The organism is Variovorax sp. 01T432, assembly GCF_056398605.1.
In genome coordinates this window covers 169,268-224,088 of the sequence record NZ_JBFTPS010000001.1, presented here as the reverse complement: position 1 = coordinate 224,088, position 54,821 = coordinate 169,268, and the positions used below count along the sequence as shown (strand labels likewise).

Sequence of the window (54,821 nt, the reverse complement as noted above, 5' to 3'; positions counted from 1 at the left end):
GCGCGTCACCACCGACATCGCGACCAAGGGCGGCCAGTTCGACGTGATGACCATCGGCCTGTACGAAGCGCCGATCTGGTCGAAGAAAGGCTGGCTACAGCCCATCGCCACGGACGCCGCCTACGACGCCGACGACCTGCTGCCCGCCATCCGCGACGGCCTTTCCTACGAAGGCAAGCTCTACGCCGCGCCCTTCTACGGCGAGAGCTCGATGCTCATGTACCGCAAGGACCTGGCCGACAAGGTCGGCTTCAAGATGCCCGAGCAGCCGACGTGGACACAGATCAAGGAGCTCGCCGGCAAGATCCACGACCCGAAGGCGGGTGTCTACGGCATGTGCCTGCGCGGCAAGCCCGGCTGGGGCGACAACATGGCCTTTCTCACCACCCTGGTCAACACCTACGGCGGCCAGTGGTTCGACATGAGCTGGAAGCCGCAGATCGACACCAAGCCCTGGAAAGACGCGATCACCTTCTACGTCGACCTCATGAAGGCCTACGGCCCACCCGGCGCCTCGGCCAACAGCTTCAACGAGAACCTGGCGCTCTTCAACGAAGGCAAGTGCGGCATGTGGGTCGACGCGACGATCGCGGCCTCCTTCATCAGCGACCCGAAGCAGTCGAAGGTGGCCGACAAGGTGGCCTTCGCCCCGGCGCCGGTCGCCGTCACGCCCAAGGGCGCCAACTGGCTGTGGTCGTGGAACCTGGCCATCCCTTCGAGTTCGACCAAGTCAGAGGCCGCTCAGACCTTCGTGAAGTGGGCGACCTCCAAGGACTACATCAATCTGGTGGCCAAGGAGCAAGGCTGGGCCTCCGTGCCCACGGGAACGCGCAAGTCGACCTATGCGAACCCGGAATTCCAGAAGGTGGCGAAGTTCGCCGCCGCCGAGAAGAAGGCGATCGACTCAGCCAACCTCACCGACAGCACGCTGCCGAAGTCGCCGTATGTGGGCGTGCAATACGCGGCGATTCCTGAATTCCAGGCGATCGGCGTCGCCGTGGGCCAGCAGATGAGCGCGGCGCTGGCCGGCAAGGTCACGGTCGACGAGGCGCTGAAGACTTCGCAGACGGCGGCGGAGCGTGAAATGAAGAAGGGCGGGTACTACAAGTAGCCCCCACGCTGCACGCGCTTCGTGCAGCTTCGCACTCCCCCCGGGGAGGGCACTGCCAGCGGACCGGCCGACCCGGGTCCGCGGCAGCTCAGAACAACGCCATGGGGATCTGTCTATGAACCGCTTGTTGCCTCGGGCGCTGATGGCGCCGGCCGTGCTCACGCTCGTCCTCTGGATGATCGTTCCGTTGGTGATGACGATCTACTTCTCGTTCGTCAACTACAACCTGATGCAGCCCGGCGAACACACCTTCTCGGGCCTGGAGAACTTCCGCTACTTCATCACCGATCCGGACTTCTGGCCCGCGGTGTGGAACACCCTCCTCCTGATCGGCAGCGTGATCGTCATCACGGTGGTGTTCGGCGTCCTGCTCGCGCTGCTGGTCAACGAGCCCTTCCCCGGGCGCGGCATCGTGCGCGTGCTGCTGATCTCGCCTTTCTTCGTCATGCCCACTGTGAACGCGCTGCTGTGGAAGCACATGATGATGAACCCCATCTACGGCGTGCTCGCGGACCTGTGGCGCTTCTTCGGCGCGGAGCCGATCGACTGGCTGACCGACGTGCCGCTGCTGTCGGTGATCATCATGGTGGCCTGGCAATGGCTGCCCTTCGCCTGCCTGATCTTCATCACCTCGCTGCAGTCGCTCGACCGCGAGCAGATGGAAGCCGCCCGCATGGACGGCGCGAGCGCCTTGCAGCGCTTCATCTACCTCACCCTGCCCCACCTGGGCCGGCCGATGGCGGTGGTGATCATGATCGAGATGATCTTTCTGCTCTCCGTGTTCGCCGAGATCGCCGTCACGACCAATGGCGGGCCGGGCAACGCGAGCACCAACCTCACCTACATGATCTTCAAGCAGTCGCTGATGAACTTCGACGTCGGCGTGGCCTGCGCGGGCGCGCTCTTCGCGGTGGTGCTGGCCAACATCGTGGCCGCATTCCTGATCCGCATCATCGGCAAGAACCTGGACTGAGGGCTCGGCATGCAATCCAACTTCCTCTTCACGGCGCTGCGCACCGTCTGTGCCTGGGCCGCCACGCTGCTGATCTTCTTTCCGCTGGGCTGGCTGGTGCTGACCTCGTTCAAGACGGAGCTGCAGGCGATCCATGTGCCGCCGCTCTTCATCTTCGAGCCCACGCTGGACAACTTCACGGAGGTCCAGCGGCGCAGCGACTACCTGCTCTATGCGAAGAACTCCCTCATCACGAGCGTGGGCTCGACCATCATCGGGCTGCTCATCGCCGCGCCGGCCGCATATTCGATGGCCTTCTTCCGCACCAGGCGCACGCGCGACATCCTGATGTGGATGCTCTCGACCAAGATGATGCCGGCCGTCGGCGCGCTGGTGCCGATCTACGTGCTCGCGCAGACCGCGGGCCTGCTCGACACGCGCACGGCGCTCACCGTGGTCTTCACGCTGTCCAACCTGCCGATCATGGTGTGGATGCTCTACAGCAGCTACAAGGACATACCGAACGAGATCCTCGAAGCCGCGCGCATGGATGGCGCGAACCTGTGGACCGAGTTCCGCCACGTGGTGCTGCCGCTGTCCGTCGGCGGGCTCGCATCCACCGGCCTGCTGTGCCTGGTGCTGAGCTGGAACGAGGCCTTCTGGGCGCTCAACCTGAGTTCCGCCAAGGCCGGCACGCTGGCCACGCTGATGGCCTCCTATTCGAGTCCCGAAGGCCTCTTCTGGGCCAAGCTCTCCGCCGCCTCGCTGATGGCCATCGCGCCCATCGTGGTGTTCGGCTGGTTCAGCCAGAAGCAGCTCGTGCAGGGCCTCACCTTCGGCGCGGTGAAATGAAGACCACCCCCGTTGCTTGCTCGCTTCGTGTAGCCGCCTCCCCCCTCCAGGGGGCAACGCCGGCGGACCGGCGAAGCCGGATCCGCGGCGTTTCAGGAAGGGGCTTCGCTTCGCTTGCCCGCTCATATCAAGGAGTTTTCTGATGGCTTATCTTCAACTCGACAACATCAAGAAGACCTTCGGCGACGTCCAGGTCATCAAGGGCGTGAACCTGGAGATCGACAAGGGCGAGTTCATCGTCTTCGTCGGGCCCTCCGGCTGCGGCAAGTCGACGCTGCTGCGCCTGATCGCCGGGCTCGAGCCCATCACCAGCGGAAAGCTGACGCTCGACGGCAAGGACATCACGAACACGCCCTCGGGCAAGCGGGACTTGGCGATGGTGTTCCAGAGCTATGCGCTCTATCCGCACATGAGCGTGTACGACAACATGTCCTTCGCGCTCAAGCTGGCGAAAGTGTCGAAGGACGTGATCAAGTCCAAGGTCGAATACGCAGCCAAGACGCTCAACCTGACGCAGTACCTGGAGCGCACGCCCAAGGAGCTGTCGGGCGGCCAGCGGCAGCGCGTGGCCATCGGCCGCGCGATCGTGCGGGCGCCCAAGGTGTTCCTCTTCGACGAGCCGCTCTCCAATCTCGACGCGGCCCTGCGCGGCAACACGCGCGTGGAGATCCACAAGCTGCACCGCGCGCTGGGCGCGACGAGCATCTATGTGACGCACGACCAGGTCGAAGCCATGACGCTCGCGGACCGCGTGGTGGTGCTGCGCGATGGGCTGATCGAGCAGGTCGGCACGCCGATGGACCTGTACGACCACCCGGCCAACCAGTTCGTCGCGCAGTTCATCGGCATGCCCTCGATGAACATGGTGAATGCGCGCGCGATACCGAGCTTCTCGGAGCAGACCGGCGGCCGGCTGCCCGCTGACGGCTTCCTCGGCGTGCGGCCCGAAGCGCTGCGCGTGCATCCCCGGCAAGGTGCCGGCGCGCCGGCGCGCGTGGAGCTGATCGAGGCGCTGGGCTCCGACACCCTGATCCACATCGACGTCGGCGGCGTGCCGCTGGTCGCGCGCCAGAACGATCGCACGACGCTGCAGGCCGGCGACGACGTGAGCGTCGAACTCGACCCGTCCGTTCTTCATTTCTTCAACCGGGAAGGCCGCGCGCTCGCCGCCTGAGCCTTGTCTTGCCATGGCCTCATCCAATCCCTCCGAATCTGTCGTGCTGCATCTTGGGCTCGGATCCTTCCACCGCGCCCACCAGGCGGTGTACCTGCAGGCGCTGATCGACGCCGGCGACACGCGCTGGTCGCTGACCGGCGCCAACCTGCGGCCCGACATGGCCGAGGTCGAAGCCGCGCTGCGCGCCCAGGGCGGCCGCTACACGCTGGAGACCGTTTCGCCCGCCGGCGCCTACCGCTATCAGCGCATCGACGCGATCCGCGAGGTCCTTGCCTACGACGCGACGCTCGCCGCCGTGATCGCGCACGGGGCCGATCCGCGCACGCGGGTGATCTCCTTTACCGTGACCGAGGCCGGCTATTACCTCGACCCGAAGGACCGGCTGGACACCACCGCCCCCGACATCGCCGCGGACCTTGCGCGCGCGCGCAAGGGCGAGGCGGGCACGACGATCTACGGCGCCCTCTGCGCGATCCTGCGCGCACGCCGCGCGGCCGATGGCGGTGACGTGACGCTGCTGAACTGCGACAACCTGCGCCACAACGGGGAACGCTTCCGCAAGGGGCTGCTGGAGTTCATCGGACTGGCCGGCGAGCCCGATCTTCTCGAGTGGGTGCGCACCCACACGACCAGCCCGAACGCGATGGTCGACCGCATCACGCCGCGGCCGCCGCCCGAGCTGCGCGCGCGCGTGCTGGCGGCGACCGGCTGGGACGACGCGGCGCCGATCACGGGCGAGAGCTTCATCCAGTGGGTGATCGAGGACGACTTCATCAACGGGCGGCCCGACTGGGGGCGCGTCGGCGTGCAGCTGGTCGATTCGGTGCAGCCCTATGAAGAGGCCAAGATCCGCATCCTCAACGCCAGCCACAGCTGCATCGCCTGGGCCGGCACCCTGATCGGGCTGAACTACATCCACGAAGGCACGCAGGACCCGCTGATCCGGCGGATGGCCTACGACTACGTGACCGACGACGTCATCCCCTGCCTGGACCTGCCCGGGCGGCCGAGCCCGGTGGACCTGCCGGCCTACCGGGACGTCGTGCTGGAACGCTTCGGCAACCCCGCCATCCGCGATACCAACCAGCGCGTGGCGATGGACGGGTTCTCTAAGATTCCGGGCTTCATCGCGCCGACGGTGCGCGAGCGCCTGTCGCGCGGCGAGAGCATCGACAGCGTGGCCATGCTGCCGGCCCTGTTCCTGGCCTTCCTCCAGCGCTGGCACCACGGGGCCCTGCCCTATGCCTACCAGGACCAGGGCATGGACGAGGCCGTGGCGCACGCCATCTGCGACGCGGCGGATCCGGTCGCGGCGCTCTGTTCGGACAGGACGCTGTGGGGCGACGCGGCCGGCGACGCGCGCCTGGTCGACGCGGTGCGCGCCGCCGGCGCGCGGGTCAGGAAATTCGTGGAAGGAACCGGGATATGACAGATCGTCTTGCACAACGCCACGTGCTGGTGACCGGCGCGGGCGGCGGCATCGGACTGGCCATCGCCAAGGCCTGCCTGACCGAGGGCGCGCGCTGCACGCTGGTCGACATCGCGCGCACGCCCTCCGACGGCGTCGTCCAGCTCCAGCGGGAGCATCCGTCGCGCGTGGTCTATCTGCCCGCGGACATCGCCGACACAGCCTCGATCGCGCGCCTGGTCGAGGCCGCGCGGGCCGCGAACGGCCCGATCCATACGCTGGTCAACAACGCCGCGCTGTTCGACATGGCGCCGCTGCTGGAGAGCGACGAGGGCTCCTTCGACCGTCTGTTCGCGGTCAACGTCAAGGGCATGTTCTTCGTCATGCAGAGCGTGCTGCGGCACATGATCGACGCCGGCGTCCAGGGCGGCTCGGTCATCAACATGGCCTCGCAGGCCGGCCGGCGCGGCGAGGCGCTGGTGTCGCACTACTGCGCCACCAAGGCGGCCGTCATCAGCTACACGCAGAGCGCGGCGCTCGCGATGGCGCCGCACGGCATCCGCGTCAACGGCATCGCGCCCGGGGTGGTCGATACGCCGATGTGGGGCCATGTCGACTCGCTGTTCGCGAAGTACGAGGGGCTCCAGCCCGGCGAGAAGAAGCGCCAGGTCGGCGCGGCCGTCCCGCTCGGCCGCATGGGAACGCCGGCCGACATCGCCGACGCGGCCGTGTTCCTCGCCAGTGACGAAGCGCGCTACATCACGGCGCAGACGCTCAATGTCGACGGTGGTAACGTCATGAGCTGAAGCCCCGTGACCAGGATCCCCGCATGACATCGGTGCGCCAACGCCACCTCCCGCGCCACCGCGAACCCGAGCTGGAGCGCGATATCACGCGCTCGCCCTCGCTCGGCTACGAGCCCCCCGAGGAAACGGGGCTCGTGCGCTGCCTGGCGCACGGTTTTCCGAGCCCCCTGGTGCGCTGGCATTTCCACGAGGAATACGAGCTGCACCTCATCACGGAGACGTCCGGCAAGGCCTTTGTCGGCGACTGGATCGGCCCGTTCCAGCCCGGCCATCTCGTGCTGTGCGGACCGCGCCTGCCGCACAACTGGATCTCGCTCGACGTACCCGAGGGCGGCTCGGCCGGCCGCGACCGCGTGATCCAGTTCCGGCACGAGCCGATCGAACGCGCGGCTTGCGACATCCCCGAGCTGCGCGATGCCTTGCAGCTGCTCGAACGGGCGAAGCACGGGGTCGAGTTCTTCGGCCTCGCCGATCGCGCCATGGCGCACTGGGATGCCGTCAAGGCAGCGCATGGGCTGCGCCGCCTCGCGCTGTTCCTGGACTACTTGGCCGACCTGGCGCAATGCACCGACTACCGGCTGCTGTCGAATGTCCAGATGCAGGGCATGGAAGGCGATGCCGAGGTCGACCAGATCAACGTCATCGTCAACCGCATCGCCGCCAACCTGGCCGACCCCATCGTCATGGCCGATATCGCCGCCGAACTGGGCATGAGTGAAAGCCGCTTCAGCCGCTTCTTCAAGCGCTCCACCGGCAACAGCTTCACCGATTTCGTGAATCGCGTGCGCATCAACAGTGCCTGCCACCTGCTGATGCAGACCGACCACTACGTGACCGACATCTGCTATCAGGTCGGCTTCAACAACGTGGCCAATTTCAACCGCCGCTTCCTGGAAATCAAGGGCATGACGCCGACCGAATTCCGGCGCCAGAGCGACAGCCGCTTCGGCGCCGGTGTCGCCGACCAAAGGCGCTGACATGTACCTGGGACTCGACCTCGGCACCTCCGAGCTGAAGGCCCTGCTGCTGGGCGACGACCACCGCATCGTCGACATCGCCCGGGCGCCGCTCACCGTCAGCCGGCCCGCGCCGCTGTGGTCCGAGCAGGCGCCGTCGCAGTGGTGGGACGCCGTCGATGCCGTGATGGCGGCACTGCGGCAGGGCCATCGCGCCGCGCTGTCCGCCGTCCGCGCCATCGGCCTGTCGGGCCAGATGCACGGCGCGGTCGCGCTCGATGCGGCGGGCGAGGTGCTTCGCCCCGCCATCCTCTGGAACGACGGCCGCAGCGCCGCCCAGTGCAACGAGCTGACGGCGCGCGTCCCGCGCCTGGCCGCCATCGCCGGCAACCTCGCCATGCCGGGCTTCACCGCGCCCAAGCTGCTCTGGATGCGCGAACACGAACCCGCGCTCTTCGCCCGCACGGCGCAGGTCCTGCTGCCCAAGGACTGGCTGCGCTTCATGCTGAGCGGCGAGCTGGCGAGCGACATGTCGGATGCGTCGGGCACGCTGTGGCTGGACGTGGGTGCGCGGGACTGGTCGGACGAACTGCTCGCGGCCTGCGGACTCGCGCGCTCGCACATGCCGCGCCTGGTCGAAGGCAGCGCCGTCGCGGGCCGCCTCAAGCCCGAGCTGGCGCGGCGCTGGGGTCTGCGCCCGGACGTGCCCATCGCCGGCGGCGGCGGCGACAACGCCTCCAGCGCCGTCGGCATGGGACTCGTGGACGCGGGCCAGGGCTTCGTGTCGCTGGGCACATCCGGCGTCATCTTCGTGTGCGGCGAGCACTTCGAGCCGAACCCGGAACGCGCGGTGCACGCCTTCTGCCATGCCCTGCCCGGCCGCTGGCACCAGATGTCGGTGATGCTCTCGGCCTCCAGCGCCATCAGCTGGGCCGCGCGCGCCTTCGGCCTGGGCGACGAGGCCGCCCTGCTCGCCGCGGCGGCCGGGCTGAGCGCCGACGGGCGCCGTCACGCGCCGCTGTTCCTGCCCTATCTTTCCGGCGAGCGCTCGCCGCACAACGATGCCCGGGCGCAGGGCGTGCTCTTCGGCTTGACGCACGCGCACGGTCCGGCCGACATGGCCTACGCGGTGGTGGAAGGGGTGAGTTTCGGGCTGCGCGACGGGCTGGACACCCTCGCGGCGCCAGCCGGTGACCTGATGCTGGTGGGCGGCGGCGCGCGCAGCGCCTGGTGGGCACAGTTGCTGGCCGACATCCTCGAAGTGCCGCTCGCGGCCAGCGAAGGCGCGGAGGCCGGCGGCGCGCTGGGCGCGGCCCGGTTGGCCTGGCTGGCGGATGGCGGGTCGGAAGCGGAGGTCTGCCGGCCACCGCGAGTGCGGCAGCGATTCGAGCCGGCGCCGACGCACCGGGATGACCACAGCGCCCGCCATGGGCGATTCCAGGCGCTCTACGCGAGCCTGCGCTCGAGCTTCGCCCTCATGCGCGTCGCGCCTTAGTGCTTGCCCATGTGCCCGAAGGACGTGCGCAAACCGGCGTAGTCGGTGGGGCCGCTGCTCTCGGGCGGATTGCCGGTGGCGGACAGCCAGGCGGCGATGCTCGGCAGGCGCCGATCGAAATAGAGCTGGAGCTGCATCCAGTTGCCGGTGGCGGTGTGCCCTTCGGTCAACTCCAGCGCCTCGACGGCGATGGTGCGCAGGCTGCTCACCATCGCGAGCGAGCGGCCGCCCAGCAGTTGGAGCGTCACTTCACGGCCCTGCGCCAGGATTTCGCCCAGGATGCGCCGATGCACGATGTAGTCGGGCCAGCTTCGCTTGACGCAAGCATCATCGAGCTCCCGGAAGACCCAGTGCATGTTGCCGGCGAAGATCGCCGCGACCTGCCGGCCCTGGCGCTGGCTCTGCTTGGCGGCCACCTTCTGCAGCCGCACCGCATAGACAACGGCCACCAGCACGCCCACGGTCTGGACCCATGCCGCCCAGTCGCCGGAAGTGGTGGGGCGGTAGAACCAGAAGATCACCCCCAGGACCACAGTGATTGCGGCGACAGCCGCTACAAGTTTCCGCATTTCTTTCTTTTTCCAGAATCGATGGCGCACGCTTCAGGTGCGCGGTCCATCTTTGCCAAACATCTTTCGGATCGCCGCCACGCCCGCGACCAAGGCATTGGCGTAAGTGGCATACGGATCGGCAGAGGCCTCCAGAGGCAGATAGGGAAGGGCCTCCTCCATCGCGTAATCGGTGGCTTCCAGCAATACCCAATAGAACTCGCCCTCTTCGAGTTCGTGAACAGTCAGCGCGATATTTCGCAGTTGCGACATGGGGTTAGCCAGGAGTCATCGAGTGCATGAAATCGATCGTATGCAACCCTAAGTATTACGCCTAGTCACAATTTCACGATTCAACCCGGATGTAACTTGCCCAGATGGAATTCGGGGTCGGGAACGCGCCCAATAGAGGAAAAGTGCTCATTTCGCACAATCCATGCTTTTCCTACAGCCGGGCGGAACGGGTCGGCCTAAGCTGAATGCACTCTCAATCCCGCACCACAAGGAGGAGCCATGAAGCATTTCACGCTCGATGGACATATGTGTGCCCTGATCGGCGGCGTGTTCTATCCGACCGGGCATTCGGTGGTGATGTTTCCCAGCGCGGAGGATGCCAGCCGCGTGGGGCACCATCTGATCGAGACCTGCGGCTTCACAGGTGACGAGATCTACCTCATTCCTCCCGACACCATGTTGTCGGAAATCGCGCCCACGGTGCGAGAGGCGGACCTTCCGATGCCTTCGGCCGGGACCGAAGGCGCCACCGTGCGCGCCTATATCAAGCTCGCGCGCGACGGCCACACCGCCCTGCTCGTGAAGACCCGTAACGAGGAAGCGGCCGAACGCCTGATGCGCGAGGTGCGCAAGGTGGACTACTCGATCGCGCAGCGCTACCGGACGCTGGTGATCGAAGACCTCTGAGGTCCGCGGGCCCGCCCCTTCTCAGGCAGCCGCGGTGTGCTTGAGGACGGCACGCGACATGGCTTGCGCGAGTTCATGCTCGCCGAGACACACGGTGACCGAGCCTTCCTGAGCCAGCAGCTGGGCCTCGTCCTCGTTGTGGCTGCGAAGCACCGTATCGATGCCCGGGTTCAGCGTCCGCGCCGTCTGGATCATCTGCCGCACGTTGATCGCGTCGGCCGTGGCGACCACCAGCACGCGCGCCCGCGCGATGTGCGCCTGGACCAGCACGGCCGCCTCGGCGGCATCACCCCAGACGGCGGCCACGCCTTCGGCGCGGAGCTTCTCCACCAGTTCGCGGTTCTGCTCCGCCACCACGAAAGGAATGTCGCGGGCCGTCAGTTCCGCCGCGATGCGCCGGCCCACCCGCCCGTAGCCCACCAGCACCACCTGGCGTGAAAGATAGCGCGCCGCCGTGTCCATCGGCAGCTCCGCCAGAGGGTCTTCGCGCGCTTCGAGCCCGCGCGCGAAGGAGGAATGCGCATGCAGCCACTTCTGCAGCGGCGCGATCAGGCTGAACCACAGCGGATTGGTGGCGATGGAAATCAGGGCGCCGGCCAGCAACAGGCTCTGGCCCTCCGGAGGCAGCAGTCCCAGCGATGCGCCCAGGGCGGCCAGGATGAAGGAGAACTCGCCGATCTGCGCCAGGCTCGCGCAGACCGTGAGGGCCGTGCCCAGCGGGTAGCGAAACAGCAGCACCAGGACGCAGGCCGCGAGCGACTTGCCGACCACGATCACCAGCACCACACCCAGCACCTGCAAGGGTCGCTCGACCAGCACGGCCGGATCGAACAGCATGCCGACCGAGACGAAAAAAAGGACCGCGAAGGCATCCCGCAGCGGCAGCGACTCCTGCGCCGCGCGGTGGCTGAACTCGGACTCGCGCATCACCATGCCGGCGAAGAAGGCGCCCAGCGCGAAGGACACGCCGAACAGCGCCGCGGAAGCGAATGCGATGCTCACCGCCGCGGCGACGACGCAGAGCGTGAACAGCTCGCGCGAGCCGGTTCGCGTGACCTGCCACAGGATCCAGGGGAAGAGGCGGCGCCCCACCACCAGCATCAAGGCAACGAAGCCACCCACCTGGAGCAGCGTGAGGCCCAGCGTCTGCCAGACCGGCGGCGCATCGGCCGATGCCGCCGTGCCGCCGATCACACCCGCCAGCGGCGGCAGCAGCACCAGGACCAGCACCATCGCCAGGTCCTCCACCACCAGCCAGCCGATCGCGATACGGCCGGTGAACGAATCGAGGATGCCCAGGCTCTCCAGCGCGCGCAGCAAGACCACCGTGCTCGCCACCGACAGCGCCAGCCCGAACACCAGCGCCTGGCCGGGATTCCAGCCCCACCCCGTGGCGAGCGCGCCGCCGAGCACCGTGGCGACCACGATCTGCACGATCGCGCCAGGCAGCGCGATCTTTCGCACCGCCAGCAGATCGTCGAGTGAAAAATGCAGCCCGACGCCGAACATCAGCAGCATCACGCCGATCTCGGCGAGCTGGGCCGCGATGCCGGCATCGGCCACGAAGCCTGGCGTGAAGGGCCCGATGATCACCCCGGCCAGCAGGTAGCCCACCAGCGCCGGCAGGCGCAGCCGCGCCGCGAGGAAGCCGAGCACCAGCGCAAGGCCGAGACCGGCCGCGATGGTGTTGATGAGTGAAACGCCGTGGGGCATCGTCCTGCATTCTGCAAGACCAAGCCCGCGGCCCCTCGGGACGAGGGGGTATCGGCGGCTACCCGGCTATCTTCTCCGTGCGGGCGTTGATCAGCTCCTCGGGAGCCTCCGCCTCGACCCAGCTCTCGTTGTTCAGCCCGGCCTGCAGCCGGACTGCATCCAGTTCGTTGGTCCACTTGGCGACCACGATGGTGGCGACGCCGTTGCCGATCAGGTTGGTCAGCGCCCGCGCTTCGGACATGAAGCGGTCGATGCCGAGGATCAGCGCCAGGCCCGCGACCGGCACATGTCCCACCGCCGACAGCGTGGCCGCCAGCACGATGAAGCCGCTGCCCGTCACGCCCGCGGCGCCCTTCGAGGTCAGCAGCAGCACCGCCAGCAGCGTGAGCTCCTGCGTGAGAGACATCGGCGTGTTCGTGGCCTGCGCGATGAAGACGGCCGCCATCGTCAGGTAGATGGAGGTGCCGTCGAGGTTGAAGGAATAGCCGGTCGGAATCACGAGCCCGACGGTGGTCTTATTGGCGCCGAGGTTCTCCATCTTTTCCATCATGCGCGGCAGCACGGATTCGGAGGACGAGGTGCCAAGGACGATCAGGAGCTCTTCCTTGATGTACTTGATGAACTTCCAGATGCTGAAGCCGTGAAAGCGCGCGATCAGCCCCAGGACCACGAAGATGAAGATCAGGCAGGTCAGATAGAACACGCCCATCAGCTTGCCCAGGGAGAAGAGCGAGGCGATGCCGTACTTGCCGATGGTGAAGGCCATGGCGCCGAAGGCGCCGATGGGCGCCAGCTTCATGATGTAGCCGACGATGGTGAAGAGCACGTGGGAGCCCTTCTCGATCACGTCGAACACCAGGGTGCCGCGGCCACCGAAGCGATGCAGCGCGAAGCCGAACAGGATCGCGATCAGCAGCACCTGCAGGATCTCGCCCTTGGCGAAGGCGTCGACGATCGTGTTGGGAATGATATTGATGAGGAAATCGACCGTGCCCTGCATCTTGCCCGGGCCGGTGTAGGCCGTGAGCGCCTTGGTGTCGAGCGTCGCAGGGTCGATGTTCATGCCGGCGCCGGGCTTGAACAGGTTGACCAGCACCAGCCCGACCACCAGCGCGATCGAACTCACCACTTCGAAGTACAGCAGCGCCAGGCCGCCGGTCTTGCCGACCTTCTTCATGTCTTCCATGCCGGCGATGCCAACCACCACCGTGCAGAAGATGATGGGCGCGATCATCATCTTGATCAGCTTGATGAAGGCGTCGCCCAGGGGCTTCATCGTTTCGCCGACGGAAGGATAGAAATGCCCCAGCAGCACGCCGATGATCACGGCCGTGATCACCTGCACATAGAGGGACTTGTAGATGGGGGGTTTGCCGACTGGCGAAACAGACGCAATGGACGCGGTAGTACTCATGAAGTCTCCTGAACGGCGCCCGGTATGAATTGGAGGAAAAGGGGCGCCCGGGCGCCACTGTATCTCCGTATGGGCCGCTCAGCTCGAATTCAGACCCAGCACCTTGTCGAGCGTGATCGGCAGGCTGCGCACGCGGCGGCCCGTGGCGTGGAAGACCGCGTTGCCGACCGCGGCGGCGACGCCGACCAGGCCGATCTCCCCCACGCCCTTGACGCCGAGCGGATTGACGACCGCGTCGTGCTCGTCGACGAAGATCACCTCGATCTCCCCGATGTCCGCGTTGGCGGGCAGGTGATACTCGGCAAGGCTGTGGTTCATCAGGCGTCCCAGTCGATGGTCGAAGAGGCCCTCCTCGTGCAGCGCCATGCCGATGCCCCACACCACGCCGCCCTGGATCTGGCTGGCGGCGGTCTTCGGATTGACAATGCGCCCGGCCGCGATCGCGCTGACCACCCGCGTCACATGCACGGTGCCGAGGCTCTCGTCCACGCGGACCTCCGCGAACACCGCGGAATGCGTGGCACGCGCGTGCTTGCGCTGCATCATCAGCCTGGGCAGCGTCAGGCTCTTGGCATCGATCTGCGGGGCGCCCGCGCGCTGCATGAGTTCCCGCATGCTGATCGCGCGCGCCGGGTCGGCGCGCAAGTGGATCATGCCGCCCGCAAACGACACATCCGCCGGCCGGGCTCGGCCCAGCGGCGTGTCGCCCTGCGCGCGCGCCATGAGCAGCAGCTTGGCGGCGACCTTCAGGCAGGCCGCGTGCACCGCCGTCCCGACCGTGGCGACCGTGAATGAGCCGCCTTCGACGGGCGCCATCGGCAGGCTCGAGTCGCCCAGCCTGAAGCTCACCATCTCCAGTGGCACGCCCAGCGTGGCCGCGGCGATCTGCGACATGACGGTGTAGGTGCCGGTCCCGATGTCGGTGGTCGCGCTGCTGACTTCCAGGGTACCGTCGATGCGCAGCACGGCCCGCGCGCCGGCGTGGATCTGCATCGCATCCCACACGCCGGTCGCCATTCCCCAGCCGATCAAGGTGTGGCCGAGCCGCATCGAACGTGGCTGCGGGCTGCGCCGCGACCAACCGAAGCGCTCGGCCCCCAGGGCATAGCACTCGCGCAGCGCCTTGCTCGAAAAAGGCTTGCCACTGCCGGGCTCGGTGTCCGCGTAGTTGCGAAGGCGCAGCGCGAGCGGGTCCAGGCCGACGGCGAACGCCAGTTCGTCCATCGCGCTTTCGAGCGCATAGACCCCCTGGGCCGCGCCCGGCGCGCGCATGTCGGTCGGCGTGAAGCGATCCAGCTCGACCACACGGTGGTCGAGCCGAAGATGGGGTGTCCTGTAGAGCTGCCCCGACCAGCTCACGATGTTCTCGACGTAGTCCTCATGGCGCGAGGTCTCGGAGACCGCCAGGTGCGTCACGGACTGCAAATGGCCTTCGGTGTCGCAAGCCAGCCTCAAGGTCTGCCGTGTCTCGGGGCGATGGCCGAAGCTGAACATCTGCTGCCGCGTGAGGACGACGCGCACGGGACGCCGGAGCGCCAGCGCGGCCATCGCGGCGAGCACCAACTGGTAGCCGGGCCGCAGGCCYAGCCCGAAGGCGCCGCCGACGTAGGGGCACAGCACGCGCACGTCGCGCTTGCGCAGCTTGAGCGCGCGGGCCACATAGGCGCGGCTGTTCTGCGCGCCCTGGGTCTTGTCGTAGATCGTCAATTGCCCTTCGCCCACCCAGACCGCCGTCGTGGCGTTCGTTTCCATCGGGTTGTGAAATTCGGCCGGGGAGTGGTAGCTCGCCTCGATCCTGACCGGCGCCTCGGCGTAGGCGCCCTCGGGATCGCCTCGCGGCTTGGGCGGCACCTGGTAGCCGAACTTGAGCCGGCTCGGCTTGCGGGCCTCGCCCTCCAGCGATCGCATGTCGCTGCGCGGTGGCGCCGGGCCCTCCTCGCAATCCACCACCACCAGGCGCGCCGCGTGCCGGGCGGCCTCGAAACTGACCGCGATCACCAGCGCGACCGGCTGTGAGTCGGAATGGATCGTCGCGTCGAACAGGGGCCTGAAGGGCGAGCCGCTGGGCGCGTCGGTGTCCTTGTGGAACAGGTCGAAGCGCGCCATGGGTGGCCGGTTCTGGTGCGTCAGGATCTCGACCACTCCGGGCACGGCACGCGCTGCCTTCGTGTCGATGGAGCGGATGTGTCCCCGCGCGATGGGGCTCGAAACCGCCACGCCGTAGAGCAGCCCCTCGGCCGGATGTTCCGCCGCGTAGAGCGCCGCGCCGGTCACCTTGGCGATGCCGTCGACCCGCGCGACGGGTGCACCGAAAGGCGCCGGGATCGTCACGGCTGGCGCCGTCATTCGCCGTCCTCCATGCCCGCGGCCTGCCGCAGCCCGCGCACGACGGTGCGGCGGGCCAGCTCGATCTTGAAGCCGTTGTGCGCCAGCGGCCGCGCCCCCTCCAGCAGCGCGGCGGCGGCGGCCTCGAACAGGGCGTCGTGAGGCGCCTGGCCCACGAACAATGCCTCCACCTCGGGCTTGCGCCAGGGCTTGTGGGCGACACCCCCCAGCGCGATGCGCGCCGAGCGGATCACCCCGTGCGACATGTCGAGGGCGCAGGCCGCGGATACCAGCGCGAAGGCGTAGGAGCGCCTGTCGCGCACCTTGAGATAGAAGGCATGCGAGGCGAAGGAATCGGGCGGCAGTTCGACCGCCGTGATCAGCTCGTCCTCGGCCAGCGTGTTGTCCCGATCCGGCTCGCTGCCCGGGAGACGGTGGAATTGGGCGATGGGAATGCGGCGCTCGCCTGACGGCCCCTGCACCTGCACCGTGGCCTCCAGCGCCGCCAGCGCGACGCACATGTCCGACGGATGCACCGCCACGCAATGCTCGCTCGCGCCCAGGATCGCGTGAATGCGGTTGACACCCCCGACAGCAGGGCAACCGCTGCCGGGCTCGCGCTTGTTGCACGGTGTGGCGACGTCGTGGAAGTAGTAGCAGCGCGTGCGCTGCATCAGGTTGCCGCCGGTGGTCGCCATGTTGCGAAGCTGGGGCGAGGCGCCGGCCAGCAGGGCCTGTGCGAGGAGCGGGTAGCGGCGCTGCACTTCCGGATGCCATGCGAGGTCGGCATTGCGCACCAGCGCGCCCACGCTGAGACCGCCGCTGTCCGTGGCGCGCACATCCCGCAGCGGCAATTGCGTGATGTCGACCAGCCGTGAAGGACGCGCGACGCCCTGCTTCATGAGATCGAGGAGATTCGTCCCGCCCGCAATGAACCGTGCGCCGGCCGCGCCGGCCAGGGCCTGCAGGGCATCGGCGGCATCGATGGCGCGGCGGTATTCGAAAGGCGTCACCGCGCGCCCTTCCAACGCCCGGACTGCTGATGGCCCAGTGCTTCGACCACGGCACTCACGATGTTGGGATAGGCCCCGCAGCGGCAGAGATTGCCACTCATCTGTTCGCGCACATCGTCCTCGCTGTGCGCGTGACCTTCGCGCAGCAGTCCGAGGGCGGAGCAGATCTGCCCGGGCGTGCAGTAGCCGCATTGAAAGGCATCATGGTCGATGAAGGCGCGCTGCAGCGGATGCAGGACGTCGCCATGCGCCAGGCCTTCGATGGTCTGGACGACGGCGCCTTCCTGCATCACCGCCAGCGACAGGCAGGCGTTGATGCGGCGGCCGTCCACCAGCACCGTGCACGCACCGCACTGGCCGTGATCACAACCCTTCTTGGTGCCCGTGAGGCCGCAGTGCTCACGCAGCAGGTCCAGAAGCGTCGTCCAAGCTTCGAGCCGCGCCGCGAACGGCGAGCCGTTCAACTGGAAGCGGACGGTATGGACCTCGCAGGCGGTCGGTGGCGCCGCCGGCGCCGAGGGGGATGGAGCTTCCATGGACACGACCGCTTGCGCGGCACCAACGAAAAAGACCCGCCGCGGCGGGTCTTTCGGAGAGTGCGCTCGCCAAGGCCTCTCTTCAAGCCATCAATGCATGTGCAATCCACCGTTGACCGAGAAGTCGGCACCGGTGGAATAGCCGCCTTCATCGGTCGCGAGCCACGCGATGATCGAGGCGATCTCGCTCGGCTCGCCCAGGCGCTTCACGGGGATGGTGGCGATGATCTTGTCCAGCACCTCCTGACGGATCGCCTTGACCATGTCGGTTCCGATGTAGCCCGGGCTCACGGTGTTGACCGTCACGCCCTTGGCGGCGAGCTCCTGCGCCAGCGCCATCGTGAAGCCGTGCATGCCGGCCTTCGCTGCCGAGTAGTTCGTCTGGCCGGCCTGGCCCTTGGCGCCATTGACCGAGCTGATGTTGATGATGCGGCCCCAGCCCTTTTCGACCATGTCGCCCACCACCTGCTTGGTGACGTTGAACATGCTGTTGAGGTTGGTCTCGATCACCGAACTCCAGTCCTCGGGTGTCATCTTGAGGAACATGCGATCCCGCGTGATGCCGGCGTTGTTGACCAGCACGTCGATGCTGCCGTGCTCGGCCTTGGCCTTGCTGAAGGCTTCGACGGTCGACTGCCAGTCACCGACGTTGCCGACCGACGCATGGAACTCGAAGCCCTCGGCTTTTTGTTCCGCCAGCCACTTGCCGAAATCCCTCGTGGGACCGCAGCCGGCGATGACAGTGAAACCGTCCCGATGCAGGCGTTGGCAAATGGCTGTTCCGATGCCCCCCATGCCCCCGGTGACGTATGCGACTTTTTTGCTCATGAGTGTTCCTTGGAATGTGTACGAGCCCTTATCAGGCGTTGATCACTGTAGCGAAGTTTCCACCCAACCCTCGGTGAGGAAAACACTGAGCCCGGTTTGCAACCGGGTGTCACAGTCGGGCCACCGCGCCCTCTTTGCACGCACTCGTTGCCGGGAAACCGGTTCCGGTGACGTGGCCGGAAGGCCGCGAGCGGCTTCATCGCTCTCGAAGCGTAACGACCTCGCAAGTCGCGCGCCCGGGAATCCCGCAAGCCAGGGCGCATCGGTTGTGTTCATGCTCAGATGGCTCCGCCGGTCGAAGGAAAGCCTCGCGCTCGACCTGAAGCAGGCGGCCGCGCTGGCCGCAGGCGCGCGCGAGATCGGCGAATTGGCGGGTACAGAACGGCGCCGCAATCGCGTGCGCCAGCGACACCGCGGTGATGCCATCGCGAGGTCGTGTCATGCGGTCATCCATGAATCAGAAGGAACGCGGCAGCCCCAGCAGGTGCTCGGCGACGTAGGAATAGATGAGATTGGTGGAAACCGGCGCCACCTGGTAGAGCCGCGTCTCGCGGAACTTGCGTTCGACGTCGTATTCGCAGGCGAAGCCAAAGCCCCCGTGCGTCTGCAGGCAGGTGTCGGCCGCTTCCCACGAGGCCTTCGCAGCGAGGTACTTCGCCATGTTCGCCTCGGCGCCGCAAGGCTGGCCGGCGTCAAACAGCGCGCAGGCCTGGAAGCGCATCAGGTTGGCGGCAACGGCTTCGATGTAGTTGTCGGCGATGGGAAACTGGATGCCCTGGTTCTGGCCGATGGCACGGCCGAACACCTGGCGCTCGCTCGCATAGCGCCGCGCGCGATCGATGAACCACCACGCATCGCCGATGCACTCGGCCGCGATCAGCGTGCGCTCGGCATTCAGGCCGTCGAGGATGTAGCGGAAGCCCTGGCCCTCCTCGCCGATCAGGTTCTCCGCCGGGATCTCGAGATTGTCGAAGAAGACCTCGTTGGTCTCGTGATTGACCATGTTGAGGATGGGCCGCACCGTCATGCCGTGGCCGATGGCCTGCTTCAGGTCGACGATGAAGACCGACATGCCGTCCGCCTTGCGCTTCACCTCGGCCAGCGGTGTGGTGCGGGCGAGCAGGATCATCAGGTCCGAATGCTGGATGCGCGAGATCCATACCTTCTGGCCGTTGACGACATAACGGTCGCCCTGCTTCACGGCCGTGGTATTGAGTTGCGTGGTGTCGGTGCCCGCGCCGGGCTCGGTCACGGCCATGGATTGCAGGCGCAAATCGCCGGTCGCGATGCGCGGCAGGTAGTGGCGCTTCTGTGCCTCGCTGCCATGGCGCAGCAGCGTGCCCATGTTGTACATCTGGCCGTGGCAGGCGCCCGCGTTGCCGCCCGAGAAATTGATCTCCTCCATGATGACCGAGGCTTCGGCCAGGCCCAGGCCGGAGCCGCCATGGTCGACGGGGATCAGGGCCGCGAGCCATCCGGCCCGGGTCAGCGCATCGACGAAGGCTTCAGGGTAGCCGCGCGCCTGGTCGATCTTCTGCCAGTACGCGGAATCGAAACTGCCGCACAGGGCGCGCAGAGCTTCACGCATCTCCTGATGCGCATCGGGGGTCGGGATCTGTGTCTTCATGAGAATCAGGCCAGGGTGGCCGTGGGCTACATGGTGAGCCAGCCGTCGGCATCCTCCGCCCACAGGCGAAAGGTCTTGCCATCGGCTTCGGCCTGGCCGCTCACGCGCAACGGTGCGATGTCGAAGGTCGGGCGCACGGCGCGGAACTCGAAACCTCATCGGGCGTGATCTCGCGGCTGAAGGCGGCGTCCCTGGGCGACGGGGTCGGCGGCGGCGCGGCGGCATCGTCAGGCGCGGGCGCCGCGCGATAGACGATGTCGTGCTCCTCGGTCAGGGCGAGGCCTCGTGCATTGCCGATCTCGTGGCGCACGAGCACGAACACGAGCTCGCCGGTCCGGCCGGCCTTGTGCGAGACCGAGGCGATGGTCGAGGTACGCTTCGCGGTGTCGCCCTGCCACGCTTGCAGCGCCGCCAGTGCCTCGGGTGTCATGACCGTGCTCATCGCGGCTCCGTCTCCTGTGTTCATGGGTGCGATGCACACCCCTACCCCGCAGGGTGTGCGCTGCGGCGGCCGCGCGCCAGCACATGTCGCTGGCAGCGGCGGCATCTTCGTCGGAGAGGCCCGCCGGACTCCGCACCAGCCCGGACGCGGGCACATTGCGCCGGTCGCCCTGGGGGGCAGCGCCAGGCTCGTCTCTCAGCGCTCGATGGTGAGCGCCACGCCCATGCCGCCGCCGATGCACAAGGAGGCAATGCCCTTCTTCGCGTTCTGGCGCTGCATTTCGTGCAGCAGCGTCACCAGGATGCGGCAGCCGGACGCGCCGATCGGGTGGCCGATGGCGATGGCGCCGCCGTTCACGTTGACCTTGTTCACGTCCCAGCCCATCTCGCGGTTGACCGCGCAGGCCTGCGCCGCGAAGGCTTCATTGATCTCCAGCAAGTCCAGGTCCTGCGGCTTCCAGCCCGCGCGCTGCAGCGCCTTCGTCGAGGCCGGCACGGGGCCCATGCCCATGTAGGCGGGGTCGATGCCCGTGCTCGCATAGCTGGCGATGCGGCCGAGCGGCTTCAGGCCCAGCGCGGCGGCCTTCTTGGCGGTCATCACCATCACGGCGGCGGCGCCGTCGTTGAGGCCCGATGCGTTGCCTGCCGTCACGCCGCCGGCCTTGTCGAAGGCGGGCCGCAGGCCGGCGAGCGCCTCGGCATTCGACTTGCGGTTGATGAACTCGTCCTTGTCGAAGACGACCGGATCGCCCTTTTTCTGCGGGATGTTCACGGCGACGATCTCGTCCTTGAACTTGCCGGCATCCTGTGCGGCGGCGGCCTTGGTCTGGCTGCCGAGCGCGAGCTCGTCCTGCGCGGCGCGGCTGATGTCGTATTTCTTGGCGACGTTCTCGGCCGTCATGCCCATGTGGTACTGGTTGTAGACGTCCCACAGGCCATCGACGATCATGGTGTCGATGAGCTTCCAGTCGCCCATGCGCTGGCCGTTGCGCGAGTTGGGCAGCGCATGCGGCGCCAGGCTCATGCTTTCCTGCCCGCCGGCGATCACGATCTCGCTGTCGCCGGTGGCCACGGCCTGCGCGGCCAGCATGACGGCCTTCAGGCCCGATCCGCAGACCGCATTGATGGTGAGCGCCGGGGTTTCCTTGGTGATGCCGCTCTTCATGAGCGCCTGGCGCGCGGGATTCTGCCCGCTGCCGGCCGTCAGGACCTGGCCCATGATGACCTCGCCGATCTGGTCGTTGCCGAGCTTGGCGCGCGCGAGCACTTCCTTGATCACGATGGCGCCGAGTTCAGTGGCCGCGATGTTGGCCAGCGAACCGCCGAACTTGCCCACCGCGGTGCGCGCGGCTGAAACGATGACGATGTCTTCCATGATGTGATCTCCGATGCGTGGATAAATAAAGACGGTGCGGGAAGGTTGGAAAAAATCAGGCTCGCGCCTTGACGTAGCGCCCCGGCGCGGGCTCGCTCGCCTTGTAGGCGACGCCCTTGCCGTAGGTCTTGGGGGCAGGGATCTGCTTGCCCGCGTGGGTCTTGAGCCAGCTGGACCAGTCGGTCCACCAGCTGCCGGGATGCTCGGTGGCGCCGGCAAGCCACTCGTCCTGCGTCTTGGGCAGTTTGCCGTCGTCGCGGATCCAGTGGCTGCGCTTCTTCTTGGCCGGCGGGTTGATGACGCCCGCGATGTGCCCCGAGGCCCCCATGACGAAGCGCTTCTTGCCGGAAAGAACCTGTGTCGATGCATAGGCACCGCCGATGGGCACGATGTGGTCTTCGCGCGAGCCGTAGATGTACACGGGCGCATCGATGCTGCGCAGGTCGATCTTCTCGCCGGCAACCGTCAGCGCACCGGGCTTGGCGAGCTTGTTCTCGTGGTAGGTGTTGCGCAGGTACCAGCAGTACATGGGGCCCGGCAGGTTGGTCGCGTCGCTGTTCCAGTAGAGCAGGTCGAAGGGAGGCGGCGTCTCCCCCTTCAAGTAGTTGCCGACGACGTAGTTCCAGACCAGGTCGTTGGGCCGCAGAAAGCTGAAGGTGGACGCCAGCTCGCCGCCCTTCAGCAGGCCGCCCTTGGCCATCTGCATTTCCCGGAACTGCACGAATGCCTCGTCGATGAAGATGTCGAGCACACCGGTGTCGCTGAAATCCAGCAGGGTGGTCAGCAGCGTCACCGAGGCGGCCGGCTTGTCGCCGCGCGCCGCGAGCACTGCCAGGGCCGTGCTCAGGATAGTGCCGCCGACGCAGAAGCCGAGCGTATTGATCTGCCCGCCCTTCTTGTCCTGGCCGGTGATCTCCTGCGTGACCTTGATCGCCTTGATGGCCGCATCCTCGATGTACTGGTCCCAGGTGTGGTTCGCCATCGACGCGTCAGGGTTGCGCCAGCTCACGACGAAGGTGCGGTGGCCCTGCTCCACTGCGTAGCGGATCAGCGAGTTCTCGGGCTGCAGGTCGAGGATGTAGAACTTGTTGATGCAAGGCGGCACCAGCAGCAGCGGGCGCTCGTAGACCTTGGCCGTGAGCGGCTTGTATTCGAGCAGCTGGAAGAGTTCGTTCTCGAAAACCACGGCGCCTTCGGTCATGCCGACATTGCGTCCGACCTCGAAGGCGCTTTCGTCGGTCATGCTCAGATGCCCCTGCTGCACGTCGTGCAACAGGTTCCGGATGCCCTTGGCGATGCTTTCGCCCTTTGTCTCGAGCGCCTTCTTCTGGGCTTCGGCGTTGAAGGCCAGATAGTTGCTGGGCGCGGATGCCGCCATCCATTGCTCGACGGCGAAGCGAAGGCGCGAACGGGTCTTGGCGTCGGCTTCCACCGCGTCGGCCATGCCCATCAGCGTGCGCGCGTTGAGCAGGTAGATCGCCGCCGAGAAGGACGACACCGGATTGCTGCCCCATGCCTCGCCGGCAAAGCGCCTGTCGGAGGCCGTCACCGACGCCCCCTTCTTCCAGAGTTCCGTGGCCTCGCTGACGTACTGCTTCTGCAGGTCCTGGAGCTTCTCCGGGGACAAGGAGAAGCGGGTCAGGCCGGGCATGCTGGCCGCGGTGCCCGGCGCATTGGCGCTGCCCAGCGCCTGGAAGGACTCCAGGGCCTTCTGCCAGCCCTGCGTGAGCGCCTGCTGGAACGGCGCGAAGGTGTCGGCCGTCGTGGCTTGTTGTTGGGTCATGGTGTCTCGGGGTCCCTCGCCTTGTCCTTACGGGTTTTGAGTATGCTGCATTCGCAAAGGCCCGGCCAGCGAGCCCATCCGAACCTTCCTGAAAACTTCATCTATGCACCTCGTCGTTATCGCCTGGCTGTATGTTGCGCTGATGATGGCGGTCGCAGAGGCCACCAACACCAACGGCACCGTACTGGGCGCGATCTTCACCTTTCTACTCTACGGCTTGGCGCCGGTGGCACTGGTGGTTTACCTGATGGCCACGCCGGCGCGGCGCCGGGCCCTCAAGGAACGCGAGGCGGCCGAACGCGCCGCGGCGACACAGGCTGCCGTGGAGCCCTCAGCTGCGCCAGATGCTCGCGGCGAAACGGCCGCTGACACGGTCGCGTCGGTGCGAGAAAAAACGTAACGTGTTGTGCACCGTGCACCAGGCCTCGCCGCCGTCGTTGCCGTACAGACGGGTCAACCCGGCTGCCATCAGGCGCTGACGGGCCAGGCCGGAAAGGTCGGCGAACCACTTGCCGGGCTGGGCCGCCGGCTTGAAGCACTGGCTTGCCTCGGGTGCGTGCGCCTCGAAGGCCGCTCTCACATCGTCGCCGACCTCGAAGGCATCCGGGCCGATGCACGGGCCCAGCCAGGCCATGACCTGCGACGCGCCGCCTTCGGATTCGAAATCCTCGAGCGCACGCTCGAGCACGCCTGCGGCCAGTCCGCGCCAGCCCGCGTGGGCCGCGGCCACGCGCCGACCCGATACGTCGGTGAACAACACCGGCAGGCAGTCGGCCACCATGATCGTGCAGGCGATGCTGCTGTGCGCCGTGCTGCAGGCATCCGCGGCGGCACCGTCCGGCGTCGAGCTGTCGAGCACCAGCATGTGCGTGCCGTGCACCTGCTGAAGAAACACGGGCCGCGCGCCGATGGCTTGCCGCAGACGCGCCCGGTTGATCTCGACATCGGCAGCGACGTCGCCGACGTGATCCCCGAGGTTCAGCCCCCGGTAGTTGCCGATGGACACGCCGCCGGCGCGCGTCGTGCAGACGGCCCGCACGCCGGGTGGCGCCGGCCATTCCGGCAGCAGCCAGTCCGCATTCATGCTTCGGCGTCGGGGCAGCGCGAAGGCTGCGCGCTCTGGAAGGCATCGAGCTGCATGCAGGCCTCGAATGCGGCCATGGTGCGCGGCAACCCGGCGAAATCGCAATCGAAGCGCTGGGCATTGAAGATCTGAGGCACGAGGCAGCAGTCTGCCAGGGTCGGCGTGCCGCCATAGCAGTAGAGGCTGGCGGGATGCTGGGCCAGCTGGCGCTCGAAGGACAGCAGCCCCTCGCGCACCCAGTGGCGATACCAGGCATTCTTGGCGTCGTCGTCGAGCTTGAGCTCGCGCACCAGGTACTTGAGCACGCGCAGGTTGTTGAGCGGGTGGATCTCGCAGGCGATCGACTGCGCCAGCGCGCGCACGTGCGCGCGGCCCACGGGATCGTGCGGCATCAGGGCCGGCTCGGGGTAGATCTCGTCGAGGTACTCGATGATGGCCAGCGATTGCGTGAAGCGCTCGCCCTCGTCCTCGAGCAGGGGCACCAGCATGTCGGGCGAAATCGCCGAAAAGGGGCCGGTTCTGTGTTCCCCGCGAGCGATGTGCACGGGGATGTACTCGTAGTCGAGGCCTTTCAGGCTGAGCGCGATGCGCACGCGGAAGGAGGACGAGGATCGGAAATAGTTATGCAGCTTCATGATGCCGCCAAGCATAGCGGGGGCGCCTGACACCGCCAATCCTCCAGCATCCGGGCCCGCCCTCTGGCACACTGCCGTTTTTGCTCAACAGGACAATTTGCGATGGCTTCCGAGTACGTTTTCACCCCACACCCCGTCGTGTCGATCCCCGTGGTGGGCCAATCCGCCGCTTTCCCGGTCCATCGCATCTATTGCGTGGGCCGGAACTACGAGGAGCACGCGAAGGAAATGGGCTTCACCGGACGCGAGCCGCCCTTCTTCTTCATGAAGCCGGCCGACGCCGTGGTGGTGGTTGCCGCGGGCGAAACCGGAACCATGGCCTACCCGAGCCTGACCCAGAACCTGCACCACGAGATCGAACTGGTCGCGGCCATCGGCATCGGCGGCAAGAACATCTCCGCCGCGGACGCGCACAAGCACGTCTTCGGCTATGCGGTCGGCCTCGACATGACGCGACGCGACCTGCAGAACGACATGAAGAAGCAGGGCCGCCCCTGGGACATCGGCAAGAGCTTCGAGCAGAGCGCGCCGATCGGCCCGATCGTGCCGGTGGCGCAGGCCGGCGACGTCGAGAAGGCGGAGATCTCGGTGCAGGTCGGCGGCAAGGATCGCCAGCGCAGCAATGTGAGCAAGCTGATCTGGAACATCGCGGAAACCATCGAGCACCTGTCGGCGGCGTGGGAGCTGCAGCCCGGCGACCTGATCTTCACCGGCACCCCTGAAGGCGTGGCCGCGGTGGTGGCCGGCGACACGCTGGTCGGAGAGATCACCGGCCTGCCGACGCTCAAGGTCAAGATCGTCTGAGCCATGTGCGCCCACGCTCATCCGTTCGTTGATTCGGTGCCCGCCCGAAGTGGACCGATGGGCGGTCTGATCTCCATCTCCCGATGATCCTGCGCGTTCCGATCAAGCACTGCAAGAACTGCGGCACCGCCGTCGTCTATCGCCTCCCCGACGATGGTGATACGAAGGAGCGCGCCGTCTGCCCGGCCTGCAACACGATCCACTACGAGAACCCGCTGAACGTGGTCGGCACCATCCCCGTGCTGGGCGATCGCGTGCTGCTGTGCAAGCGCAACATCGAGCCCCGCTGGGGCAAGTGGACGCTGCCTGCGGGCTTCATGGAGCTCAACGAGACGACCGCGCAGGGTGCGGCACGGGAGACCGACGAGGAAGCCGGCGCCGAATTCCAGATGGAGGACCTGTTCGCCGTGATCAGCGTGGTGCGCGTGGGCCAGGTGCATCTCTTCTATCGCGCGCGCCTGTTGAGCGACAAGTTTGCCCCGGGCCACGAAACCATCGAGGCCAGGCTCTTCACCGAGGACGAGATCCCCTGGGAAGAGATCGCCTTTCGCACGGTGCGCGAGGCCCTGCAGCGCTTCTTCGACGACAGGCGGCGCGGCAGCTTCGATCGCGTCCACACACTGGACATCATATGAAGCATCTGCTGGCAGTAGTGGCTTGCGCGACGCTGGGTGCGGCCGCCGGGGCCGAGACCATTGGCGATGTCGACACCGCCTTCAAACTGATCGGCCCGGACCACAAGATCGTGGTCGAGGCCTACGACGATCCCAAGGTCAACGGCGTGACTTGCTATGTGTCGCGCGCCAAGACCGGCGGGATCTCGGGCGCGTTCGGGTTGGCGGAGGACAAGTCCGAAGCCTCTATCGCCTGCCGCCAGGTCGGGCCGGTGAGCGTGACGCAGCCCTTGCCCAGGCGCGAGGAGGTCTACAGCGAGCGGCTGTCGATTCTCTTCAAGCGGCTGCGCGTGGTGCGCATGGTTGATGCCAAGCGCAACACGCTGGTCTACCTGACCTATTCCGACCTGCTGATCGACGGCTCGCCGAAGAACAGCGTCACCGCGGTCGCCATCGATCGCGCGACACCGATCCCGCAGAAATAGCGAGGGCCGGCCGGTGAGTGCCGCAGCGCCCTCCTCGCCATCGGCCCATCCCATGGGCGAGCTCTATGCCGCGCTCTGGCGCTACGCCGGGGGCGCGCGCCGGCAGCTGCTAGGCGCGACCGTCCTGCTGACCTCATCTCAACTGCTGCGGCTGACCATGCCATGGCTGGCGGCGCAGGCCATCGATGCGCTGCAGGCCGGCAACTTCGCGCGGGCGGGACGATGGATCGCGATGCTCGCCGGCGTCTACACCTTGTCGTGGATCGTGCACGGGCCCGGACGCATCCTCGAGCGCAATGTCGGCTTGCGGGTGCGCGAGAAGCTGGCCGACACGCTGTATGCCCGCATCGCCGCGGCGCCGCTGGTCTGGCATGACGGGCACCACTCCGGCGAGTTGCAGCACCGCGTGCACCAGGCGAGCCGGGCGTTGTCGGATTTCGCGCAGAACCAGTTCATCTACCTCACCAACATCGTCAACTTCATCGGTCCGCTGGTGGCGCTGACGCTGCTGTCGCGCACGAGCGGCGCGATGGCCATCTGCGGCTACGTTGTGATTGCGGTCGTCATCATTCGCTTCGACCGCGCGCTGATGCGGCTCGCGCGCGCCGAGAACGATGCCGACCGGCGCTACGTCGCGGCGCTGCTGGATTTCCTGGGCAACGCATCGACAGTGATCGGCCTGCGTCTGTCGAGCGCTTCGCGACAGCTGCTGCGGCAGCGGATGGAGGCGATCTCCGCGCCCCTCAGGCGCACGGTGGTGCTCAACGAAGGCAAGTGGTTCGCCGTCGACCTGATGGGGCTCGCGCTCACCTGGGGGCTGGTCGTGATCTATGTCTGGCAGTCGCGCACGCCGGGCCAGGCCGTGATGCTGGGCGCGGTGTTCATGATCTATCAATATGCGCAGCAGGCGGCGAGCGTGGTGTCGTCGATGGCCGCCAACTTCCAGTTCTTCTCGCGCATGCACACCGACTACAGCAGTGCGGCGCCGATCTTGCAGGCACCTGCGCGCGCGCGGGATCTCGCCGAGGAGAGCATCGATCGCGATGCGGGCTGGATGACCCTGGAGCTTCATGGCCTCGCATGGCGCTACGACCCGCGCGGCGCGCAGCCCACGGCCGAAACCGCGCGAAGCGGCCTGCACGACGTGTCGCTCACGCTGCGACGCGGCCAGCGCATTGCCCTGGTGGGGCCCAGCGGTGGCGGCAAGAGCACCCTGCTGCGCGTGCTGGCCGGACTGTACGCGCCGGAGGCCGGCGCGCTCTCGATCGATGGCCGGACCGGGGATTGGCCGCGCTTGCGGACGATCGCCACGCTGATTCCGCAGGAGACGGAGGTCTTCGAAGCCAGCGTGCGCGAGAACCTGAGCTTCGGCCGGCCCTGCGACGACGTCGAACTTCGGGCCGCGCTGCACGCGAGCACCTTCGACGAAGTGCTGGAGGCCACGCACGGCACACTCGACACACTTCTGTCCGAGCGCGGGTTCAACCTGTCGGGCGGACAGCGGCAGCGGCTGTGCCTTGCGCGCGGTGTGCTCGCCGCGAAAGGCAGTTCAATGCTCCTGCTCGACGAGCCGACCAGCGCGCTCGACGCCGCGACGGAAGGCCGCGTGCTGGAGCGCATCGCGGCGGCATTTCCTGATGCGTGCGTGATCGCATCGATTCATCGCTTGAGCCTGCTCGACCGCTTCGACACCGTGGTGTTGCTGGAGGCTGGCCGCGTGATGGACGCCGGGCCGCGCGCAGCCGTGCTGGCCCGGCAACCCCTGTTGCACAAGCCACCTGCACCTCGGCACCACGCGCCATGCTAAAAATGGGGCTTGCCCATGATTCCCATGGAAACCTTTCGCACCATTGCGGTTCCAAGAAGCCCATGCAAGTCCAGACCTTCAAAGTTCCGACCTTTCTTCTGCGCCCCGGTGCCGTCGCAATCACTGCCATCGCCCTGATGGCTTGCACGACGCCGCAGCGCCCCTCCGGCACCTTCTATCCGTTTCCACCGTCCGGCCCGCCCGTCAGTGTCGCCCCGCCGCCGGCCCCGCCGCAACCGGCGCCCCAGCCGCCGGCCATGTTCATCCGTCCCGCGAGCGGCGTCACGCTGTCTCGCTTCAACGGCGCAGGAAACAAGGGCATCGACATCGCGGGCAACATGGGAGACCCGGTGCTCGCGGCAGCGGACGGCCGGGTGGTTTATGTCGGCGGCGAGCTGCGGGGCTACGGCAATATGGTGATCGTGAAGCACAACGAAACGTTCCTTACTGCGTACGCACACGCGCAACAGATCCTGGTGAAGGAGAAGGACGTCGTGAGGCAAGGTCAGAAGATCGCAGAGATGGGCAACAGCGACGCCGATCGCGTGAAGCTTCATTTCGAGATTCGCAAGCAGGGCGTGCCCGTCGACCCCGAGCCCTATCTGAGCGGCAAGCTGCACTAGGTGATCCGGGACAAGGTCCCGGGATCGGCGCGGCCTGCGAAATACTTCTGCAGGCATGCGCGGAACACTGCTTCCGAAGGGTCGGCCGCGGCGAACAAGGTCATCGAGGACCAGAACTTCAGATCGTCCGGCGCACCGAAGATCTCCCCGATCGGATGTCCCTCGACGGCCCGTACGAGCTCGCAGCACTCCCGCAGCCGCTGGCCGAGCACCGGGTGCGCCAGATACGCGCGCGCCTCTTCCAGCGATGAAATGGCATAGCGCTGTGCCATTGCGCTTCGACCGAGCCCCGCAATCTGCGGAAAGACGAACCACATCCAGTGGCTGCGCTTGACTCCTGCGCGCAGTTCCTGGAAGACGTCGTCGATGACTGCATCCTGCGCCCTGACGAAGCGCCGGAGGTCGAAAGGGTCGTTCATGGGTGCACTCCTTGTAGGCGGCTTCCGTCTTCAGGCGGCGAAGTGTGCCGCGTCAATGCCCCGGAGTCGAGGCGTGAAATTAGTACGAAAGAAGCAAAGGAGACGACCATGACCTGCGAAGCAACCCGCTGCCCCTACACCGCGAGCGTGAGGTTCGCCATCTATCCCGGGGGCTTCGATGGACCTCGCATCATTGCACGCGTTTCCGACGATGCCCTGTGCCAGCGCTTCGGCGCAAGCGGCGATGAATCAAGCCTGATCGAAGCCTGCCAGAGGCACTTCGTGCTGATCGAAGCCAAGGCCCTCGAGCGTCACCACGCTGCGCCGACCCGCCCGGTTCTTCTTTCCATCGGTGATTTCGCCACGCCGAAGCAAGCTGCGGCAGAAGCGCCCTGCGCCTGAATCCGAGCGCAAGGGTAGCATCGCGAGCGCTCAGCGCCGCCAGCAGCCTGCGAGTTCGCATCCTACATTTCCTACATTTCGCCGTATGTGGCAGCGCCACGGGGCGCTATGGACCGGGCACCGGCGCGCACGGTCGTGCGATCCGCAATGCCGCGCTCCGCCGCAACGCCCGTGCCGCCATTGCTGATCTGGACCGGCTGCCGGGCCTGCGCCTGAACAGCGGCGCGGGACATGGCGGAATGGAACGGCTGTGGCGGCAGAGGGTTCTGCTCACCCTGGAAGGCCTGGGCGCCGAATGCGGCGAGACCAAGGAAGGCGGCAATCGAATGGGTCACGGCGCGATGAAGATGGCTCTGCATGGTATGGCTCCTGGTTGAGTGGCCGGCCGTTGAATCGGCGACGGCTGCCATCAATACGAGAGATCGCGAGGACTGGATTCGTTCGGGCGCATGGGACGTTGGCGATCAGCGAAGTTCCGCCGGCACTGTCTCGGCGGCCTGGAGGCGCCGCCTCCAGGCGCTCACCCAGTTCTGGCAGGCTTGCATCAACGACTGCAAGGCCTCCTCGCGCTCCGCGCTCGGATGGGCCAATATCAGCTGCTGATACAGCGCGGCTCGTCGATAGATCTTCGCGGCGCCATCGAATGCCGCGCCATCGGCGTGCGACCGCAAGAAGAAGTGGAAGGTCCAGTCGTCGTTGGTGAACTGGCGGACGCAGTACTCCTGCGCCACCCATGATCGCGGGATACGCTCAGCGTTCGGAATTGAATGCGCAGACGTCACAGCGCGTGCCTGGTTTCATCCGCGCCTGATCTCGATCGATTCATCGGAGAACGGCATCTCCCGGCCCATCAGGAGCATGCTCGCGTGATGCGCCGCCTGGCTTGCCTCCTCGGCATCGTCGGCCAGTTCCATCAATTTTCGCGCCCCGTCTCGATGGGACACGCTCGAGGTTTCGTCCATGAGCGAAAGCGTCACCTGAAGGGCCGCGTGTGCCGCCGCGAGGCACATATAGATCGATGCGCGGGTTCGGTTGAACGCCGTCGTGTCATCACGGATGCGCGACTCCGCCTCCTGCATGGTCGGTGGCAGGCCGGCAAGATCGGTGGGCGCAAAGTAGGGCACAGGGTTCCTGCCCAGTACGCGATCGGCAAGGACCTCTTCGATAGCGGCCCGAGCGGTTTCGATTGTCTTCAGGTCATCGGAAAGCATGGTCTGAACTCCTGGGGGTAGTGAGCGAACGTCTAGCCGAAGCTGTCACTCCGCCTTAGCCTGAATGAGCAGGGTACGTCCTTTGCTCGCTCCGCGGTATCGGCGCGCTCCTACGCATCGCCGCGCGTGAAAACGCTCCGAGAAGCTCAAGCAGCCGGCATGGGCGGAGTGCCCCTCGCCTCGATCGCTTCGCCGGCAGACAGGCAGAGGTCCTCGCGAAAGCGCCCTGCCACGATCTGAACACCGACCGGGCCGCGCTCCGAGATGCCGGTTGAGAAAACGAAGGATGGGAGGCCCGTGAGCGGCAGTCCGATCATTGTCATCTGCGCGGCCCAGACGCGTGCGTAGGCCTCGGGGCCCTGGAGATCGAGGTCGACCGGAAACGGCGGCTCCGCGCTGACCGGCATCAACACCACCGGATAACGCTCCATGAACTGGTGCCAGCGCCGCGCGATGGTGGCGCGGCGAATCAGCGCGCCGGAAAGCTTCTCCACCGTCATGCCGGCGGCGATGTGTGCCTGCCCAGCCAGCGCGGCGATGGCGCCCGGGTCGCGCTCGCGTTCGGCGGCGGCGACCATCGCCTCGTAGCCATCACCCATCCACAAGGCGATCTGGACTGCGCACGCCTCCTTGATGGGTGGCAGTGCGTCGATTTCATCCACGATCCAGCCGGCGTCCCGCAACCGGTCTGCGGCGTCGAGCAGTGCCGCAATGACCTCGGGTTGTGTGTCCAGGCCGTCGGGCCGCGTGCACACGGCGGCGATGCGTGGCAGCGCCGGGCCTGCAAGCGGCGCGGGCGACCACCACGGATCACGCGGATCCGATGCCGCCATGGCGGCGAGCGCCAGCCGCACGTCATGCACGGTGCGCGCGATCGGTCCCGACACGGCGGTCAGCTGCGGCCCGATCGCGCGTTCGGGGCTGGAGGCGTTGTAGGCAGCCACGCGCCCGAGCGTGGGTCGAAGGCCATGCACGCCACAAGCGTAGGCGGGATAGCGGATCGAGCCGGCGATGTCGGTCCCATGCGCAATGTGGCCGATGCCTGCCGCGACCGCAGCCGCGGCGCCGCCCGAAGAGCCGCCCGGCGTGAGCCCTGGGTCACGCGGATTCATTGTTCGACCGTGCAGCCGGTTGTTCGTGAACCAGCGGTAGCTGAACGCCGGGGTGTTGGTTCGGCCCACGATGACCGCCCCGGCCTTCAGAAGGTTGTCGACGACGGGGCTGTTGGCGGCGGCGATCAGGTCCTTCTGCAGGCTCACGCCATTGGTGGTCGCGAAGCCCGCCTGGTCGATGTTGATCTTGACCGTGAGGGGCACACCGGCCAGCGGGCCCGGGTTCTCGCCTCGCGCGAGCGCAGCATCGATGGCGCCCGCACGCGCGAGAACCTCCTCCGGCCGGTGGTCCACCACGGCATTGAGGCGTGGATTGACTTCCAGGAGGCGTGCCAGAGAGGCCTGCGCGGCCTCCGTGGCCGACAGCTTGCGCTGGGCGATCAGGTTGGCAATACGGGACGCGGAAAGTTGCCAGATTTCGGTCATGCGCGTCCTTTTAGAGGCACTTCAGGCTACTGTCCAGTATCTCGGCCCATGAAAAAGGCCGGTCAGCAAATGCTGACCGGCCTTTTCAGTACTGTCGTTGGTCGTGTGAAACCGATCCAAAAATCGGCTGCAGCCCTCATGAATCCTGCGTTTCGCTCGATTCGATTTTCAATTGTTCCCCGTTCTGTTCCCCGGTGCCGCGGTTGGTACAGGCTTCGCGCCATCGAGCGCGGCACCCATCTTGGTGTCCCGGGCGAGCAACTCCTGGCCATTGGCAAAGCAGGATCCGCGGCGCGTCCTTTTTACCCTCGAACTGCTGGGCCATGCCCTCGATGCAGTTCCAGCCTAGCCGACGGCCGCCGTGCGATACAGCAGCTTCTTCTTCCGTGGAATTGGCCCAACTCGCCGAGCAGGTCGGTTGGGATGCTCGGCGAAGCTTTGTGACCGTGGCCTTGGGGACGTCGTAAGCCGCCAGGAACTCGAAAGGGAACTCCGACGGGTTGAACGGCTTGTCGGCCAGTTCTTTGAGCGAGGATTCGATCTTTGCCACGTTCATTCGCGCCAGTCCCGGGGATGACCTCCCCAGAACTCCTCCCAAAGCAGCAATGCAGTCATGTCGGCCTTTCTTTTCTTATTTCTCGGCTTGGCCAATCAAATGTAGTAGCGGAATGGCAGCGGTGGCAGGTCTCCCCTGCGTGGGGCTGCGGTCAATATCTCGCCCACGGTGTCGGCGAAGCGCAGCGTCACGGGAACCCCGTCGCCGTAGATGCAGGCGTTGTAGTTGAGCTTGGTCAGTCCCAGCACGTCGGCCATGACCTGCTCGATGTCCGCGTTCCCCCGAGCGATTTCGATGGTCAAGGGACTTGGCACTTCGCGGCCAGCATAGGTTTGAAGCCGCGTGACATAGCCCTTGGTCCAAAGGTAACCCCGAGTCTCGGACTTCACCCACGCCAAGCCACGGGCGATCGCGCTCGGGCCATGACGGTAAAGCTTGACGCCGGAGTCCTCGCGGATGCGCACGCAGACCACGTTGGTCTCCGGCGGCACCGTTTCGCGGAAGCCCTCCCACTCCTCGTATGAGAAGCGGGTCTTGCCATGGATGAATAGCTCCTTGGGCGCTTCGCCGCCATGGCCCTTGCGATAGGCCTCCACCACCAGCGACATCAACGCCTTGGCTTTGTCCCGGGGCAGATGGAACTCGTCTTCCTTCTCCGACTTGAACCGGCCTGGCGTGCCCTTGAAGACGACGCCATCGCCCGACTCCAAGAACATCTGCGCGCCGCAGCAGACCATGCCCGGCTCGGGGTTCGACGCATCCTGCTTGAACACGACGCCGACGTAGCAAACGCCGGGTCGCACATGGGCGAGTTGCCACGGTTTGCCGCCCGCCTTGAAGTAGCACGTCGTCGCCAGGTTCCACGCGAGCGTCGCAGAGTCCTGCAAGGGACGAAGCGGCTTGCCGAGCTTGTTGGGGAACTCCTCGGGCGCCAAGGTCGTCTCGCGCACAACCTGGACCGCGGCCTTGTGCTCCAACAAGCGGGCCTTGAGCTGGTTGTGGAAGTCGAGTTCGTAGAGGTAGATCTCCGCGGACTTGGCGTCTTCGGCGAATAGGCCAGGCTCATTGGTCAGAAGCCGAGTCGCCTGCTTCTTGTCCATGAGGGCGACTGGCGCCGTCTGCTCCGGGCCGCCCTTCTTGGACTTCGATTGCGGGCGGCAGTGCTTATGGACATCCTCCGGCACGATCGCCATCCACAGATCGATGTGCGCCTCGGCGTCATCGCGCAGATGGTCCGCGATGGCGTCCGAATAGAGCGAAACGGCCCTGTGGATCGCCTGGTGCCGATCGGGGATGCTGATCGCGGCGTCAAGGTGCGCCGGGTCGATCTCGATGAAAGCAGCCGGCTCCAAAGGCCATTCAACCCCGAAGATCGCTTGGAAACCTGGGAACAGCGTGTGATTCGGGTCGTCGGGCTTGGCCGGGGCGATCGGCTTGCCGACCCGCTCGGAAAACTTGCCATAGAGCCTGCGGCCGCGCGCGGTGGCCACCACGCCGATGCGAAGCCGGCCGCCCGTCAGCAGCCCGCGCAGCGGGCCGTAGAGCGAGAGGCCATCCTTCGGATGCGCCATCGCCTGGCCAAATGCAAATTGCAGCTCTGGTTCGGCGATCTCGATGAGGCGAGGAGTCAAGCTCACTGCGCGCCCTCCTCTTCACCCTCTTCCTCCTGGGCGGCTTCTTCTTCGTCGATCTCGTCGACCGGGTCTTCATCCACAACGCGCGCCACGTCGGACAGGCCGCAAGGCGCCTCGAATTGGATCGGAGTCGCGCAAAGTGAGATGCTGCGGCCGGAACCGACCGGCAAGAGCAATTCCGGCTTGCCCTCCGAGGCCAGCCACAAGAAAGCGCGCATGAGCGTGCGCCACTGCTCGTTCCACCAGCTCTTGCAAAAGCCGCGGCGCAGCCTATGGGCCTTCAATGCGTCTTCGAGCGGCTTGCCATCGTCGTCAGTGAAGATGACGGCATGGCGGAGCTCCACGCGCCAAGGCTCGTCGAAGGATGTCACCATGCCAATGCCGTAGGCCCAGCAGGCTTCGCGCTTCTCGCTCTTGCCGGTGAGCGCCTTGCGGCGCTTCGTCCCGTCGAAGTCCTCATACGAGACGAATTTGCCGCGCCCGCCCGTGAGCTCCGGCGTGGCGTAGAAGACCCTCCGGCCGCTGGCCTGGTAAACGCTGGCGAAGCCCTTGGCTTCCATCGCCAGCTCCCAAGCCTGGCGGACGAGATTGCCGACGCGCTTGCGGGCCTCCCACCAGGGCACTTCCTTCTCGCCGAGTGTCGAGCCCTCCTTGATAAAGGTGGCCGTATCCGCGGCGTTCGCCGCTTTGAGCATCACAGACTTGGCCATCAGCGACACCAGGTCCGAGCCCTTGGCGAATCCGACGATGCGGCCCTCGTGCTCGAACCAGGGCAGCTTGCGATTCTCCTCGGTCTCCTTGATCTCGCGATCCTTGCCGAGGATGCGCGCAGTCTCGATCGCCGGAGGAAGCGAGAGGATGCGAAGCCAAGTCGAATCGATCGTCTCTTTCGCATCGGTCCGAACAATGGCGCCTTCTTTGAGCTCAGGCAACCAATGGCGGGCCAGCGCAGGATCAGGGCTCGACACCTTGGGCGCTTGGGCCTCTTCCAGCGTGTCGACCAGGGCCGCGAGGCCCTTGTGCCATCCCGACGCAAAGTCGATCAGGTTCTTGCGGTGGAGCGAGATCGGCACATCGCTGAACGGGATGCCATCGATGCGAACCGGAATGATGAAGCCCGGCACGCTGCGCTCGATGGTACCGGCCACCGCCCACTCGTCTTTGACGCCCTGCTTGCCGACGGCCATCTTGGACACGACGGCGATGAAGCGGAACGAATCGTTGCGGATGGCCGCTTCGATTTTGTCCCAGAAGTAGTCGCCGCCTTTCAGGCGCGCGAGGTCGTGCCAGACCTTGTAGCCAGCCAGCTCCAACTTGGATCCGAGCCAACGGACGAAGTCGTTGTCTTCGGGCGTGGCATGGCTGATGAAGATCGCCTCGCGCGTCATGCGACCGCCTCGTCGCGCGAGCGAGCGGAAACGCCGGGCGCCAAAGCCGCGCTCTCGACTCCATAGAGCGTCGGCGTGTTTCGAAGCCACAGGTGATGGGTCGACGGGTCAAGCCGGTGGTCCGGGCTCGCGTCCACGTTCCATCGACGCAGAACGTAGCCAGCCAGGGCCGCGCGCGCCTTGATGCGCAGCACCCCGTCATGCATACCGTAGTCGGCTTCGATAGCCTTCGGGTACTCGATCCCGGGATGCGGCGCGAGCTCCATCTCGACCATCCGCGCCCACTGCTCATCGGCGCCAAGGAGCTCACGCTCCTTGGCCTCCCCCTCGATCTCCTGGACCTTGGAGATCCGCGTCAGCACGAAGTCGCTGAACCGCGAGCGCTCGCGTTCGAACGCCCGCACGTGCCAACGCAGCCCGTTGTCGGCCAGCGCCACCGGCACGATCTCGCGGCGCTTCGAGCCCGAAGATAGCGACAGGTAGCTAATCCGCGCCGCGCGCCTGGCGCACATGCTGCGGGTGATCGAACCGAGCACGTGCAGGTCAGGCCGCGTGAGCTGCCCCGGGCCTTCGCACGGCGCGGCGTGCTTCAAGCCCAAGTCCAGCCCATCGCCGAAACCTTGCAGCAGCCAAGCCAGCACTCGGTCAGGGTTGAACTCGAAAACCGGGCCGAAAGACGGCGAGGGCCGGTAGCACCGGCCCACAGCATCGTATTCCAAGTTTTCCGGGGCGATCTGGCGATACAGCGCAAGGTCGCGCGACGAGGCCGCAGGCTTGATTCCAAAGCGTGCCTCGATGTCGGAGCGCCTCAGTTCGCCCGTGAAGAACGCGCGCAACTCCAAGAACGCCAGCCGTTCACGCTGCGCCTGTGAAGCATCGAGTGGTTCTGCCAAGGGCCCTTTCCCGGGCCGCCGGCCCGCACGCGCAGCAAAAGCCGCGCCGATCTAGGAAAGAGCATACCGCGGTCATCTTTCTGATGATCGCGCCAGCGGTGGAAGTAAGACCACGTTCGCGCGGCCGCGGCTCACTTACCCGATTACCAGAAGCCCACCTACTCCCCGCGATCATGGCCAGGACATCGTTGTTCAGCGCGTCGAGGATCTACAGGGAAAAGGGAGAGGACGCACCCTCAGTGGAGGTCGAACTCAGCGGGCAGAACGGCTACAAGCTCTGAACTCGGCCAGTCTGATCGCGAGGTCGCCGAGGCCGCGCCTCAGGACCTCGTGGGGACGGCTGGGCGAGAAATCACTGGGCGCGGCAGCTTGATGGCCAGCGAAGGCAGTTTGGAGTGAGGCGAAGGATCGGTCGCTTCAGCGGCGATGAACGGAACCCTCAGCCTGCATCTGCTCCATGTACCGTTCGAAGGCCCGCTGCGCTGCCTCGACGGCCTCCACCGGCCCCCGCAACGTCACTTCGGCTTCGCCCGCCGGCAGCGCCAGGTCCAGCACCGCCTTGCGGATCGCATAGATGCGCTGAAGGATGAGGCCGTACTCGGCTGCCAGCAGCTTGGGCCGATCGCCTTCGATGAACAGCCGCCGCGCGATCTCCAGCGTGCGCGGATCGAATCGCCGCTGCCTGGCGATTCGCTGCAGTTCGGCCTCGTCAACGCTCGCAGTCATTGACAGGCAGCGACATGAAGAAGTTCATGAGCCCCAGGTAACACCAGTAGAGCACCAGCGCACCGACCGAAAACGCCAGAATGCCCCAGCGCGGGAAACGCGGATCGCCGATCAGGAACCCGAAGATCATCGTCACCAGGAAGCCCAGGAACGCCAACGGCACCAGCACGGCCCGGATCACGGGTTCACCCAGCACCAGGATCGCGCAGATCGCGCATCGGAGCACCTGCCAGGCCGCAAGGACGGCCCACCCCAGGGCTCTGCCCGCCCAGCCGGCAGGGCTGCCCACAACCCCGGGGCGGCCTTGCGGCTTTGCCGCTCGCCCAGTCTGCAGATCCGTCATGTGGTTTCCTCCGTGGCCCAGCATACGAGCCTCAGCGCGGCCAGCGGCACGGCGCGGCGCGAGCCATCCCCGAACCGGACCTCGCCGACATCGCCATCGCGCGCCTTGATCCGAAGCGATCCCCGGCGCCCTTCATGTTCCACGACCAGCACGGTGCGCCCACCACTCACCGTCTGCGCGCTGCGCACCGACTTGCCTTGCCACGCCTCGGCGCCCTGTGCCCGCGCGAGCAGGGCATCCACATTTGCCCGGCTCACCACATCCGGCCCCTGCACGACGACCCGAACGACTTCCGGCGCCTCGCGGCCTGCCGAGACCAGCCGATAGAGCGTGCGCACGTCCTCGCCGACCCGGCCCTCCCGCACGGCCTGGCGCAAATCCTCCGAGGCACCCATCAAAGCCGCCGCTTCGGTGATGAACGAACGTGGTTTGGCCAGCCGGCGCGCGATCTCCGCGCGGGTGATACCTTCGCGCTCGCGCGCGGCGATGAACTGCGCCAGGTCGAGGGCCGACATGTCTTCACGATGCAGGTTCTCGGCCGCCTGCGCGAACGGATCGATCCGCTCGTCGATGAAGACCGGCACCGTCTTCAAGCCTGCGCGCCGCGCCGCGCGGATCCGCCGCTCCCCGCGATTGACGATGTAGCGGCCCTGCGCGCTTGCGTTCGACCGCACCGACACGGGCTCCAGCACGCCGTGCAACCGGATCGACGCGCTCAGCTCTTCAATGCTCTCCTCGCGGAAGCTGCGCCGTGGCTGCGCCGGATCGAAGTCGATCAGGTCCAGGTCGACGTGCACCGCCGCTGCCGGCGCCGACACGCCCTTTCCCGCCGCGAGCAGGTCCGAGGGCCGGAACTGCGCCAGCGCACTCAAGTCCAGGGCATTGCGATCACTCATATGGCAACCTCCCGCGAAACGACCTGCTGCGGCGACTCGATGCGCGACTGCAGCAGCATGAAGGCCTGCTTGAGCTCCGCGCTGGCCTCGCGCGCCGAACTCCTGGCCAGCTCCCACACCGCCTTGCCTTCGGTCAACGCCTCGGGAATCGCAGATCGGGTCGAAATGCGCGCCGGCACCACGAAATCCGGATAGCGCGAAGCCAGCTGCTGGATCGCCGCCTTCTGGCGCACGGAATGCGCGTTGAAGCGGTTCAAGATAATGCCGGCCAACTCCAACGTCGGGTTGTAGCGCTGGCGCACGCCGAAGATGGTCTTGAGCATGTCGGTGACGCCGTCGATGCTGTACTCCTCCAGCTCGATGGGGCACACCACGCGCGTGGCCGCTATCAACGCCGCGCTCATGCGCAGGCCCAGCGCCGGCGGGGTGTCGATCACCACCGTGTCGAAATGCTGCACCAGTTGTGCGACGCTCCTGCGGAATGCTGGCACGACCGCCTCAGGCTTCGCCAGCTCGACGTTCGCAAGCTTCTTCGAGGCGGAGATCAGCACGATGGGGCGCTGCGCGGCCGTCGCGCGCATCGGCGCCATTGCCGGCGCCCCGCCAGCGAACAGATCCACGGTCAACGTGCCGGCATCGAAGCCGCGCAGCGTCTTGGACGCATTGCCCTGCGTGTCCAGGTCGATCACGCACACCGACTGGCGATGCACGTCGGAAAGCCAGAGCGAATAAAGCACCGACAGCGTGGACTTGCCGACGCCGCCCTTTTGATTACCAAAGACCACAACATGTCCCATCACCGCACCTCGCTGCGTCGCACGCCGACCATGTGCCTTGCCGGGGCGTCCATGAACTCCGGCACCCATAGCGCTACAAGACGTAAAGCTCATTCCCGAATTCCAATGTGGGTTGCGAGCCTCCCGGCTACTGACGTTCCGCGGCCTCGTGGCAACTCCCCAGAGAAATCACGCAGTTAGCGTAACCCGCATATTTTTGATTGTCTATGGTTTCTATAGACAACTATAGGAATTACGCAGCGCTGATTTGTTGACAAGGCTGATTGGCCGGCAGACAGTGCGCCCATGCCAGTCGAGAGTGGTCATCCGCGAGCATCGGGCGTACCGGGATGGCTCCGCGCATCGTTGCGACACGTCACGATGCTGGGATGGCTCGCCTGCGCGTGCGCATCGCTGGCGGAGCCCTCAACCGCTGCGCACGTCATCCCTCTCGCCGAACAGGCGTCGCGCGACAGCGAACGCGTGGAGATCCTGCGCCAGGAACTCAGGAAGTCCGAGACATTGCTCGAGACCCTGGCTCGCCGCAAGGCCGAGCGTCTGGCGGCCTCGGATTCCTCCGGAGACACCGAGGCCGAGGAGGAGCACGCCCGCACGCTCGTCGACATCGCTGGTCTCAAGCGCGAGTTGGCAAGCGCCATGCGCACGGGCACTCCAACAACTGCGCAAGCCACGGCCTGGGCTGCAGGCAAGCCGTCCGCCACGCGATCACCCTCGCCGAAGGCATCGGCCGCCCCTCCGTGGTGGGACGTCTATGGCAAGGGTCGCGGCGCCGAACTCGCCGCACCGATTTCGCTGGCTCCGCCCTCCGGGGCGACCCCTCGAACTGTTTCCGCCCGCTGAATGGAGGAGCGCCATGCACCACGCCGTGAAAGCTTGTACTTTCGTTCACAATATCGCATCACCTCACCCCTTCACGCTTGCCCATGACCTCTGCGGTACGGCCCAAGCCCAAGGCGACGGCGAAGACGCCGACCAAGGCCGCCCCCACCTCCCGGACCGCTGCAGCGTCTGCGTCACCCAGCCGCGCCTTGCCTGCGGGCACCGTGACCCAGCTCGAGCTGGTCGAACTGCTGCACAAGGGCTCCCTCATCGAGATCGTCATTGCGGAAGTGGAGCCCGCCCGCTACCAGATGCACCTGGTGGTGGTCTGGCACTTTGGGCGCAGCATCCTGGCCGGCTCCTCCGGCCAGCCGCGCACCTTCCGCAGCCTGGATACGCTCCGGCTGCATCTCAAGACCTTGGGCATCGGCAATACGCTGGTGCGCCTCGAGCTGCTGGCGTAGATCCCCGCGGCGCGGCCGGCATCCGCGGCTGGGCGGGCCACCTCAGGCTTGTCTGCCTGGTCGCTCTGGGCATGCTGGCGCCGGAGTGGGCCCTGGCCGGCAGCCCCTTTGCCACCGGCGCCAACGCCACCCAGCAGCAGCTCACCTCGATCTTGACGCCGATCGCCGCCGTTGCCGTGATGGTCTCCGGCGCCATGGCCTGGTTCGGGCGCCTGAGCTGGTGGTGGATGGTGGCCGTGGTGATCGGCACCGTGCTGGTCTTCGGCGGTCCGCAGATCGTCTCCTGGATCCGGGGTCTCTTCGGCGTCTGAAGGAGCGCACCGTGCACCGCAACCAGGGCATCGTGGTGGACACGCTCTTCGTCGGGATGACGCGCCAGTCCACGGTCTGGGGCGTCACCTACTCGGCCATGATGTTCAACATCGTGGTCACGACCGAGTCCTTCATCGTGACCAAGAACCTCGCGTGGCTGCTGGCCTTCGTGCCGATCCACGGCGTGCTCTACTTGGTGTGCCTGTACGAGCCGAGGTTCTTCGACCTGGTGCAGATGTGGGGCCGCACGCGCCTGCCGGCGCTGCTCAGCGGCAACCTGCGCTTCTGGCGGGCCAACTCGTACAGCCCGCTGGCCATTGACATGCCGGATGTCTCGGGGCGGCGGCGCGCGAGCGCTGAGGCCGCCGCGGCCATAGTACTTTGAGGCAAGGCGATGCAGTTGCTCTCTCGCGCCGAGGCCACATTGCGCCGGGAAGTGAGCGCCGCGGCCATGATCCCGCTGGTCGCCCACATGGACGAGCACGTGGCCCGCACCCGTACGGGCGACTATGTCCAGACGCTGCGCCTGGCCGGCGCGAGTTTCGAGAGCGCGGATGACGAGGACATCAACAGCTGGCACGAGCGCCTGAACGTCCTGCTGCGCAACATTGCCTCACCCAACCTGGCCGTCTGGACCCATGTCGTGCGCAGGCGCGAAACCGGCTACCCGGTCGCGCGCACCGTCCCGGGCTTCGCCCACGAAGTCGAGCAGCGCTACCGCCAGAAGATGGCCGGCGAGCGGCTGATGGTCAACGAGCTGTACCTGTCCGTGGTCTACCGGCCGCAGCCCACCCGCATCGGCCATGCGGCGCTGCGGCTCCTCAAGCGCGCCAATCCCGAGGGCGCCCGCGCCGAACTGCGCGATTCGCTGGACGCCTGCACCAAGCTGCGCCAGGAGTTGCTGGCCTCGCTCGAGCGCTACGACCCCGAGGCGCTGGGCACCTACCGAATTGAGGGCGTCGATGTGCTCTTCTCCGCGCTGGCGGAGTTCCATGGCCTCCTGATCAACGGCGAGTGGCAGCGCATGCCCCTGCCGCGCTCGCCCCTGAACGAGGTCCTGGCCACAACCCGGCCCTTCTTCGGCCACGAGGCCATGGAGTACCGCACCGGCACGCAGACGCGGATCGGCGCCTTCCTCGGCATCAAGGAGTACCCCACACCCACGGCCCCGGGGATGTTCGGCGCCCTGCTGACGGCGCCGTTCCCCTTCGTGCTGACCCAGAGCTTCACCTTCCTGGCCAAGGGCACGGCCACCGACATGATGAGTCGCCAGCACAACCGGATGGCCGCCGCAGGCGACCTGGCCGTGTCGCAGGCCGACGAGCTCAAGGACGCGCTGGACGACCTGATGAGCAATCGCTTCGTCGTGGGCGACCACCACTTCACGCTGCACGTCCTGGCCGACACCTACGACGGGGTGAGCGAAGCCGAGGGCAGGCCGCGCCTGAAGCAGCTCAACGACAACGTGGCCCGGGCCCGCTACCTGCTGGGCGACACCGGGATGGTGGTGGCGCGCGAGGACCTGGCGCTGGAAGCCGCCTTCTGGGCCCAGCTGCCCGGCAACTTCGGCTACCGCACCCGCAAGGCGCCAATCACCAGCCGCAACTTCGCGGCCATGTCGCCCTTCCACAACTTTCCGACCGGGCGCGCCAAGGGCAACTACTGGGGCGACGCGCTCACCATGCTCCAGACGCGGTCCGGCTCGCCCTACTTCTTCTCGCTGCACGCGAGCGATCCGCGGAGCTCGGACGGCGGCAGCCGCCGGGACGTGGGTCATGTCAATGGCGTCGGCCCAGTCGGCACCGGCAAGACCACCCTTCTGGGGTTTTGCATGACCGCGATCTGCAACCGGCTGGATGCCACCCAGGTCATCTTCGACAAGGACGAGGGCCTGCACATCCTCGTTCGTGCCTTGGGCGGGCAGTATCTGCCCCTGAAAAATGGCGCGCCCACCGGCTGCAATCCGCTGCAGCTGGACCCAGGCATCCCGGACAACATCGAGTTCATGCGCCATTGGCTGCGCCGGCTGGTGATGCGTACGCCCACCGACGCCCTGAGCGTGCAGCAGGAGGAAGACCTGGACCAGGCCCTGCGCGGCACGCTGGGACTCGACGCGGCCTTCCGGTGCCTGTCCCGCCTGATCGCCTTCCTGGACGTCACGGACCCTGAGGGAATGCATGCGCGCCTGCGCAAGTGGTGCGCCTCGGAGCGGGGCGATTACGCCTGGGTGTTCGACAACGACGAGGACGCGGTGGCACCGCTGCTGGCCCGGCACAGCCTGGTTGGCTTCGACGTGACCGACTTCCTGGACAACGACGTGGTCCGGGCGCCGCTGACTATGTACCTCTTCCATCTGGTAAACCGCATGGTGGACGGCCGGCCGCTGGTGTGCTGGATGGACGAGTTCGCCAGGCTGCTGAGTGATCCGGCCTTCGCGCGCTTCGCCAGGAACGGGCTGGAGACCTGGCGCAAGAAGAACGCGAACCTGGCCACCTTCACCCAGAGCACCAGTCACGTGCTGGATTCCAGCATCGCCCGAGCCATCATCGAGCAGACGCCGACCAAGATTCTTTTTCCGAACCCGGAAGCGGACTACCGCGAGTACACCGAGGGTTTCAACCTCACCGACCGGGAGTTCGCGCTCATCAAGCAGGAACTCGAGCCCGGTTCGCGCCAGTTCCTGATCAAGCAGAACCACGTGAGCGTGGTGGCGCAACTGGACCTCAAGGGCTTCGACGACTTGCTGCACGTGATCTCGGGCCGAACCAGCAACGTGCGGCTCATGCGCGAATGCATGGACCGGCACGGGCCGCACCCGGATCAGTGGCTCGGGCCCTTCCGTGCCGCCCTGTCGACCCACTCGCTGCGTCTGCCTTCAAACCAGGAGATCTCCCATGCGTAGGCACCTTCTTGCGTTGTTCCTCGCCGCGTCGGCGCTGTTGACGCCCCTGCACGCTCGCGCCGGAATTCCGGTGATCGACTTTGCCGCGGTCGCCAACCTGATCCAGCAGATCATGTACTGGCAGCAGCAGATCTCAGCGATGCAAAAGCAGTTCGACCAATTGCAGGCCTCGAAGGAGCAGCTGCAGCAGACCTACGGCGCGATGACTGGCACGCGCGGGATGGAGCAGCTACTACCGACCCCGGACCTGTCGCGCAACTACCTGCCGTCGAACTACAACGAGCTGATGGGCATGCTGAACGGCTCCTCGTCGAGCTACTCAGGGCTCTCGAGCCAGGTGCAGTCGATCATGAGCGCCAACCGCGTCCTCTCCAGCATGCAGATGGATGCGCTGAGCCCCGACCTCCGGCAGATCGTGGAAAAGGGTCGACAGTCCTCGGCCATGCTGAGCGGATTGACCCAGAGCGCCTACCAGAACACCAGCCAGCGATTCTCGGCGTTGCAGCAGCTGATCAATACCATCGGCCGCACGAACGATCCCAAGGCCATTCAGGAACTCCAGGCCCGCATACAGGCCGAGCAGAACATGCTCACGAACGAACAGACCAAGCTGCAGAGCCTGTATCAGGTAGCCCAAGCGGAAGAACTCATGCGCAGACAGCGCATCCGAGAACAATCAGCGTCCGACATCGGCACGGTGAAGTCACTTCCGGCGATCAACTACTAACGCACTCACGCGAAACGAAGCGGAACGCCATGTCGAAAACCTCGTGGATTCTTCTCGTGATCGTCATCGCAGCCGCAACCGGCGGCGGGGCCTACTACGTTGTCCAGCAGCGGACGTTGGAAGAGCCAGCGCAAGTGGCACCGGCAGCGCCTGCCGCGTCCGTTGAGCCGCAGAGGGCTCCACCTGAGGATCTGACGCAAAAGAAGCTCGATGGCATTGGAAGCACTCGCAACCTGAAGCCCGTGCAGATTCCTCAAGGTCCTGCGAAATAGAGGCAATCATGGGCTTCTTCGCTCAATTCTTTTCATGGCTCGATGGGCAACTGGCCAACTACGTCAGCTCCCACACCTCTCAGGTCGCCTCTGCGATCGAGCCGGCCGCAGTCACACTCGCAACCGTCTACGTCATGATCTGGGGCTACCTCAGCATGACAGGCCGAATCCAGGAGCCGATCTGGGAAGGCGTAAAGCGCATCCTCACGGTCGCAGTCATTCTCGGGGTAGGTCTCCGGCTCTGGACTTACAACGAGATCATCACCGACACCTTCTACAAGGCACCTGAGCAGCTCGCCAGGTCCATCGTGGGAGCCTCTACGGTCGTCGGCGTAATCGACCAAGTCTGGCTGGACGGCGCCTCCGTCGCCGAACAGCTGCTCAAGAAGGGCAGTATCCTGGACAGCGATTTCGCGTTTTATGCCGCCGGATTCCTTGTCTACATCCTCGTGAGCTTGTCGGTGGTGGTGACCGCCTTCCTGCTCGGCCTTTCCAAGGTCGCCATCGCCATCCTGCTGGCGCTCGGTCCGATCTTCATCGTCCTGCTCTTCTTCGAGGCAACCAGGCGCTTTTTCGAGGCATGGACGGCGCAGCTTGCGAACTACGCTTTGATCAGCGTGCTCACCATGCTGACCGCATCGCTCCTCCTCAATATCGTCAAGGCCTATGCGGCCAACGCTGCGGCTGCCGGCGCCAGCATCACCATCGCCGAGAGCGTACGCGTCTGCATAGCCTCAGCGCTCGTCTTCCTGGTAATGCGACAGGTGATGCCGATCGCCGCTGGATTGGCCAGTGGCGTCGCGCTCAGCACCTATAGCGTGGTCAGCGGCATGCTGCGCTGGGGTCTCGGCGGCGCCAGGCGCTCCAGCTACGAGTTCAGCCGCGGTGTCATCGACGGCATGCGCCGCGAGCCGGGCAGCCGCTGGGACTCCTTCCGCCGCCTGGCCGGAAACCGTGTCGGCGTAGGGGTGGCATCGGTCGCCGGCATCGGAGCTTCGCGGCGTCGCGGCGGCGCCGTGATCCCCAGGGAGCAGGCCATGCCCAACCTCGCGCATCGCCAATAGGCCGGGAGTGCCCTCGTGAAGTCCTGCCTTTCTCTCGCACTGGCCCTGCTTCTGGCGGCATGCGGCACCCGCCCGCCCCTGCCGCCGGAGTGCCAAGGCCCGCTTACGCCCATCAACCCGTCCTCGGCGACTTCTGGAGCGCCTCATGAACCGGGACCCCGCGCTTGAGAAGTACCTCAAGGAGGCCCAGAGCTGGGAGCTTGACCGCGCTCGCCGCGCGGAGCGCTCGGCCAGGATCGCCTGGATCGTCGCGGGCATAGCGGCCGCGACCGCGCTCCTGGCGGTTGCCGCCGTCACCGGGCTCACGCCCCTGAAGCAGCCTGTTCCCGTGGTCATCCGCGTGGACAGCAGCAGCGGCATCGTGGACATCGTCCCGACCTACCAGGGCACCACCGACGTCGAGCAGGTCGTCACCCGCAACCTGCTGCAGAACTACGTTATCGCCAGGGAGCGCTACTTCTACGGCACCGCGGAGGCCGACTACGAAATGGTCGCCGCGCAGAACTCCCCCCGCCTGAACCAGGAGTGGGCCGCCCTCTGGGCCACCAACAATCCGCTGTCGCCGCTGAACGTCTACAAGGACGGCACCGCCATCCGCACGCAGGTGCGCTCCGTCACCTTCCTCAAGCTCGACAGCGGCAAGGATAAGCTGGCCCAGGTGCGCTTCACCCGCTACACCCGCGCGGGCGGCACCGGTGACGAGCAGGCGAGCCACTGGGTCTCCACCATCGAATTCGCCTACGTCCAGCCCTCCAGGGACGACAAGTGGCGCTCGCTCAACCCGCTGGGCTTTCGCGTCATCGAGTACCGACGCGAACCCGAGGTCGCGGCCGCAGGCGTAGCGGCGACGCCCCCCATCAAGCCGGAGTCGCGATGAGGGCATGTGCCGCGCTTTCCCGATGGATGCCCACTGCGGTGCTGGCGTGCAGCCTCGGCTTGGCCGCCCTATCCGGTTTCGCCGCCACCCTCCCGCCGGCCGGCAAGGTGGACGCCCGCGTGCGCACGGTCGCCTACAACCCCGACGACGTCGTCACGCTGCATGGCTACGTGGGATACCAGATCCACCTGCAGTTCGCCGAGGGCGAGGAATTCGTCAGCCTGGGCTCCGGCGACAACGCCGCCTTCGACGTGGGGGCCGAGCGCAACCACTTCTTCATCAAGCCCAAGGAAACTCGTGCGTCGACCAACCTCACGGTCTTGACCAATCGCCGGGCGTACCACTTCGACTACGTGGTGTCGGCCAGCGCTCCCTCCGGCACCCCTTCCAGCTCGGCCATGCGCCGCATGGTCTATTCGATCCGCTTCACCTATCCCGAGGACGAAGCCAGGGCTCTCGCGGCCGAGGCCGAGCGACGTCGCACCGAAGTGCGCATGAGCCAGGCCTCCGACAGGCCGCGCAACATGAATTACTGGTTCTGCGGCAGTGAGTCACTCAAGCCCATGAACGCCTACGACGACGGCGTGCAGACGCGCCTGCGCTTCCAGGCCCGCTCCGAGTTTCCCGCGATGTTCGTGCAGAACGACGACGGATCGGAATCGCTGCTGAACTTCAATGTCGAGGACGACGAGGTGGTGATCCATCGGGTCGCGCGCCGCTTCGTGCTGCGCCGCGGCCAGTTGGTCGGCTGTGTCGTCAACCAGTCCTTCGCCGGTGGCGGCGCGCGCACGTCCACGAACACCAACGTGCCTGGCGTGCAGCGATCCACAGCGGGAGGTGAACCATGAACCGACAGGATCGTGAGCATGGGCCGCGCGACGCGGATGACGCCGCCGAGCAGGGCCAGCACGGTGACAACGAAGCCATCAAGGGCGCGCCCGATCGCCGTGTGGACGCCGACACCGGGGAAATCCTTTCGGTGAGCGGCACCACGCGGCCGGATCCCGGCGGCCTTGGCAGCAGCAGCGAGCGTGGCGATGCCCGCGCCGCCACGGTGCAGGGTGAGCGGACCATCCCCTCGGTCAACCGCGAGCGCTCCATCCAGTCGCGCATCAGCAGCGGCCTGGCGCTGGCCACCATCATCCTGCTGGGCGGGGGCTTTCTGTTCTGGTACTACAACACCCAGTACAGCAAGACGCGTGATGCCGAGGAGTCGGCGCGCAGGGCCGCCGCGGCGCGCGCCGGCGGCGAGATGAAGGTTCCGCCGCTGGGCCGCATAGAGCCGCCCAGGGCGCACTTCGACGCGACGCCCGTCTCCACCGGCAGTCCCTCCCCTGCCCCACCGCTGCCCTCGGCCAATCCCGGCGGCCCGCCGCAGAAGACGCCCGAGCAACTGGCACTGGAACGACAGCTCGGCGCCCCTGTGCTTCGCAAGGCCCAGTCACTCACCGGCGGCGGCCCGTATGCAGCCGCCGGCGCAGTGCCCGGCCCCTCCGGCTCCGCCGGCCAGCCCGTCATGCCCAACGTCGCCCAACTGGTCAGTGCCATGCAGAACCCCAACGGCGCTGCGGGTCCAATGAGCCCGATGAGCAGCAGCTTGGCCACGAACCTCAGGCCGACCCCGACCCCCGCCGTGATGGCCCAGACGCTGCCCACCCGGCGCCTGCTGCTGCCCAAGGGCGCCTTCATCGACTGCACGCTGGAGACGGCCATCGACTCGACCTACGAGGGGATGACCACCTGCATCGGCGCGAGCGACATCTACGGCGCCGACGGCAAGGTCGTGCTGCTGGAGCGCGGCACCAAATACGTGGGCGAGCAGCGCGGAACGCCTCGGCAGGGTCAGGGCCTTTTCTTCGTGGTCTGGAACGAGGCGCGCACCCCCACTGGCGTCGTGGTGCAGCTCGCCTCGCCCGGCACCGACGAGCTCGGCCGCAACGGCCTGCCCGGTTTCGTCGACACCCACTTCTGGGAGCGCTTCGGCGCCGCGATCCTGATTTCCGTCATCGACGGCACGATGGCCGCCCTCGCCGCCCACCAGCAAAGCGGCACCCAGATCGGCAGCGGCGGCGGCGCCGTGGTCGCCCCGCAGGGCAGCCGGGACGTCATCGCGGAAGTGCTGCGCAGCACGGTCGCGATTCCGCCCACCGTCATCAAGAACCAGGGCGAGCGCATCCAGATCCTGGTCGCCCGCGACGTGGACTTCAGGAGCGTCTATGCGCTTCGAACCGAGCCGGCAACCCCTTGACCGCGAAGACGGCGCGACAGGTGCTGCGGAACCGGCGCTGGCGGCCACGCCCGCGCCTCGGCCCGCGGGCGAGGCGCCGTCTTCCCTGGCACTCTTTCTCGGGCCGCTGGCCCGGCTGCTGCAGGATCCCGAAGTCACCGAGATCTGCATCAACGAGCCCGGCGTGGCCTTCGTCGAGCGGCAATCCGGCTGGACACGCGAGGAACTGCCCTTCGCGTCGTACGACTGGTGCGTCTCCATCGCCAAGCTGGTGGCGAACTTCACCCGCCAGCGCATTTCGGCGAGCGAGCCGCTGCTGTCGGCCACCCTTCCTGGCGGCGAGCGCATCCAGATCGTCCTGCCGCCAGCGACGCTCGATCGCACCGTCTCCATCACGATCCGGCGCCCCTCGAACGCCCTTTGGACCCTGGAGGAACTCGAAGCCCTGGGCATCTTCGCGCCGACCCGCAGCGTGCCGTTGATCGAGCTTCGGCACGCCGATCAGGAGCGCGTGTTGCCCGAGGACCGGGAACTGATGGGCCTGCTCGCACGCCGGCAGTTCGTGCAGTTCCTGCGCCGCGCCGTGCAGCTGCGCAGGAACATCCTCCTGTCCGGGGCCACGGGCTCGGGCAAGACCACGGTCAGCAAGGCGCTGATCCTGGAGGTGCCGCCGGAGGATCGGCTGATCACCATCGAGGACGTGAAGGAGCTTTCGCTTCGCAACCAGCCCAACCACGTGCGCCTGTTCTACTCGCAGGGGGCGCAGGGCCAGGCCGAGGTCACACCCGGCCAGCTCCTTGCGAGCGCCAAGCGGCAGCGCCCGGACCGCGTCTTCGTCTCCGAGCTGCGCACCGGCGAGGAGGTCTACGACTACCTGGTGTCCGTCAACACCGGCCACCCGGGCTCCATCACCAGCGTGCATGCCGACAGCGCCGAGAAGGCTTTCGTGGCGCTGGCCCAGCTGATGAAGCGCAGCCAGGCGGGCCGGGGCATGACGACGCGCGAGGGGGTGGAGCTGGCCCGGATGAGCGTGGACATCGTCGTTCAATGCGCGCGCGACCGCACCCGTGCCGGCGGCCCGCGCATCGTGCGGGAGATCTGGCATGACCCTGCCAGCAAGCTCCGAGGGCCTGCCTAGCCCCGTCAGGATCGCGGTCGCGCTGCTGGTGGCGGCGCTGGTCGGCCTGTATCTGGCCGGCTACGCGTTCCTGATGGCGATGAGGCTGCCGCCGCAGGAGGCGTCGCTGCTGACCATCCACCGATACTGGCAAGCCTACGGCGCGCGGCCCGAGGTGCGGCGCACGCTGGTCACAACCCTCGTGGGTGCACAGGGGCTGTGCCTGGGCCTGGTGGGCTTGGCCATGCTCCCGCGCCGACGGCCGCTGCATGGCCAGGCGCGCTTCGCCACCCGGCGCGAGATCGAACAGGCGGGTCTGCTCAAGGACCACGGCATCATCCTCGGCCGGCTGGGGCGGCGCTACCTGGTGCTGCCCGGCCAGCAAGGCGTGGAGCTGGAAGCCCCGCCGCGCAGCGGCAAGGGCATCGGTGTCGTGGTGCCGAACCTGCTGAATTGGCCCGGCTCGACCATCGTCAGCGACGTCAAGGGCGAGAACTTCATGCGCACGGCCGGCTTCAGGCAGGCCCATGGACAAGAGGTCCACCTGTTCGATCCGCTGTCCGAGCGCGAGTGCTCGGCGCGCTGGAACCCGCTGGGCTACGTGTCCGAGACCCCGTACCGCTGCATCGACGACTTGCAGCGCATTGGCACCATGCTGTTTCCCGATCCGCTGGCCGGCGACCCGTTCTGGACCTCCTCGGCTCGCTCGCTGTTTCTGGGTATCGCGCTGTACCTCTTCGAAACCGAGGGCGCCACCCGCACCCTGGGCGAGGTGCTGCGCCAGGGCATGGCCAGCGACGCCGAGGGCTTCCAGAAACACTGGAAGCGCGTGATCGATGCCTGCGAACGCGCGGGCTACCCGCTGTCTCGGGAAGCCATCCAGAGCCTGTATGACGTGATCGACCTGGCCCCCACCACGGCCTCGAGCATCCGCAAGACTTTCACCAGCCGGCTGGACCTGTGGCTCAACCCGATGATCGACGCCGCCACCTCGGCCAACGACTTCGATCTGCGGGAGCTGCGCAAGCGCCCGATCTCGATCTACGTGCAGATCAACCCGGACAACATCGCCCGGCTGCAGCCGCTGCTGAACCTCTTCTTCCAACAGGCGATCGGCCTGCAGACGCGCGAGCTGCCGGAGAACAACCCGGCGCTTCAGCACCAGCTGCTGCTCATGCTGGACGAGTTCCCCGCGCTCGGGCGCATTCCGGTGATCGCCGAGTCCACGGCCTTCCTGCCCGGCTACAACGTGCGCACGGTCGTGATCGTGCAGTCCCACTCGCAGCTGATCGAGAAGTACGGCGTCGAGGGCGCCAAGTCGATCCGCAAGATGCTCGCGGCGCGCATCGTCTTTCCGCCCAAGGAGTACGAGGACGCCGAGGCCATTTCGCGCGAGCTGGGGACGTACACCGTGCGCCAGAAGAACATCAGCCGGCCCCTGTGGGGCGGCGCCGGCAAGACCGGAACCGTGAGCATCAGCGAGCAGCCACGCCGCCTGCTGCTGCCGCAAGAGGTCAAGGAGCTGGGCCCGGAGCGGATGATCCTGTTCTGCGAAGGCCTGCGCCCCGTGCTCGCGCACCGCATCCGCTACTTCAAGGACAAGTCCTTCGCGCGGCGCGAGCTGGCGCCGCCGGCCGTGCCGAGGCTGGAGGTACAGGGCGCCAGGCATGCCGTCGCCACGGCGCCGGCCAGCGGCGCGGACGACGCGTCCGCCAATTCGTCGAGTGCCATCGCCCACCTCACCCCGGCGAGCGGGGGACATGTGCTGTCGAAGGAGGAGGCACCCGTGGCCAACGAGGTGCGCAACGATGTGTCGGGCGACGCGCTGAAGCTGGACGATTTCTCGTTCGACTTCGACGACGTCGAGATTCCCACCGGGCAACTGAGCGACGAGGACATCAAGCGCCACGCCGACGAGTTCGTCTCGCGGCTGCTCGATTGACCTCCTTCCGAAACCGAGAAAGGAACCGCCATGGCGAATCCATCCATGCACGAACAGGCGGGCAGCGGCAGTCCTGGCGCAGGGCCGGGCGAGTTCGCCGGTTCGGTCCAGGGCGACGCGCCGCAGACCGGCCGCGCGCATCTCCGCGTGCCCGATGCCATCGAACGCCGCTACCTCAAGGTCGATGACCGCTACTTCTTCCCGGATCGCACGCTCGCCTTCATCGACGACGGCAGCCGCATCCGCGTGCGCACGGAAAACCGCGAAGTCATGCACAGTGTCATCGCCATCGCCGAGGCCAGGGGCTGGCGGGTGATCGAGCTGCGCGGCACCGAAGACTTCCGCCAGGGCATGTGGCGCGAGGCGGCGCTGCGGGGGATCGAGGCGCGGGGCTATTCGCCGGCCGAGGCTGAGGTCCACCAGGTCGAGCGCGCGCGGGACCGCAATCATCCCGTTGAGCCCGTTGAAGCATCGGTGGACCGCGACGGCGCATGGGAACCGCGCTCCCTGCGCGATGGCCCGCGCCCGCCGATCAAGGGCATGCTGGTCGCCGCCGCCGCGGCGCCGTACCAGTTCCACCCCGAGCAGCGCATGTCCTTCTACGTGATGGTGCGCACCGAGGTCGGCGACCGCACGATCTGGGGCGCCGACCTGGAGCGGGCACTGGCCGAGTCCGCGTCGCAGCCGCGCATCGGGGACCCGGTCGTGCTCACGCAGCTCGGCACCCGCCCTGTCAATCTGCGCGTTCCGGCACGCAACGACGCGGGCGAGCTGATCGGCGAGAAGAAGATCGTCGCCCAGCGCGCCCGCTGGAGCATCGAGACGCCCGGGCACGTGCGCGACCTGGAGCGCCAGGCGCGCCTGCTGCGCACCGGCCAGACCGTGGCCGAGGCTTCCCTCGCCACCTCTCCGACCCTGGCCACCGCCGCCGCGGGTCTGAAGCTGGCCGAGCAGTACGCCCGGCGGGTGACGGCGGACGGGCCTTCGCAGGAGCGGCTGGTGGAGGCCATCCGCGACCGCATGGCCGCCGCCGTCGAACAGGGCCACACCCTCCATCTTCCCGCGCGCAAGATGCGGCCGACCCAACGGCAGGTCCGCCAGCGCGCAGGCCGCAGCCGCGAGGAACCGATCCATGAACGCACCTAGACGACAGGAACAGGGAGTGCTTCGTTTGCACCGCGCCGTCCGCCCCTGCGGCGTTGCCTTCTTCACGTGCATCCTGCTGGCTGGGCTTTCATGGCACGGCCTCGCGGCGCATGCCGAGATGGCAGGCGTCACCGCGCAGCCGTTGCGCGCGGTGGCGCAGGGTACGTCCATCGCATCCGCCGGCGCGAAGGATGCCACCGCGCCGGTGCCCTCCGCTTCTCCTGTTTACTCGGCAGCCTTCACACCCGGCCACGCCCAGCGCCTCGTGCTGGACACGATCCGGGGCGCGAAGACCACGCTGCTGGTGGCCGCCTACTCCTTCACGAGCAAGCCGGTGGCCACCGCGCTGCGCGATGCCAGGCGCCGCGGCGTGCAGGTGTTCGTGGTTGTGGATGCCGGCGAGGCGGCCAAAGGCTATTCGGCCGCGCGCTTCCTCGCCAACGAGCGGGTGCCGGTCCGGGTCAACGCCCGCTACGCCCTGCAGCACAACAAGTTCATCGTCGTGGATGGCGCCGTGGTGCAGACCGGCAGTTTCAACTACACCGCCTCGGCCGCAGCGCACAACGCCGAGAACGTGCTCGTGGTGAACAACGCGCCGGAGCTGGCCGCCCGGTACGGCCGCGAGTGGAGGCGGCTCTGGGACGAGGGCACGGAATTGCCTCCCGCCTACTAAGAATCAGTGGAAGCCACAGCCCGGGTACATCCGCACGCAGGCACTCTCATCCCATGCCGCAAGCTTCATCGACGAAGGCGCTTCCCAACACGCCCGGTCGCCTCGCGTGGGCCGTTTCGGACGGCTCGCTAGAGGCGCTCAAA

General features: G+C 66.8%; 58 protein-coding genes and 1 pseudogene (2 of these 59 running past the window's edge). 32 read left to right on the top strand and 27 right to left on the bottom strand.

Features of this window, described 5'->3' with window-relative positions:
• The 8 genes from AC1DNF_RS01105 to xylB all read left to right on the top strand — a co-directional run.
• Positions 1–1,111, top strand: partial view of an ABC transporter substrate-binding protein gene (locus tag AC1DNF_RS01105; protein WP_478146673.1) — the 3' portion only. The gene continues 197 nt to the left of window position 1, outside the view; 1,111 of the gene's 1,308 nt are visible here — the last part of the coding sequence; its start codon lies beyond the left edge, outside the window; it ends in the stop codon at positions 1,109–1,111.
• 115 nt (positions 1,112–1,226) lie between these two features.
• Entirely contained in the window at positions 1,227–2,084 is an 858-nt protein-coding gene (locus tag AC1DNF_RS01100; RefSeq protein ID WP_478146672.1) for a carbohydrate ABC transporter permease, read from the top strand.
• A 9-nt stretch (positions 2,085–2,093) separates the two neighbouring features.
• The gene (locus tag AC1DNF_RS01095; RefSeq protein ID WP_478146671.1) at positions 2,094–2,915 is read left to right on the top strand and encodes a carbohydrate ABC transporter permease; all 822 of its coding nucleotides are present in this window, start codon (positions 2,094–2,096) and stop codon (positions 2,913–2,915) included.
• A 142-nt stretch (positions 2,916–3,057) separates the two neighbouring features.
• The gene (locus tag AC1DNF_RS01090) at positions 3,058–4,089 is read left to right on the top strand and encodes an ABC transporter ATP-binding protein (RefSeq protein WP_478146670.1); all 1,032 of its coding nucleotides are present in this window, start codon (positions 3,058–3,060) and stop codon (positions 4,087–4,089) included.
• Positions 4,090–4,102: 13 nt separating this feature from the next.
• Positions 4,103–5,521, top strand: a complete 1,419-nt coding sequence (gene dalD, locus AC1DNF_RS01085; protein ID WP_478146669.1) for a D-arabinitol 4-dehydrogenase — start codon at positions 4,103–4,105, stop codon at positions 5,519–5,521.
• Positions 5,518–6,306, top strand: a complete 789-nt coding sequence (locus tag AC1DNF_RS01080) for an L-iditol 2-dehydrogenase (protein ID WP_478146668.1) — start codon at positions 5,518–5,520, stop codon at positions 6,304–6,306. Before dalD ends, AC1DNF_RS01080 begins: the two co-directional genes overlap by 4 nt.
• A gap of 23 nt (positions 6,307–6,329) precedes the next feature.
• Complete coding sequence (locus tag AC1DNF_RS01075) at positions 6,330–7,283, top strand: AraC family transcriptional regulator (RefSeq protein WP_478146667.1); 954 nt, start codon at positions 6,330–6,332, stop codon at positions 7,281–7,283.
• A 1-nt stretch (position 7,284) separates the two neighbouring features.
• Positions 7,285–8,757 (top strand): xylulokinase, encoded by a 1,473-nt coding sequence (gene xylB / locus AC1DNF_RS01070; RefSeq protein WP_478146666.1) that lies wholly within the window; start codon positions 7,285–7,287, stop codon positions 8,755–8,757.
• Here xylB and AC1DNF_RS01065 read toward each other — a convergent pair.
• Together AC1DNF_RS01065 and AC1DNF_RS01060 are read right to left on the bottom strand one after the other, a co-directional pair.
• The gene (locus AC1DNF_RS01065) at positions 8,754–9,326 is read right to left on the bottom strand and encodes a hypothetical protein (protein WP_478146665.1); all 573 of its coding nucleotides are present in this window, start codon (positions 9,324–9,326) and stop codon (positions 8,754–8,756) included. The genes xylB and AC1DNF_RS01065 overlap by 4 nt on opposite strands.
• 33 nt (positions 9,327–9,359) lie before the next feature.
• Complete coding sequence (locus AC1DNF_RS01060; RefSeq protein ID WP_478146664.1) at positions 9,360–9,578, bottom strand: hypothetical protein; 219 nt, start codon at positions 9,576–9,578, stop codon at positions 9,360–9,362.
• 240 nt (positions 9,579–9,818) lie between these two features.
• Between AC1DNF_RS01060 and AC1DNF_RS01055 the strand changes: the two genes are divergently transcribed.
• A complete protein-coding gene (locus AC1DNF_RS01055) occupies positions 9,819–10,226 on the top strand; it encodes a hypothetical protein (protein ID WP_478146663.1) in 408 nt (135 codons plus the stop codon).
• Between the two features lie 21 nt (positions 10,227–10,247).
• Here the strand turns inward: AC1DNF_RS01055 and AC1DNF_RS01050 are convergent, their stop codons facing one another.
• From AC1DNF_RS01050 to phaC, 10 genes and pseudogenes are all read right to left on the bottom strand, one after another.
• A complete protein-coding gene (locus AC1DNF_RS01050) occupies positions 10,248–11,939 on the bottom strand; it encodes a cation:proton antiporter domain-containing protein (RefSeq protein WP_478146662.1) in 1,692 nt (563 codons plus the stop codon).
• A 58-nt stretch (positions 11,940–11,997) separates the two neighbouring features.
• On the bottom strand, positions 11,998–13,353 hold the full coding sequence (locus AC1DNF_RS01045) for a dicarboxylate/amino acid:cation symporter (protein ID WP_478146661.1): 1,356 nt from the start codon (positions 13,351–13,353) through the stop codon (positions 11,998–12,000).
• A gap of 78 nt (positions 13,354–13,431) precedes the next feature.
• On the bottom strand, positions 13,432–15,699 hold the full coding sequence (locus AC1DNF_RS01040) for a xanthine dehydrogenase family protein molybdopterin-binding subunit (RefSeq protein WP_478146660.1): 2,268 nt from the start codon (positions 15,697–15,699) through the stop codon (positions 13,432–13,434).
• Positions 15,696–16,691 (bottom strand): FAD binding domain-containing protein, encoded by a 996-nt coding sequence (locus AC1DNF_RS01035; RefSeq protein ID WP_478146659.1) that lies wholly within the window; start codon positions 16,689–16,691, stop codon positions 15,696–15,698. Before AC1DNF_RS01035 ends, AC1DNF_RS01040 begins: the two co-directional genes overlap by 4 nt.
• Positions 16,688–17,227: a (2Fe-2S)-binding protein gene (locus tag AC1DNF_RS01030; protein ID WP_478146658.1), complete on the bottom strand. Its 540-nt coding sequence runs from the start codon at positions 17,225–17,227 to the stop codon at positions 16,688–16,690. The genes AC1DNF_RS01035 and AC1DNF_RS01030 overlap by 4 nt, the downstream gene beginning before the upstream one ends.
• Positions 17,228–17,317: 90 nt before the next feature.
• The gene (gene phbB / locus AC1DNF_RS01025; protein WP_478146657.1) at positions 17,318–18,055 is read right to left on the bottom strand and encodes an acetoacetyl-CoA reductase; all 738 of its coding nucleotides are present in this window, start codon (positions 18,053–18,055) and stop codon (positions 17,318–17,320) included.
• A gap of 457 nt (positions 18,056–18,512) precedes the next feature.
• On the bottom strand, positions 18,513–19,682 hold the full coding sequence (locus AC1DNF_RS01020; protein WP_478146656.1) for an acyl-CoA dehydrogenase family protein: 1,170 nt from the start codon (positions 19,680–19,682) through the stop codon (positions 18,513–18,515).
• Positions 19,683–19,708: 26 nt separating this feature from the next.
• Positions 19,709–20,073 (bottom strand): annotated as a pseudogene (locus AC1DNF_RS01015) (HTD2 family dehydratase); the annotation flags it as partial.
• A 246-nt stretch (positions 20,074–20,319) separates the two neighbouring features.
• Positions 20,320–21,498 (bottom strand): acetyl-CoA C-acetyltransferase, encoded by a 1,179-nt coding sequence (locus AC1DNF_RS01010; RefSeq protein ID WP_478146655.1) that lies wholly within the window; start codon positions 21,496–21,498, stop codon positions 20,320–20,322.
• Between the two features lie 55 nt (positions 21,499–21,553).
• A complete protein-coding gene (phaC, locus tag AC1DNF_RS01005; RefSeq protein ID WP_478146654.1) occupies positions 21,554–23,281 on the bottom strand; it encodes a class I poly(R)-hydroxyalkanoic acid synthase in 1,728 nt (575 codons plus the stop codon).
• 103 nt (positions 23,282–23,384) lie between these two features.
• Between phaC and AC1DNF_RS01000 the strand changes: the two genes are divergently transcribed.
• The gene (locus AC1DNF_RS01000; protein WP_478146653.1) at positions 23,385–23,681 is read left to right on the top strand and encodes a hypothetical protein; all 297 of its coding nucleotides are present in this window, start codon (positions 23,385–23,387) and stop codon (positions 23,679–23,681) included.
• Here AC1DNF_RS01000 and pgeF read toward each other — a convergent pair.
• Positions 23,613–24,365, bottom strand: coding sequence for a peptidoglycan editing factor PgeF (gene pgeF, locus AC1DNF_RS00995; protein ID WP_478146652.1), 753 nt, complete (start codon positions 24,363–24,365; stop codon positions 23,613–23,615). The two genes, AC1DNF_RS01000 and pgeF, sit on opposite strands and share 69 nt — an antisense overlap.
• Positions 24,362–25,000 (bottom strand): maleylacetoacetate isomerase, encoded by a 639-nt coding sequence (maiA, locus tag AC1DNF_RS00990; RefSeq protein ID WP_478146651.1) that lies wholly within the window; start codon positions 24,998–25,000, stop codon positions 24,362–24,364. The genes pgeF and maiA overlap by 4 nt, the downstream gene beginning before the upstream one ends.
• Before the next feature lie 102 nt (positions 25,001–25,102).
• Here maiA and AC1DNF_RS00985 point away from each other — a divergent pair, with 102 nt between their 5' ends.
• From AC1DNF_RS00985 to AC1DNF_RS00965, 5 genes are all read left to right on the top strand, one after another.
• Positions 25,103–25,804, top strand: coding sequence for a fumarylacetoacetate hydrolase family protein (locus tag AC1DNF_RS00985; protein WP_478146650.1), 702 nt, complete (start codon positions 25,103–25,105; stop codon positions 25,802–25,804).
• 83 nt (positions 25,805–25,887) lie between these two features.
• Positions 25,888–26,439, top strand: a complete 552-nt coding sequence (locus AC1DNF_RS00980) for an NUDIX hydrolase (RefSeq protein ID WP_478146649.1) — start codon at positions 25,888–25,890, stop codon at positions 26,437–26,439.
• Positions 26,436–26,903 carry a CreA family protein gene (locus AC1DNF_RS00975; protein WP_478146648.1) on the top strand — a complete coding sequence of 156 codons (468 nt, stop codon included), beginning with the start codon at positions 26,436–26,438 and terminating at the stop codon, positions 26,901–26,903. The genes AC1DNF_RS00980 and AC1DNF_RS00975 overlap by 4 nt, the downstream gene beginning before the upstream one ends.
• A 13-nt stretch (positions 26,904–26,916) precedes the next feature.
• Positions 26,917–28,710 (top strand): ABC transporter ATP-binding protein, encoded by a 1,794-nt coding sequence (locus AC1DNF_RS00970; RefSeq protein WP_478146647.1) that lies wholly within the window; start codon positions 26,917–26,919, stop codon positions 28,708–28,710.
• Positions 28,711–28,772: 62 nt separating this feature from the next.
• Positions 28,773–29,333 (top strand): murein hydrolase activator EnvC family protein, encoded by a 561-nt coding sequence (locus AC1DNF_RS00965; RefSeq protein ID WP_478146646.1) that lies wholly within the window; start codon positions 28,773–28,775, stop codon positions 29,331–29,333.
• Here AC1DNF_RS00965 and AC1DNF_RS00960 read toward each other — a convergent pair.
• Positions 29,330–29,752 (bottom strand): DUF1810 domain-containing protein, encoded by a 423-nt coding sequence (locus tag AC1DNF_RS00960; RefSeq protein WP_478146645.1) that lies wholly within the window; start codon positions 29,750–29,752, stop codon positions 29,330–29,332. The genes AC1DNF_RS00965 and AC1DNF_RS00960 overlap by 4 nt on opposite strands.
• 108 nt (positions 29,753–29,860) lie before the next feature.
• Between AC1DNF_RS00960 and AC1DNF_RS00955 the strand changes: the two genes are divergently transcribed.
• A complete protein-coding gene (locus AC1DNF_RS00955; RefSeq protein WP_478146644.1) occupies positions 29,861–30,154 on the top strand; it encodes a hypothetical protein in 294 nt (97 codons plus the stop codon).
• Positions 30,155–30,225: 71 nt separating this feature from the next.
• On the opposite strand, the gene AC1DNF_RS00950 is transcribed toward AC1DNF_RS00955, so the two are convergent.
• The 12 genes from AC1DNF_RS00950 to AC1DNF_RS00895 all read right to left on the bottom strand — a co-directional run bounded on the left by AC1DNF_RS00950 (position 30,226) and on the right by AC1DNF_RS00895 (position 40,136).
• Positions 30,226–30,513 (bottom strand): DUF4148 domain-containing protein, encoded by a 288-nt coding sequence (locus AC1DNF_RS00950; protein ID WP_478146643.1) that lies wholly within the window; start codon positions 30,511–30,513, stop codon positions 30,226–30,228.
• Between the two features lie 105 nt (positions 30,514–30,618).
• Positions 30,619–30,885 carry a hypothetical protein gene (locus AC1DNF_RS00945; protein WP_478146642.1) on the bottom strand — a complete coding sequence of 89 codons (267 nt, stop codon included), beginning with the start codon at positions 30,883–30,885 and terminating at the stop codon, positions 30,619–30,621.
• 66 nt (positions 30,886–30,951) lie between these two features.
• Positions 30,952–31,365, bottom strand: coding sequence for a hypothetical protein (locus AC1DNF_RS00940; RefSeq protein ID WP_478146641.1), 414 nt, complete (start codon positions 31,363–31,365; stop codon positions 30,952–30,954).
• Positions 31,366–31,511: 146 nt separating this feature from the next.
• Complete coding sequence (locus AC1DNF_RS00935) at positions 31,512–32,903, bottom strand: amidase family protein (RefSeq protein ID WP_478146640.1); 1,392 nt, start codon at positions 32,901–32,903, stop codon at positions 31,512–31,514.
• Positions 32,904–33,039: 136 nt separating this feature from the next.
• A complete protein-coding gene (locus AC1DNF_RS00930) occupies positions 33,040–33,459 on the bottom strand; it encodes a hypothetical protein (RefSeq protein WP_478146639.1) in 420 nt (139 codons plus the stop codon).
• Between the two features lie 95 nt (positions 33,460–33,554).
• Positions 33,555–34,952: an argonaute/piwi family protein gene (locus AC1DNF_RS00925; RefSeq protein WP_478146638.1), complete on the bottom strand. Its 1,398-nt coding sequence runs from the start codon at positions 34,950–34,952 to the stop codon at positions 33,555–33,557.
• 140 nt (positions 34,953–35,092) lie between these two features.
• Positions 35,093–36,481: a toll/interleukin-1 receptor domain-containing protein gene (locus tag AC1DNF_RS00920; RefSeq protein WP_478146637.1), complete on the bottom strand. Its 1,389-nt coding sequence runs from the start codon at positions 36,479–36,481 to the stop codon at positions 35,093–35,095.
• Complete coding sequence (locus AC1DNF_RS00915) at positions 36,478–37,374, bottom strand: BrxR family transcriptional regulator (protein WP_478146636.1); 897 nt, start codon at positions 37,372–37,374, stop codon at positions 36,478–36,480. The genes AC1DNF_RS00920 and AC1DNF_RS00915 overlap by 4 nt, the downstream gene beginning before the upstream one ends.
• A gap of 417 nt (positions 37,375–37,791) precedes the next feature.
• The gene (locus tag AC1DNF_RS00910) at positions 37,792–38,100 is read right to left on the bottom strand and encodes a hypothetical protein (RefSeq protein ID WP_478146635.1); all 309 of its coding nucleotides are present in this window, start codon (positions 38,098–38,100) and stop codon (positions 37,792–37,794) included.
• Positions 38,084–38,443: a hypothetical protein gene (locus tag AC1DNF_RS00905; RefSeq protein WP_478146634.1), complete on the bottom strand. Its 360-nt coding sequence runs from the start codon at positions 38,441–38,443 to the stop codon at positions 38,084–38,086. The genes AC1DNF_RS00910 and AC1DNF_RS00905 overlap by 17 nt, the downstream gene beginning before the upstream one ends.
• Positions 38,440–39,339 carry a ParB/RepB/Spo0J family partition protein gene (locus tag AC1DNF_RS00900; protein ID WP_478146633.1) on the bottom strand — a complete coding sequence of 300 codons (900 nt, stop codon included), beginning with the start codon at positions 39,337–39,339 and terminating at the stop codon, positions 38,440–38,442. Before AC1DNF_RS00900 ends, AC1DNF_RS00905 begins: the two co-directional genes overlap by 4 nt.
• Positions 39,336–40,136 (bottom strand): ParA family protein, encoded by an 801-nt coding sequence (locus AC1DNF_RS00895; RefSeq protein ID WP_478146632.1) that lies wholly within the window; start codon positions 40,134–40,136, stop codon positions 39,336–39,338. Before AC1DNF_RS00895 ends, AC1DNF_RS00900 begins: the two co-directional genes overlap by 4 nt.
• Positions 40,137–40,496: 360 nt before the next feature.
• Between AC1DNF_RS00895 and AC1DNF_RS00890 the strand changes: the two genes are divergently transcribed.
• From AC1DNF_RS00890 to AC1DNF_RS00815, 16 genes are all read left to right on the top strand, one after another.
• Positions 40,497–40,976 carry a hypothetical protein gene (locus tag AC1DNF_RS00890; protein WP_478146631.1) on the top strand — a complete coding sequence of 160 codons (480 nt, stop codon included), beginning with the start codon at positions 40,497–40,499 and terminating at the stop codon, positions 40,974–40,976.
• An 83-nt stretch (positions 40,977–41,059) separates the two neighbouring features.
• Positions 41,060–41,419, top strand: coding sequence for a hypothetical protein (locus tag AC1DNF_RS00885; RefSeq protein WP_478146782.1), 360 nt, complete (start codon positions 41,060–41,062; stop codon positions 41,417–41,419).
• A 20-nt stretch (positions 41,420–41,439) separates the two neighbouring features.
• Positions 41,440–41,730: a TrbC/VirB2 family protein gene (locus AC1DNF_RS00880; protein ID WP_478146780.1), complete on the top strand. Its 291-nt coding sequence runs from the start codon at positions 41,440–41,442 to the stop codon at positions 41,728–41,730.
• 11 nt (positions 41,731–41,741) lie between these two features.
• Positions 41,742–42,116, top strand: a complete 375-nt coding sequence (locus AC1DNF_RS00875; RefSeq protein WP_478146630.1) for a VirB3 family type IV secretion system protein — start codon at positions 41,742–41,744, stop codon at positions 42,114–42,116.
• 9 nt (positions 42,117–42,125) lie between these two features.
• On the top strand, positions 42,126–44,633 hold the full coding sequence (locus tag AC1DNF_RS00870) for a VirB4 family type IV secretion/conjugal transfer ATPase (RefSeq protein WP_478146629.1): 2,508 nt from the start codon (positions 42,126–42,128) through the stop codon (positions 44,631–44,633).
• On the top strand, positions 44,626–45,360 hold the full coding sequence (virB5, locus tag AC1DNF_RS00865; RefSeq protein WP_478146628.1) for a P-type DNA transfer protein VirB5: 735 nt from the start codon (positions 44,626–44,628) through the stop codon (positions 45,358–45,360). Before AC1DNF_RS00870 ends, virB5 begins: the two co-directional genes overlap by 8 nt.
• A gap of 29 nt (positions 45,361–45,389) precedes the next feature.
• Entirely contained in the window at positions 45,390–45,632 is a 243-nt protein-coding gene (locus AC1DNF_RS00860; protein ID WP_478146627.1) for a hypothetical protein, read from the top strand.
• Between the two features lie 8 nt (positions 45,633–45,640).
• The gene (locus AC1DNF_RS00855) at positions 45,641–46,696 is read left to right on the top strand and encodes a TrbL/VirB6 family protein (RefSeq protein ID WP_478146626.1); all 1,056 of its coding nucleotides are present in this window, start codon (positions 45,641–45,643) and stop codon (positions 46,694–46,696) included.
• 145 nt (positions 46,697–46,841) lie between these two features.
• The gene (locus tag AC1DNF_RS00850) at positions 46,842–47,573 is read left to right on the top strand and encodes a VirB8 family type IV secretion system protein (protein WP_478146625.1); all 732 of its coding nucleotides are present in this window, start codon (positions 46,842–46,844) and stop codon (positions 47,571–47,573) included.
• Complete coding sequence (gene virB9, locus AC1DNF_RS00845) at positions 47,570–48,421, top strand: P-type conjugative transfer protein VirB9 (RefSeq protein WP_478146624.1); 852 nt, start codon at positions 47,570–47,572, stop codon at positions 48,419–48,421. The genes AC1DNF_RS00850 and virB9 overlap by 4 nt, the downstream gene beginning before the upstream one ends.
• Positions 48,418–49,821, top strand: a complete 1,404-nt coding sequence (virB10, locus tag AC1DNF_RS00840) for a type IV secretion system protein VirB10 (RefSeq protein WP_478146623.1) — start codon at positions 48,418–48,420, stop codon at positions 49,819–49,821. The genes virB9 and virB10 overlap by 4 nt, the downstream gene beginning before the upstream one ends.
• On the top strand, positions 49,790–50,938 hold the full coding sequence (gene virB11, locus AC1DNF_RS00835; RefSeq protein ID WP_478146622.1) for a P-type DNA transfer ATPase VirB11: 1,149 nt from the start codon (positions 49,790–49,792) through the stop codon (positions 50,936–50,938). Before virB10 ends, virB11 begins: the two co-directional genes overlap by 32 nt.
• Entirely contained in the window at positions 50,904–52,859 is a 1,956-nt protein-coding gene (locus tag AC1DNF_RS00830; protein WP_478146621.1) for a type IV secretory system conjugative DNA transfer family protein, read from the top strand. Before virB11 ends, AC1DNF_RS00830 begins: the two co-directional genes overlap by 35 nt.
• Positions 52,860–52,889: 30 nt before the next feature.
• Positions 52,890–54,005, top strand: a complete 1,116-nt coding sequence (locus tag AC1DNF_RS00825) for an LPD7 domain-containing protein (RefSeq protein WP_478146620.1) — start codon at positions 52,890–52,892, stop codon at positions 54,003–54,005.
• 16 nt (positions 54,006–54,021) lie between these two features.
• A complete protein-coding gene (locus AC1DNF_RS00820; protein ID WP_478146619.1) occupies positions 54,022–54,678 on the top strand; it encodes a phospholipase D family nuclease in 657 nt (218 codons plus the stop codon).
• Between the two features lie 53 nt (positions 54,679–54,731).
• Positions 54,732–54,821 carry the start of a TraX family protein gene (locus AC1DNF_RS00815; protein WP_478146618.1) on the top strand. 618 nt of this gene lie beyond the right edge of the window, so only the first 90 of its 708 coding nucleotides appear in the window; the start codon lies at positions 54,732–54,734; its stop codon lies beyond the right edge, outside the window.

What these genes read in the sequence shown, in the direction of transcription:
- AC1DNF_RS00910 (WP_478146635.1), bottom strand. Translation starts at nt 38,100, where the DNA reads ATGACTGCGAGCGTTGACGAGGCCGAACTGCAGCGAATCGCCAGGCAG.
- AC1DNF_RS00855 (WP_478146626.1), top strand. Translation starts at nt 45,641, where the DNA reads ATGGGCTTCTTCGCTCAATTCTTTTCATGGCTCGATGGGCAACTGGCC.
- AC1DNF_RS00830 (WP_478146621.1), top strand. Translation starts at nt 50,904, where the DNA reads ATGACCCTGCCAGCAAGCTCCGAGGGCCTGCCTAGCCCCGTCAGGATC.
- AC1DNF_RS01065 (WP_478146665.1), bottom strand. Translation starts at nt 9,326, where the DNA reads ATGCGGAAACTTGTAGCGGCTGTCGCCGCAATCACTGTGGTCCTGGGG.
- virB11 (WP_478146622.1), top strand. Translation starts at nt 49,790, where the DNA reads ATGCGCTTCGAACCGAGCCGGCAACCCCTTGACCGCGAAGACGGCGCG.
- AC1DNF_RS00905 (WP_478146634.1), bottom strand. Translation starts at nt 38,443, where the DNA reads ATGACGGATCTGCAGACTGGGCGAGCGGCAAAGCCGCAAGGCCGCCCC.
- AC1DNF_RS00850 (WP_478146625.1), top strand. Translation starts at nt 46,842, where the DNA reads ATGAACCGGGACCCCGCGCTTGAGAAGTACCTCAAGGAGGCCCAGAGC.
- virB10 (WP_478146623.1), top strand. Translation starts at nt 48,418, where the DNA reads ATGAACCGACAGGATCGTGAGCATGGGCCGCGCGACGCGGATGACGCC.
- phbB (WP_478146657.1), bottom strand. Translation starts at nt 18,055, where the DNA reads ATGAGCAAAAAAGTCGCATACGTCACCGGGGGCATGGGGGGCATCGGA.
- AC1DNF_RS00950 (WP_478146643.1), bottom strand. Translation starts at nt 30,513, where the DNA reads ATGCAGAGCCATCTTCATCGCGCCGTGACCCATTCGATTGCCGCCTTC.
- maiA (WP_478146651.1), bottom strand. Translation starts at nt 25,000, where the DNA reads ATGAAGCTGCATAACTATTTCCGATCCTCGTCCTCCTTCCGCGTGCGC.
- AC1DNF_RS00940 (WP_478146641.1), bottom strand. Translation starts at nt 31,365, where the DNA reads ATGCTTTCCGATGACCTGAAGACAATCGAAACCGCTCGGGCCGCTATC.
- AC1DNF_RS01075 (WP_478146667.1), top strand. Translation starts at nt 6,330, where the DNA reads ATGACATCGGTGCGCCAACGCCACCTCCCGCGCCACCGCGAACCCGAG.
- AC1DNF_RS00870 (WP_478146629.1), top strand. Translation starts at nt 42,126, where the DNA reads ATGCAGTTGCTCTCTCGCGCCGAGGCCACATTGCGCCGGGAAGTGAGC.
- AC1DNF_RS01080 (WP_478146668.1), top strand. Translation starts at nt 5,518, where the DNA reads ATGACAGATCGTCTTGCACAACGCCACGTGCTGGTGACCGGCGCGGGC.
- AC1DNF_RS00900 (WP_478146633.1), bottom strand. Translation starts at nt 39,339, where the DNA reads ATGAGTGATCGCAATGCCCTGGACTTGAGTGCGCTGGCGCAGTTCCGG.
- AC1DNF_RS01045 (WP_478146661.1), bottom strand. Translation starts at nt 13,353, where the DNA reads ATGAGTACTACCGCGTCCATTGCGTCTGTTTCGCCAGTCGGCAAACCC.
- AC1DNF_RS00960 (WP_478146645.1), bottom strand. Translation starts at nt 29,752, where the DNA reads ATGAACGACCCTTTCGACCTCCGGCGCTTCGTCAGGGCGCAGGATGCA.
- AC1DNF_RS00965 (WP_478146646.1), top strand. Translation starts at nt 28,773, where the DNA reads ATGCAAGTCCAGACCTTCAAAGTTCCGACCTTTCTTCTGCGCCCCGGT.
- AC1DNF_RS01020 (WP_478146656.1), bottom strand. Translation starts at nt 19,682, where the DNA reads ATGAAGACACAGATCCCGACCCCCGATGCGCATCAGGAGATGCGTGAA.
- virB5 (WP_478146628.1), top strand. Translation starts at nt 44,626, where the DNA reads ATGCGTAGGCACCTTCTTGCGTTGTTCCTCGCCGCGTCGGCGCTGTTG.
- AC1DNF_RS00985 (WP_478146650.1), top strand. Translation starts at nt 25,103, where the DNA reads ATGGCTTCCGAGTACGTTTTCACCCCACACCCCGTCGTGTCGATCCCC.
- AC1DNF_RS01050 (WP_478146662.1), bottom strand. Translation starts at nt 11,939, where the DNA reads ATGCCCCACGGCGTTTCACTCATCAACACCATCGCGGCCGGTCTCGGC.
- AC1DNF_RS01055 (WP_478146663.1), top strand. Translation starts at nt 9,819, where the DNA reads ATGAAGCATTTCACGCTCGATGGACATATGTGTGCCCTGATCGGCGGC.
- AC1DNF_RS01000 (WP_478146653.1), top strand. Translation starts at nt 23,385, where the DNA reads ATGCACCTCGTCGTTATCGCCTGGCTGTATGTTGCGCTGATGATGGCG.
- AC1DNF_RS00890 (WP_478146631.1), top strand. Translation starts at nt 40,497, where the DNA reads ATGCTGGGATGGCTCGCCTGCGCGTGCGCATCGCTGGCGGAGCCCTCA.
- AC1DNF_RS00920 (WP_478146637.1), bottom strand. Translation starts at nt 36,481, where the DNA reads ATGACGCGCGAGGCGATCTTCATCAGCCATGCCACGCCCGAAGACAAC.
- AC1DNF_RS01095 (WP_478146671.1), top strand. Translation starts at nt 2,094, where the DNA reads ATGCAATCCAACTTCCTCTTCACGGCGCTGCGCACCGTCTGTGCCTGG.
- AC1DNF_RS01030 (WP_478146658.1), bottom strand. Translation starts at nt 17,227, where the DNA reads ATGGAAGCTCCATCCCCCTCGGCGCCGGCGGCGCCACCGACCGCCTGC.
- dalD (WP_478146669.1), top strand. Translation starts at nt 4,103, where the DNA reads ATGGCCTCATCCAATCCCTCCGAATCTGTCGTGCTGCATCTTGGGCTC.
- phaC (WP_478146654.1), bottom strand. Translation starts at nt 23,281, where the DNA reads ATGACCCAACAACAAGCCACGACGGCCGACACCTTCGCGCCGTTCCAG.
- pgeF (WP_478146652.1), bottom strand. Translation starts at nt 24,365, where the DNA reads ATGAATGCGGACTGGCTGCTGCCGGAATGGCCGGCGCCACCCGGCGTG.
- AC1DNF_RS01100 (WP_478146672.1), top strand. Translation starts at nt 1,227, where the DNA reads ATGAACCGCTTGTTGCCTCGGGCGCTGATGGCGCCGGCCGTGCTCACG.
- AC1DNF_RS01090 (WP_478146670.1), top strand. Translation starts at nt 3,058, where the DNA reads ATGGCTTATCTTCAACTCGACAACATCAAGAAGACCTTCGGCGACGTC.
- AC1DNF_RS00825 (WP_478146620.1), top strand. Translation starts at nt 52,890, where the DNA reads ATGGCGAATCCATCCATGCACGAACAGGCGGGCAGCGGCAGTCCTGGC.
- AC1DNF_RS01010 (WP_478146655.1), bottom strand. Translation starts at nt 21,498, where the DNA reads ATGGAAGACATCGTCATCGTTTCAGCCGCGCGCACCGCGGTGGGCAAG.
- virB9 (WP_478146624.1), top strand. Translation starts at nt 47,570, where the DNA reads ATGAGGGCATGTGCCGCGCTTTCCCGATGGATGCCCACTGCGGTGCTG.
- xylB (WP_478146666.1), top strand. Translation starts at nt 7,285, where the DNA reads ATGTACCTGGGACTCGACCTCGGCACCTCCGAGCTGAAGGCCCTGCTG.
- AC1DNF_RS00930 (WP_478146639.1), bottom strand. Translation starts at nt 33,459, where the DNA reads ATGAACGTGGCAAAGATCGAATCCTCGCTCAAAGAACTGGCCGACAAG.
- AC1DNF_RS01060 (WP_478146664.1), bottom strand. Translation starts at nt 9,578, where the DNA reads ATGTCGCAACTGCGAAATATCGCGCTGACTGTTCACGAACTCGAAGAG.
- AC1DNF_RS00975 (WP_478146648.1), top strand. Translation starts at nt 26,436, where the DNA reads ATGAAGCATCTGCTGGCAGTAGTGGCTTGCGCGACGCTGGGTGCGGCC.
- AC1DNF_RS00895 (WP_478146632.1), bottom strand. Translation starts at nt 40,136, where the DNA reads ATGGGACATGTTGTGGTCTTTGGTAATCAAAAGGGCGGCGTCGGCAAG.
- AC1DNF_RS00955 (WP_478146644.1), top strand. Translation starts at nt 29,861, where the DNA reads ATGACCTGCGAAGCAACCCGCTGCCCCTACACCGCGAGCGTGAGGTTC.
- AC1DNF_RS00980 (WP_478146649.1), top strand. Translation starts at nt 25,888, where the DNA reads ATGATCCTGCGCGTTCCGATCAAGCACTGCAAGAACTGCGGCACCGCC.
- AC1DNF_RS00860 (WP_478146627.1), top strand. Translation starts at nt 45,390, where the DNA reads ATGTCGAAAACCTCGTGGATTCTTCTCGTGATCGTCATCGCAGCCGCA.
- AC1DNF_RS00885 (WP_478146782.1), top strand. Translation starts at nt 41,060, where the DNA reads ATGACCTCTGCGGTACGGCCCAAGCCCAAGGCGACGGCGAAGACGCCG.
- AC1DNF_RS00935 (WP_478146640.1), bottom strand. Translation starts at nt 32,903, where the DNA reads ATGACCGAAATCTGGCAACTTTCCGCGTCCCGTATTGCCAACCTGATC.